A 57,671-nucleotide genomic window follows, 5' to 3' on the forward strand; every position below is an offset into this window, starting at 1 on the left:
GGGCGGCTCATTATTTCACGGGCCACCACCTGGGGTTTGATTCGTTCTTTCAATGAGGTCAGCAACTGCGGTTTCAATTGAAAAGGAAGACCATCCTTGATAGTGGCTGAAGCAGCCCGAGGATGTCCCGCACCGCCAAAAGGTTCCAGTACGAAAGGAATATTAACGTTGTTTTCCATGCTTCTGCCAATGATATAGCAACGTGATTCCATGCGAACAATCATAAATACTGCATCTGCCCGAAGAACTTCCAGCATTTTATTGGCAATAATACCGATTTCATTGACAAATGTATCACTTTCGTACGTGGCAATGCCAATTCTGAAGTGATTGATCTCATGGGTTTCGGCATTGTTAAGCAATGTGGAAAAAATGTGTTCATGATCATGGCTCCAGGCATCCCGTACGTACTCATTGACAATCTCAAGATTTGCTTCCATTTCCAAAAGCCAGGCTAATGCTTTTGCATCATTGCTGGTGGTATTGTTAAAAGTGAGGCAGTTGGTGTCGGCGTAAATCCCAAGAGTAAATAATGTCGCTTCAAAGGGGTTAACAGGAATTTTCGCCGCCATGAGCTTTTCTATCAGAAGCGTGACGGTTGCGCCATAGGGCTTCATATCCAGCTGCGCTCCTTCAATGGCTTTGTCTGCTGGAAAGTGATGATCATAGATGGTGACCGGAACGTGATTGATGATCTCACTGAATTTTCCGATACGATCAGAGGTGTGAATATCCACCAGAATCAGCTCTTTCACCATTTCAAGGCGAATCTTATTGGAATATTTGATGGGCAGCACATTTTTATAGAAACTATAAAAACGTTTCACTTCCTGCTCCAAATTGCCAGAAAAAGCCATTAAGGCATCGGCATGCAACTTTGAACAAGCCACCATGCTGGCCAGTCCGTCGAAATCCAGATTTTGATGGCTGGTAATGAGTTTCATGAAGCTGCCTCCTTGCCACAAACGGCTTTTCCAATTAAGTGACTCAATGAAATGACATTTTAGGCTTGAATAACTGCATAAATCAATGGGTTTGGTTCAGGTGCCTGTTCTCCAATGAGGTATGATGCCAGCAAGATCAATTCTGATTCTTCAACCTTTGAAAGGTCATTCACATGAAGTGTTGCTATTGATTCACCCAATGCAACCTCATCACCCACTTTTTTATTCAGAACAATGCCGACTGCCAGGTCAATCTGACTGTCCTTTTGTTCCCGGCCGGCTCCCAATACCAGAGCAGCACGACCGATTCCTTCCGCATCAATATGCGTTACAATACCGCTTCCAGGTGAGGTAACTTCAATTAAATAGCTGGCAGAGTCAAACAAAGAAGGATCATCCACATATCGGGGATCACCGCCTTGGCTGGCAATAAATTGGCGCATGCTTTCAAGCGCACTGCCAGAAGTAATACTTTTTTTCATTGCTGCTTTACCCTCATCCAAATCAGCGGCACATTCGCCAAGTACCAACATCCATGCGCCCAGCTGTATGCATAATTCAGTAATGTCTTTTGGTCCCTGACCTTTCAGAACATCAATGGCTTCTTTCACTTCAAGTATATTGCCCACAGATTTTCCAAGAGGCTGGTCCATGTCTGTCACTAATGCGACGGTCTTTCTTCCCATATGTTTTCCGATTTCCACCATTGTGCGGGCCAAATTGACTGCTTCTTCTTTTGTTTTCATAAAAGCACCGCTACCGGTTTTGACATCCAATACAATGGCATCAGCACCACTAGCCAATTTTTTCGACATGACACTGCTGGCAATTAGAGAAACATTTTCCACTGTGCCGGTGACATCTCTTAAAGCGTATAGTTTTTTATCAGCCGGTGCAAGGTTGGCAGTCTGGCCGGCTACAGCCAGTTTGATTTCATTGACCTGATTCATGAATTGCCTGATGGGAAGTGCTGTTTGAAATCCTTTAAATGACTCCAGTTTATCGATGGTGCCTCCTGTATGGCCCAGACCCCGACCTGACATTTTGGCAACTGGAATACCGCAGGCGGCAACCATGGGTCCCAGCGCAATGGTTGTTTTGTCGCCTACTCCGCCGGTACTGTGCTTGTCAACTTTCACTCCGTGAATCTCAGAGAGATCAATGGTATCTCCAGAATACATCATAGCTTCAGTTAATGCGGATGTTTCCTGTGGCGTCATGCCCTGAAAGCAAACAGCCATGAGAAAAGCAGCCGTCTGATAGTCGGGGATGGTGTCGTGGGTTACTCCCTGAATAAAAAACTGAATTTCTGCTTTTGATAAAGTGCCGCCATTTTTCTTTTTCAATATTAGATCCAACATACGCACGGTGGTATCCTCCCTAAAAGGCTTCTTCGATAATTTGCTTAACCAGCTTGATAAAAGTGGGTTTCGTTTTTTCAGCCACAGCCATCACTTCTTCATGGCTGATGGATACCAGCGAATCAGGAATTGCCATATCCGTGATGCAGGAAATACCCAGCACCCGAATTTCTGCATGATTGGCCACGATGACTTCAGGTGCGGTTGACATCCCTACAACATCAGCTCCCAAATAAGTTAACATAGCAAGCTCTGCTCTGGCCATGTAGTTTGGGCCGCTGATAGATGCATAGACGCCTTCGAATAGATCGATATTCAACTGCTGGGCAATCGCGCCGGCTTTTTTTCGGAGACTTGCATCATAAGCATTGGAAAGATCTGGAAAACGGGGGCCCCATTCATTCACATTTGCACCGATGAGAGGGTTGTCTCCAGTCAGATTCAAATGATCGGAAATCAACATCAAACCACCGGCATGAAAACTGGGATTCAAACCACCACAGGCATTAGTAACGATGAGTGAGGAAATACCCAGTGCCTTCATAACCCTTATTGGATAAGTTACTGCTTGCATCGAGTAACCTTCATAATAGTGGAATCGACCTTTCATTATTGCAACAGATTTACCTCCCAAAGATCCAACAACCAAATGTCCAGCATGGCCTTCCACCGTAGATACCGGAAAATGCGGGATAGTTTCATAAGGAATCACCACAGCCTCTGTCATGTGGTCTGCCAAATCACCTAAGCCTGAACCTAAAATGCAGCCAATCGTCGGCTTTAATTTGATTTTTTCATTCAAAAAAGCAGTTGATTCTGCAACCATTTGTAATGGTGTCATCATGACAGGCCTCCTTAGAGCGTTTGAAGAATATCGCGAATCAGTTGTTTGAAAGCTTTTTCCACCTGTTGAGCTGTCTCCATCACTTCGTGATGGTTCAATGGCTGATCGAGAATACCTGCCGCCATATTGGTGATGCAAGATATACCAAGTACTTTTAGTCCACTGTGGACTGCCACCAGTACTTCGGGAACAGTGGACATTCCCACGGCATCAGCTCCAAGTTTTCGCAGCATGCGAATTTCTGCAGGAGTTTCATAGTTTGGCCCTGTCATCCAGGCATACACTCCTTCGCGAAGTAGTAAATCCTGCTTTTTCGCAGATTCTTTAGCAATCTCCCGAAGATCAAGGTCATACGCATTCGACATATCAGGAAAACGGGGGCCCAGGCGATCATCATTTTTTCCTATTAAAGGATTAGTACCTGCCACATTCAGATGGTCTGTTATCAACATTAAGTCACCGGGAGAAAATGACTCATTGACGCCACCTGCAGCATTGGTAACAAACAGCTGATGAATGCCCAAAGCTGCCAGTACCCTGATAGGGAAAGCAATGAGAGAAGGATGATAACCTTCATAAAGATGGAAACGCCCCTTCATCATAACAACAGGCTTTCCGCTTAAGGTGCCAACCACCAGTTCGCCGGCATGCCCTTCAACAGTTGAGAGTGGAAAGTGTGGAATATCAGCATACGGTATGCAGACCGGCATTTCGACTTCATCTGCCATAACGCCAAGGCCTGATCCGAGAATCAGTCCAACAGATGGTTTAATTGAGCATCGTTCTTGGATGGCGCTTGCAGCTTCATGAATCATTTCCTGAGAAATCATCATTATCACTCCTGTCAGAATATGGTGATTAACAAGTACTCACGATATAAGGAAATGAATGCCGACAGTGTACTGACGGCATTCATAGGGGAGACTGATGGCGGCTATACTTTGTCAAAAAGTTCAGCTGCAAAACTTGATCCCACACCTGTGTCTTTTGTTTTCAGTACTTCAGAAACAGTGCTGGAAATGTCGGCAAAGGTTCTTCGGGTACCCAAATCAGTTCCTTTTCTTACCAGATCACCGGCTGCCAGAATCGGCACATATTCCCGCGTGTGGTCACTGCCTTTGAAAGTTGGGTCGTTGCCATGATCCGCAGTGATGATTAATAAATCATGCGGTAACATTCGAGACAAAATCTCCGGCAATCGGGCATCGGCCTCTTCAAGTGCTTTTCGATAACCACTGGAATCACGGCGATGACCATATTTCATATCGAAATCTACAAGATTAGTGAAAATCAGTCCGGTAGGGAATGCTTCCATCATTTTAAGTGTTTGATCGATACCATCCATGTTATTCTCTGTGTGGACAGCGTGGGTGATGCCTTTACCATTGAAGATATCTTCGATTTTTCCAACTGCAACCACCTCATATCCCGCTTCTGCAGCATAGTCCAGCATGGTTTTACCTGTGGGATCAAGGGAGTAGTCTTTGCGGCGGTGGGTGCGTGAAAAACTGCCGGGTTCTCCTGTGAAAGGACGTGCAATAATCCGAGCCAGCGCATAGTCGCCACGCATGATTTCTCTTGCGATGACGCACATTTGGTAAAGTTCATCGATAGAAATCACTGATTCGTGGGCAGCAACCTGAAACACACTGTCGGCAGAGGTGTATACGATGGGCTTGCCCGTTGCCATATGTTCGGCTCCCAGTTCTTCTATGATAGCCGTGCCAGATGCTGCGTAATTTCCAAGGGTTCCCCGGCCAATTGCTTTCTCAAACCTTGTCATAATTTCCTTGGGAAACCCATCGGGGAAAGTTTTAAATGGTTCTTTAATATGAAGCCCTGCTATTTCCCAGTGGCCTGTAGTGGTGTCTTTTCCGCTGGAAATTTCTGCAGAACGACCATAAGCACCCTGGGGAAGGGTAACGGCATCAATTCCTTCGATTCCCTCGATATTTCCAAGGCCGAGGGCCTGCATATGAGGGAGGGCAATACCACCGGTACTCTTGATGATATTTCCCAGTGTATTGGCTCCCACATCTCCAAAATCATGGGCATCTGGCAGAGCACCGATACCGACACTATCCAGAATCAGTAGAATGACTCGATTAATCATGGGCAAAACTCCTTTCATTGTCCTGTACAGCAAAAATAACATTGCGGAACAGGCACTGATATGCAACGATTATGCCCGGGGATGAGCTTTGTTGTAGACATCTTTAATCCGGCTATGAATCATTTGAGCATAAACTTGGGTGGTGGAAATGTCTGAGTGCCCCATCATTTCTTGAACAGCTTGGAGATCCGCCCCATTTTGAAGCAGATGAGTTGCAAAAGAATGCCTTAGTGTATGCGGTGTGATGGGCTTATCAATACCGGCTTTGACTGCATAAGATTTGACTATTTTCCAAAATCCTTGACGCGTCAATGGCTTTCCCTGCACATTAAGAAACAAGAGTGTCTGATCACTATGTGGCCGATATTTTTCCAGATATCTGCGAACAGATTCAATTGCTTTAGAACCCAGTGGAATAATTCGTTCGCGGGAACGTTCCTGACAACAGCGTACAAATCCCAATGAAAGGTCCACATCTTTTAAATGCAACGAGATCAACTCAGAAACCCGGATACCCGTTGCATACAGAAGCTCAAGCATCGCCTTGTCTCGGTAAGCTTTAAATCCTTTGCCGGAGGGTTGGTGTAAGAGTTTTTCAACTTCGTCAAAAGAAAGTATGCTGGGAAGACGCTTTTGACTTCTGGGAGATTCCAGTTGTTCTGCCGGATTTTGCCGGATCATCTGTTGTTGCAGAAGATAATGATAAAAGCAGCGTAATGAGGCAACATTGCGTGCTATTGTTGAAGGTGCCCGGCCCTTATGCTCCATCGAAAGACAGTAACCGATCAGCGTTGTTTGGCTGGCATCGCGCGGATGAGGTACACCCTGTTCGCCCAGATATACGAAAAATTGCTGCAAATCTCGCTGATAAGATTCCAGCGTGTTGGATGACAGCTTCCGATCTTTTACCAGATAAGTTCTGTACTGCTGCATCAAAGCTTCCATGACAGTCTCCTTACTGTTTTATTGTCACACCCTGCTGGCAGCCATCAACAATCCAATGATGGTTTTACTATCCTGTATTGATCCGTTATGAACCATCGTCAGTGCTTCAGACAATGGAATCTTAGTGATTTCCAGATATTCATCTTCATCAGGCTGTGCTTGACCTTCTGTCAGATCTCTTGCCAGGTAGAGATGAATTACTTCGTTGGAGAAACCTGGACTGGAATAATAGGCTGTCAGTTTGTCCAGTTGCCCTGCCCGATAACCAGTCTCTTCCAACAGTTCCCGGAAAGCACAATTATCTGCTGATTCCTTGGTTTCAAGTCTACCTGCTGGTATTTCGAGCAAAACGTCTTCCACTGGTTTGCGAAATTGCTTAACCAGAATAACATCACCTTCCTGGGTGATGGGAACCACCGCTGCTGCACCGGAATGTTCGACGATTTCCCGCTTAGAATACTTCTGATCAGGAAGTTCAACTGTATCGACCCGCACATTGATTATTTTTCCTTCATAAATTCGTGCCGACTTCAGAGTCTTCTCATACATTTACTCCAACGGCTCCTTTCAGAATCACCCTTTGCAACATTCTTCAGTGACTTCATCATACCTTTTTTGAAGATGATTGACAAGTTGTTCAGTTTCGGTACAATGAGAGTAATCAAAATGATGTGCTCATTAAGGGAGGTGCGCCTCATGAAAAAAAAGCCCGAAGCAATATCAGCCGCTCTAAACTACTTATCCTATCAGTCACGTACTCGACAGGAAATGGAAAAATATCTAAAAATAAAGGAATATACTCCAAAAGAAATTACTGAAACCTTGAGCAGACTATCTGATTATGGATATATAAATGATGAAAGTTTCACTCGACGGGTGTCGGAGATGACAATGCAGCATCCTTTAAAAGGAAAAAACAGTCTGCCCGGAAAACTGGCTCGTAAAGGAATTGATGACGAACTGATTCAGCAGGCCATGGAAGTTTATGATGAAAAGGAAGACGAGAAAAAGGCTTTGGCGCTGGCTCGGAAATTCATGCTTTCAGCACTGGACATGCCACTTAGAAAAAATCTGGACCAATTGACACGCAAACTTTTCAGTCGTGGTTTTACGAGTGACGTGATTTATCGTGTGATCAAGGAAATGGAAAGAGATGAATCGTTAGTAAAAGCACGTGAAGATGCTGAACCCGCACTCTACGATCATGCACTGGCCTTGGCAGAAAAAACCCTTCAACGCTGGGAGGCGAAAGAACCGGAGGAACCCATGCTACGACGCCGAATGATGCAATCTCTTTATCAACGTGGGTATGAAACAGACATAAGTCGTCGGGCCGTTGAGGACGTTTTAAGCTCCTGGTTGAAAAAACGGTACTAAGAACGTTGTTGTTTTTTTGTAACTTGAGTAGCTTTCTGACGCATTTCACGGGCATGAGTTAAAGTTATTTCCGATATATTCCCATCCATTAGTCTTCCCAGCTCATAGAGTCGTTCTTCTTCAGAAAGGTACCTGACGTGGACTTGTGTTCTCTCATCCATCACCTGTTTTTCAATATACAGGTGGTGATCTGCCAGAGCAGCAATCTGTGGTAAATGTGTGATACATATGACTTGGTGATGACCTGCGACAAATGACATCTTTTCGCCAACAACCTGAGCGGCACGTCCGCTGATTCCAGCGTCAATTTCATCAAAAATGAGTGTTGGAATTGCATCGATGCGGGCAAAAATAGTTTTGAAGGCCAACATAATTCTGGACATTTCTCCACCAGAAGCAATTTTGGAAAGTGGTTTAACAGGCTCCCCTGGATTAGTAGAAATCAGGAAAGCAACAACATCAATGCCATTTTCATCTAAAGAGCTACTCTCAGAAATAGTGTGGGCGATCTTAAAAATAGTTTTACCCATTTTTAAATCATGCAACACTGCTATCATTTCCTCTTCCAGTTTAGATGCAATGATTTTACGCTGTCGGCTTAATTTTTGTGCCAGTTCCAAAGTTTTGCCCTGATGTTCACTTAAATCGGCCATTATTTTCTGATAATACGTTTCACTGTTAATTAAAGATTCATATTTTTGCTGAAGTTGTTTTTGAAAGGCAAGTATGTCAACTACAGAAGCACCATACTTTCGCTTTAAATTATGAATAAGGTCCAAACGCACCTGAATGCGTGTGATTTCTTCAGGGTCAAACTCAATGGATTCAAGATATCGTTTCAACTCCTGGGACAAATCCTGAAGTCTGATCTGGAGCTCTTCTGCCTGACTTGCAAAATCCCCCAGTTCAGGACTGTAGCCAGAAACGGTCCAAAGTGCTTTGGTATTCTTGCTCAAGGTATCAAGTACCGTCGATCCCATGGACCCTTCATAGATTTCTTCATGAAAAGTACCCAATGCGGTGGTGATTTGCTGAGCATGGCGAAGCAGATCATTTTTTTTATTCAGCATCTCTTCTTCGTCAGGCTGAAGCTGGGCTTCCTCTATCTCCTGAATCTGAAACGATACAAAATCCAGTTCACGTGCGCGTTCAGTTTCGCTGGATCCTAACTGGTGTAAATTTTGGCGCAGGCGACAAAGCGCTTGGTAACATTGAAGATATTCCTCCTTAATCTCCTGAAGAGTATCTCCTCCAAAGCTATCCAGCAAACTCAAGTGGCTTTCCTGCTGAAGCAGTGACTGATGTTCATGTTGACCATGAAGGTCTGCCACATGCTGCATCACTTGTCTTAATAACTGTTGGGTAACAATAATACCGTTGATTCTACTGACACTTCTACCGGTAGCATGAATTTCTCGGCTGACAATCAACTGATGTATATCTTCGCCGACAACACCAGCTTCTTGAAGTAGTCTGGCATGGGTTGCCTCCGGTTGCCAGTCAACCTCGAAAACTGACTGAATATGTGCTTTTGCGGCACCGCTCTTAACCAGATCCCGGTCTGCGCGTCCGCCAAGACACATACTGACAGCGTCCACCACAATGGATTTACCAGCACCAGTTTCTCCGGATAACACAGTTAATCCGGGACTGAAAGATAGCTGCAAATCATCAATCAAAGCAAAATCGTTGATTTTCAGTTCCAGCAGCATAGATATCCCCCAATATTCAAATCCTATTCTGTCAATTTTCTGAACCGTTCTTTGACTTCATCCACATCTTCGGCCTGACGTATAAGCACAAAAATAGTATCATCTCCTGCTATGGTACCAACCACCTCATCAAACCCGGCAGCATCAATGGCAGAAGCTGCTGCCTGAGCGGCGGCGGGGATGGTGCGCAACACAAGAATGTTGCCGGCATGATCCAACGATACAATGGATTCTTTAAACAGGCGCACCAAGCGATCAGTCAGCATCGATTCCTGACTTGCCAGGGAAGCATACTTGTACCGTCCGTTTCGAGACATTTGTTTGATTAGCCGCAGTTCTTTTATATCCCGTGAAACAGTTGCCTGCGTCACGTTCATACCCAATTCCTTCAGAGCGCGTGTGAGCTCCTCCTGAGTCTCAATATCACGTTGGTTAATGATTTCAAGAATTTTTGCGTGTCGTAAATATTTCATAATTTCCTCCTTCTCTGACCAGCATCTCAAAAATGACCAGTCACCATTGATGTTGATGAGCTTTGAGAACAACCGCTTTCACTTTTTCAAGTGATGCAACAGTTTCTGAGGAAATAGAATTTTTTGACAGAAGCGTCAGAAATTCCACATTTCCTTTTGGGCCACGAATAGGGGAAAAATCAAGTTCTTCAACAGAAAATCCCACTGATGTGGCAAAGCTGGCAACCTCTGTGATGACATGCTCATGGATGATGGCATCACGCACGACACCGTTTTTACCCACTTGACTTTTCCCTGCTTCAAACTGTGGCTTAATGAGTGCGACAACCACACCGCCAGACTTTAACAAATGATATGCTACAGGCAATACCAGTTTGAGCGATATGAATGAAACATCAATGGAAATCATATCCATGGCTTCATTTAAATCTTCGGGTGTGACATAACGAATATTAGTGCGCTCCATGACCACCACTCGCGGGTCATTACGTAGGTTCCAGTCCAACTGACCGTAACCCACATCGACGGCATAAACTCTTGAAGCACCATGTTGAAGCATACAGTCAGTAAATCCTCCGGTGGAGGCACCGATGTCCATGCATACCTTTTCCTTCAGGGATAGGTGAAATTGTTCAATAGCCTTTTCCAGTTTTAAGCCACCTCTGCTGACAAAAGCAAGAGGCTTTCCTTTAATTTCAATGATTGCATCTAAATGCACCTGGGTGCCGGCTTTGTCAATCCGTTCTCTGTCAGCAAGAATCTGCCCAGCCATAATGGCGGCCCGAGCTTTCTCTCTGCTGGAGAACAGACCTTTCTCAACCAACAACAGGTCAATTCGCTGTTTTGCCATAGGATCGTTTCTCCGTTAAATTCATTGAAACCACTTTGTGTGGTTGTCGGGATGTTTGGGAACTATCTTTATGAATGCGCTGTACCAATTTTTCAACAGTTAATTCAAGATGCTGATATAAATGGTTCATATCTCCCTGGGGCGTGAAGTTGTCTGGAAGCCCCAGAGTGTGAACCGGGCAAGTGAGTTGATTTTCCTGATAGAGTGCCTGCACTTGTCGTCCTAAACCGCCAATCTGCTGGTTCTCCTCAAGTACGTATACCTGCCGAACTTGTTGGCCATGGCGAAGCAGTAAAGTGTGATCCAGCGGTTTGACAAACCGGGGATTAATGATTTGACCAAAGAGTCCGTCTTTTGCTGTTTGATTAAGTACTTCCAAAGCTCTGTGAACCATGGTGCCCAGCGCTATGATCAGATAATCATTACCATCCACCTGCAGCACCGAGCCTTTGCCATATTGAATGGGTTCTCTCTTGACAGTAAGCGCGTGCGCTTCTCCTCTTGGATAACGAATCAAAACAGGACTATTCAGTTCAAGGGAGTACCGCATCATATCAGAGAGTTCTGTACCGTCTGCTGGTGATAGAATTGTCAAATTGGGAATGGCAGAAAGACATGAAATATCAAAAACGCCGTGATGAGTTTCGCCGTCATTTCCCACCAGCCCTGCACGATCTACCAAGAAAGTGACGGGTAAATTCTGCAAGCAAACATCATGAATCAATTGATCATAGCCTCTTTGTAAAAAAGAAGAATAAACTGCAAAAAATGGTCGCAAGCCTGCTGCTGCCTGTCCTGCAGCAAATGTTACCGCATGTTGTTCTGCGATGCCAACATCAAAAAAACGGTGGGGAAAGCGGTGCTCAAAATTGGTTAAGCCAGTTCCGTCAGGCATGGCGGCGGTAATGGCAACCACTCTCGGGTCACTCTCTGCCAGTGACTCCAAAGTGCTTCCTGCAATTTGCGAAAACGAGGGAGTCCGCGTCAATAAAGGTGTTTTACCTGTTTCAGGGTCAAAAGTGCCAATGCCATGAAACTTGGCAGGAAACTTTTCAGCAGGTCCATAACCCTTTCCTTTAACAGTCATCACATGAACCAGTTTAGGACCTCCAATGCGCCGGGCGAGACGAAAAGCTTCCTTCAGATCATGTATCTGATGTCCATCAATCGGGCCTATATAAGTAAAGCCTAATTCTTCGAAAAGGACTCCTGGAACAAAGAAGTATTTAATGGAATCTTTTGCTTTTTCTGCAGTTCGATAGAAAGATTTTCCTATGGCAAAGTGGTCCATTAAATGTTCAAGGTCTTCTTTTAGTCTGGAATAAACCGGCATTGTACGAATGCGAGTGAGATAATTGGATAAACCACCCACATTTCTGGCTATCGACATTTTGTTATCGTTGAGTACAACAGTCAGATCCAAATGGCTCTGACCAGCGTGGTTCAATGCTTCAAAGGCCATTCCACCTGTCATGGCACCGTCACCTATGACTGCAGCGATCTGATGTTTTTCGCCTTTTAAGTCACGGGCTGTAGCCATGCCTAAAGCAGCAGATATAGAGGTGGCACTGTGGCCGGTGTTAAAATGGTCATGAAGACTTTCATGTCTTTTGGGGAATCCACTTATGCCACCATATTGTCTCAATGTATGAAACGTTTGTAATCGTCCTGTCAGCAACTTATGAACATAAGTCTGATGTCCAACATCCCAAATGATTTTATCCTGAAAGGTATCATAGACCTGATGCAGTGCCAGTGTTAACTCAACAACACCCAGGTTGGAAGCTAAGTGGCCACCAGTTTTAGAAACGCTGGTAACCAGAAATTGTCTAATTTCTTGAGCCAGCATTGTCAGTTCTTTTTCGTTAAGTGCCTGGAGATCCTTTGGTGACTGAATCTGTTCCAGTAAAGAAGTCATGAAATCCTCTCTCTTTCCATTACCATCATAAATATTTCAGTTTGAACCATTATGAGTTCATTGTAACCCTTGTGCCGGTTAGAATCAATCATTTGAGGAGATTTTATTGAAAAACAGCCTTTCTATATAGTAAAGGCTGCGTTGAAGTTCGCTGAAAAACGAGAAATTAATTTGTCGAACGTGTGAATACCCATGAAATTTTTGCAACCGCATGAACAATTTCATGGGATTTTTCAAGGGCAATATTTTTTCCAATGGCTTTACCTCCCACAGTTAAGGACGCAACAAAGCCTCCCAGAACCAGGGTCACCAGTAATTGATGAAGCATCGGCATTTGCGGCACAATTTTAAGCAAAATGGTGGCAGCTGCGACACCGCTGATGATACCGCAAATGTCGCCAACGACGTCATTACAGATATTGGAGACTACCCCCGCATTTTTGAGCAGACGGATGGCGGCCCGGGCAGAAGGTACTTTATCTGCGGCCATGGCGTGAAAGGGCTTTTCTGAAGCGACGGCCACAGCAATTCCCACCATATCAAAAAAAACACCTAACAAGATAATGCTGATGAGAATGAAAAAAGAAGCAACAATCTCAGCACGAATCAGTAACTGTTCCGATAGATAGTTGAATAACGCAGCCAAGAAAAAAGTCCATATCGAAACGGTAACAACCCATTTGATATTATATTTTTTGAACAGTTCTTCAATATGTCCCTGCTCACCACGCCCGTTTCGGGGTGGTTTTTTAAATTTTGCCACATTCCGTTCCTCCAGATTCAAAATAACAGAGCCAGTTTACCGGGACCTAAAGTCAAAAAGGAAAACTGATAGCATGACTCAGCTATCAGCAGAACCCACAGTGGTAACCCGTCAGGTAAATTTTACGGCTTAGGTCCAGTAAGTTTTCCCAGACTTCTACTGCGTGTCGCCAGCACAGCGGTTTCCCTTTAAAGATGTCCCTGCCTTGTCGCCAATAGCAGAACTGGATTGCCACTTAGTCCGCACTGTAATCCCTGAAAGGTCTCTTGCGAACAGTCTAGGAGATTTCCTCTACAATACTGCCGGTTCTTAGCCTCTTTTGCAGCATAAGTTTCAGGTGGCAATAATCCCCTTTACCGGGCCCTGGCTCAGAGAACCTGATCCACCTATCTGCTTACCCCACTCAAGGCAGGCTACGCTGTGCGCTACGCTGTCTCTCAAGACGCCTGCACAGGTTTCTACCTTCTCAGTCTGCACTGAATAAGGCCTCCACGAAGCGAGGGTCAACGCCCGCATGCCATTGCGGATCGCCCCCATCTTCTTACTCCCAGAAAGGACCCACGACTGGGCGTCGCAAGCCGAAACCAGGAACTTCATCGATGTGCCCTTTGACGGATTTTTAGGCCCGCCCTCAGCAACCGGCAGAACTGACTAGAATACTGCACCACTGCAGTTTCTGACTATATTATACCATAATGCAGGCGTATCATCAAACCAGCCACCATGCGATGGCAATTCCAAGTACAGCACCAGCAAACACTTCATAGGGTGTATGTCCCACTAATTCTTTCAATCGATTTTCAGTGAGCTTTTTATCTTTTCGATGATGATGAAAATCTTCAATGATTTGATTTAGAATCACTGCCTGGCGTCCAACAGCATATCGAACACCTGCTGCATCGTACATCACTACTAAAGCAAATACCAGTGACAGCGCAAAGATCGATGAATCCCATCCATGTAGTTTTCCAACACCAGTTGCAAGACTCATGACAAACGACGAATGTGAACTTGGCATACCTCCAGAACCGACAAGGCGCAATAAGTTTAAATGCTTATCCATTAAAAGAGTGGTTATGACTTTTAAGACCTGGGCAATAAACCAGGCAATAATAGTGATCCAGAGAATGCGATTATTTCCGATTCCTGCCAGAATGTCCATGGCATCACCCCTTTTTTTAGAATTACCCCAATCGTAATTTGATACGCAGATTGGATTTTCATCAATCATCAAGAGCGACGATTAACAAGATAACGGGCCAGTGACTGTAGGAATTCTGATGATTCTCCATATGACTTAAAAGTTGCAAGCGTTTTATTTGTCAAAGATTTCACCTGTTTTCGAGAATCGTCAATGCCATAAAGAGAAGGAAAGGTGGCTTTATTATTGCGCAAGTCGCTGCCAATTGGCTTTCCCAATTCTTCAGCACTGCCATCCAAATCAAGCAGATCATCTTGAATTTGAAATGCCATACCCAAAGCGTGACCTGCTGCTGCTAATTCTGACGCAGTCTGTTCATCGGCTTCGGCCGCATAGGCACCTGCTGTGAGAGAGGCTGACAACAAGGCACCTGTTTTTTGTTGATGAATGTAGGTCAGTGTCTCGGCAGTTACCGATTTTCCTTCATTTATCAGATCGGCGGTTTGGCCGCCAATCATTCCTCTTACTCCCGCAGCATTGCCGATACACTTCATGGCGCGAATAAACGAATCGGGATTTTTCTTCAGGAGTAAATCCTGCAGCATTATTTCATAAGCAAGATTCAACAAACCATCTCCCGCCAGGATGGCAACCCCATCACCAAATATTTTATGATTAGTAGGCTTTCCCCGCCTGAAATCATCATTATCCATGGCAGGTAAGTCATCATGAATCAATGAATACGTATGTATCATTTCAAGTGCGCAGGCGTACGGCATCGCTTTCTCCACTGTCCCATTCAGCATTTCAGTAACGGCCAGTGTCAACACCGGGCGAAGTCTCTTTCCGCCGGCAAATAAACTGTACTGCATGGCTTCAACAACCAAATGATTTCTTTCATCACCAATATTCGTATATTCACGCAATGAGTGGTTTATCATTTCGATGTAATGATTCAGCTGATCGCGCCATTCCATCAGGCATCCTCCATTTCATTCTGGAATGATTTGGTGGTCTCGAGATCTGATTCTGACAGAACGACGGTAAGCGTTTCTTCTGCCTTTGTCAGCTTCTCATGACACTGACGATAAAGTTGAATTCCCTCTTGAAAGAGGGATAAAGATTCCTCCAGACCCAAGGATTGATTTTCAAGTTTATCGGTAATTTCTTCCAGTCGTTTAAAGGCAGTTTCATAAGTTTTTTTTCGGGCGGCCATTAATTGCTTCCTCCTTCAACAGCGCATTTCTTGCCTGTTTTTTCCACATCGGTTACCTGTGCCTGAAAGTGACCATCCTGTAACTGGACGCAAACAGTGTCGCCAGTGTTAACTTGCTGTATGGCAGCAATCATATTGTCTGACTGGTCCCTGACGAAAGCATACCCCCTGCCAAGAACGTTCAAAGGGCTTAGTTGATTCAATTGTTCTCCTTTGTGTTGAAGAATCATTCGTTGCTCTCGAAGTTTTGTTTGCATTCGAGTGATTATCCGATGTTGTAACATGTCCAGTGCTTGTTGCCGTTCTTCAAGAAAACTGCGTGGGGAACGAAGCGGCGTGCTACGATACAAACTGTTTAGCTGATACCTGTGACGTTCAATTCGTTCACTGGTACTGCGTCTCAAACGAATAAAAAGTTGATTCAGCTGACGCTCAAGCAAGACATGATCCGGGACTGCTAATTCTGCTGCGGCAGTAGGAGTATTAGCTCGTTGATCTGCTACAAAATCAGCAATTGTAAAATCGGTTTCATGACCAATGCCGGTCACAACAGGAATGGGCGATCGTGCAATGGCATATGCCAGAGATTCGCTGTTAAATGCCCACAGCTCTTCGACTGATCCGCCTCCCCGGCCTAATAAGATCAAATCGAGGGGATGGGTAGCTGCTTTGTTCATAGCTTCCGTGAGTGAAGATGACGCCTGTTCACCCTGAACCTGTGCCGGAAAAAGATACAGCTTCGCAATTGGCCAGCGACGTTTTAAAACTGTTAAAAAATCCTGTAATGCAGCACTTGATTCAGATGTAATGATGCCAATATTCTCAGGAAAAGGGGGCAGCGTCTTTTTTTGAGATTCGTCCATCAGTCCTTCTTTTTTCAGCTTCTCTTTTAATTGTTGGAAAGCGAGAAACCAGTCTCCCAAACCTGTTTCTTCTACACGTGCGGCTATAATCTGGTATTGGCCATCGCGTTCGTAAAGTGAAACAGCTCCTGAAACAGTCACCCGCATCCCATCTTTCATGCGAAAAGACAGAAGCTGTACCTGTTGACGGAACATGACACACCTTACCCGGCTGTTTTCATCTTTAAGTGAAAAGTAGACATGTCCACTACTGTGATAAGTACAGTTGGAAACTTCGCCTGCTACCTGTGCCATATGTAAAATAGGGTCTGCCTGAATGAGTCGTTTAATATAAAGATTCAGCTGTGAGACAGACAGTGTTTTGATGCGAATGACAATCAACTCCTCCACCAGAAATAATAACTATTGGTTTGTAAATATCTGGTTGATATGGGCAGCTGTTAATACAGCAGTTCCTGCAGCGTTATCACTGCAAAATTCCTGCTGGGCATGGTGGATGGTTAATGGAAGTTTTTTTAGAAAAGTTTCCATCGTTTCACGCACCAGACAGTTCGATGCTACTCCCCCAACAGTGAGTAGTGAAGTAAGTGGTTCCAAAGTCCATGCCTTCTTCATCAATTTTCCCAATAAAATACCGGAAAAATGAAAAATACTGGCAGCCAGTTGTTCATTGGAATGCATGCCTGATTGCAGGCATCGTTGTAAAAATGTTTCCGGACCTGAAAGACTTAACTCCAGGTGACAACCATGTTTTTGGCTGTTCTGATTTTGATGGATAGAGAAAGGAATTTCAATCAAGGGAAGTTCATTCTTTTGAGCTAATTTTTCCAAGGCAGGTCCTGCAGGGAAAGACAAACCCATGGCAACACCAAGGCGGTCAATGAGCTGCCCCAAGCTGATATCGCTGGTTTGTGCCACAACAACGGCAGTATATCCCACTTCACGCGTTGGTGCCACGCGCAGTAATTCTGTTGTTCCGCCGGAAAGGTGAAGTGCATAAAATGGGCGGTTCATTTCAAGCCCTAAAGACCAAAGTCCAGCTGCCAGATGACCTTCCTGATGACTGTAAGAAAAGCAGGGAACCTGATGGATGACAGCCACAGACCTGGCCAGGGATTCACCCGCCAGAAAAACAGGCATGTAAGAACCTTCAATATCACGTGGTCGATTGCTGTACCCCACTGCTTTTAAACATACCTGACTTAAAGCACTTTCCATGGATTTCAACAGAACCGGTAATTCCCGAACATGCTGAAAAAGGGCTTCAGATTGTCTGAGGCCCCGTTTTCCTTCTGTTACAGTTAACAATTGACGTCGTTGATCCAAGAGCTGATAGGAAGTATCCATTAAAGCAATTGAGGTGGTATAATTACTGGTATCAAAAGCTAAAACTGCTTCAGGGAGTTGCATGACGATCTTCCCCCCGGTCTTTCAGGTAGGTGCCCAAAATGCCATTAACAAAGGCTGATGAATTTTCGGTACTAAACTTTTTTGCCATCTCAATTGCTTCATTCACAGAGACATAACTGGGAATGTCATCTAAATCCAGTAATTCCGCAATTGAAACACGAAGAATTGCCAGATCCACCCGGGCAATACGTTCCATCTGCCAGTCAATGGCATAAGATCGAATCATTTGGTCAACTTCATCATGACGTTCAATCACAGAGGTAAGCACCTGTCTAATGTAAACATCCTGATCAGGACTTTCAGGGGCGTCCTCAAGAAAATGTTGATACCCCGCCAAACTAAACTCATTCTTGATGATCATTTCGTATACTAACTGCATACACAGTTCTCTGGCTTCTTTACGCTTCATGCAGGGTACCTCCACTCACAGGTTAAGACGATTCACGGGCAGTATCAATGCTTTCTTCGGGAAACCGCACTGCCTGCACATGAATGTCTACAGCACCTACTTTCAGCGCTGTCATGGTTTCAACCATAGTTTTGACTTTATCCTGAATTTCCCAGGCTATATCAGGGATGGCAATGCCGTATTCCAGTACCAAATTTAAATGAAGATAGACCACCTGATTTTTCACTTCGACTTTAACACCTTTAGAAAGGTTTTTTTTGCCCAAAACATCGGCAATACCGCCGGTAAGGCCGCCGCTCATACCAGCAACGCCCTTCACATCAGTGGCACTTAAACTGGCAATTGTGGCAATCACATCTTCAGCAATGTGAATTTCTCCACTGCGATGCTCTTCCATAACCATTTAGCATCCTCCTTAACAAAGAAAATCCCATGAGTGATCAAAGGATTTTCTTTCGCCAACACATGTTTTCAGCACTATTCCTGTTGATGATCCTCTGCGACAACTTCTTCTTCTTCGTCATCATGGCAATCGCCACCGCAGCAGCAACCCTCTTCACAGAAGTCATCATCAGCAAATTCGATGAGCTCATGGCATTGTGGGCACAGTATTTCTGCATCCTCATCATACAAAATATCCTCATCAAGATAGATGGCTTCACCACACTTTGGACACTCGATTTCCATGAAGTCAATTTCTTCATCTTCATAATCATCATCATCATCATTTTCGTCAAAGTCGTCAGAAATAAGTGATTCAGCTTCTGCCAAATCATCATCCAGCGCTTCAACATAATCAGCAAGATCTTCCTGTTCTTCCTGTAATTCTTCCATCGATGCAACGATTTCTTCCAGGGTGTCCAAAATCCCCAGCAGCAGTTTTCCTTCTTTTGATGACTCTTTAATGTTTAAGCCTTCTGCCAGTCCTTTGAGGTAAGCCACATTTTCAAAAAGATGGTTCATATTACGCCTCCTTGTCTAAACACCCTTGTTTGTAAATAACATTTGTTGACACATTTTAAAGAGAATGTATCCAGTCTACACTGCTTTTTAAAAAACATATCGTCAAAACGACTTTATACCCGGGACATATATTCACCGGATCGGGTATCAATACGAATCACATCACCTTCGTTAACAAAAAGGGGCACCTGAACGATAGCGCCTGTTTCCACAGTGGCAGCTTTGGTCACATTGGAAGCCGTATCTCCTTTAATGCCGGGTTCACATTCAGTTACCTGAAGTTCCACAAAATTGGGAGCATCCAACTGAAACGCACTGCCCTGATAAAATTTAACAGTGGCACTATCATTTTCTTTTAGATAAATAATCGAATCTTCCACAATTTCTTTTGTCAAAGGAACCTGTTCATAGGTCTCGTTATCCATGAAGAAATACAATTCACCATCACTATAAAGATACTGCATTTCCTTTGTTTCAATAATTGCCAATTCAAACTTGTCGTTGGGGTTAAAGGCTTCTTCGCGAATAGCACCAGTTTTAAGGTTTTTGTATTTAGTACGAACAAAAGCCGCACCTTTGCCTGGTTTTACGTGTTGAAAGTCAACCACAACACATGGTTCGCCTTCCTTTTGAAAAGTTTTCCCCTTTCGAAAATCACTTGCATAAATCATAGTTCATCCTCCGCATCTCGTTAGAATAGACTGACTCCGGGTTCTACACAGGAACTTCCACCAACTCTTTATTGGAATGAGATAATACCTCATATCCATCAGCCGTTACTAAAACTAAATCTTCAATGCGGACACCACCCTCATCGGGGATATAGATGCCCGGTTCAATGGTGATCACCATGCCAGGTTCCAAGGGAACCTTGCCCAGATGATTCACATGAGGCAGTTCATGAATTTCGAGACCAACCCCATGCCCCAACCCGTGGCCAAAATAATCACCAAAACCTGCTTCAGTAATGATCTGTCGCGCAATTTCATCCAGTTCAATACCTGTGATCCCGGGCCGTACTGCCTTCAGCGCGGCTTTTTGTGCGTTAAGAACGGTTTGGTATATTTCTTTCTGGCGATCAGTTGCTTTTCCCACTACGACGGTTCGTGTCATATCAGAGCAGTATCCGTCAACCAGATTACCATAATCAAATGTAAGAAAATCGCCAACCTCAATCAGTTTATCAGAAGCAATGCCATGAGGCAAGGCTGACCGCAGCCCCGATGCAACTATAAATTGAAAGCTGACACCATCGGCACCATTTTGACGCATATAAAATTCAAGCTCCAACGCCAATGCATTCTCAGAAATGCCCGGTTGTATTTTATTAAGAATCATTTCCCAGCCTTTATCTGCAATGGCTGCAGCTCGGCGAATAATTTCTGCCTCACCAGGTTCTTTGACAGAACGAAAAATCGTCATTTGGTTATTCATAGGAACCAACTCTATGCCAGGAACTCCCTTTTCGTATTCACAGGCAAGTGAGTAACTGATGAATTCTTCTTCGATCCCTACCCGTTTAAATCCTAGTTCCCGCAGATGCTTAATGGCCGATTCGTGCTTATCGATCTGTAAATATGTAAAATCAGGGCTCTGTTCCGACACCTGACTTTTATACCTGAAATCGGTTATCAGGTATTGATGATCGGGTGTAACCACTACGGTGCCTGCCGATCCGGTGAATCCGGCGGCGTATTTTCGGTTGGCTGGTTTTGACAACAACACAGCATCCAGTTTTTCAGCGGCTATCCAGTTGCGAATGGCAGTTAATCGAGCATTCATGTGATTCCTCCAGATTATATGATAGTAGTGCCCTAAATCCCTTGAATCCTTTGTGTGTTCAGCTTGATAACGATACAAGTATATCATATTAACCAATTATTGAACAGGTTTCAGTGTTTTGGAAATATCTCTCATGTCATCCGTGCTGGAAGAAGCAAACAATTATAGCAGTTTCATTTAAAGCTGATTTTTTCAAAAAAAATGCGAGACATGGCTTAAATCATAAAGATCTAATTGCCAGTCTCGCTAAACAAAGGGGGGTGTCCATAAAATGAGGCTACTTTTCCAACTCCGGGTCAAAGAATTTACCAAAAAGTTCCTCGTCAGAGGGTCTATCTTCCTGAATCGGGCGTGATACCCATGTGGTGTTCATGTAATGCTTCAAATTAACATTTTCTGAAATAATATTCCCGCCCCAGGATCCACAACCTAAACTGGAAGTCATGGGCATCCCATTATTGAAGGCGCCGGCATTAGCTTTTGATTGGGGTTGTCTCACCATGATTCTGCTGACGGGAGCAATCATAGCTAACTGATGAATGTGAGCATCATCAAAGGAATAAATACCACAAGAATGGCCTTTACCCTTGACCTCATAAATAGCACGCATCATTTCCAGTGCCTGATCAAAACCGGTGTATCGATATACTGCCAACAAAGTTGTCAGTTTTTCGCTGGAGAAGAAATGCTCTTTTCCAATTTCATCTCCAATAACTATAATAAACTTGCGGTCATCGGAAATTGTAAATCCGGCTTTTTTAGCCAGATCAGGTGCTGCCTGTGCAACTGTATCTGGTAAGCGGTGACCTTCCTCGTCCCACATAGCTTTTTTTAGAAGAGCTTTTTCTTCTTCACTGGCCAAATAGCCACCTTCCAGCTGCAATTGATCCAACATTTTTTCATAGATGCTTTCTTCGATAATCAAGTTTCCATCTGCGGAGCATCCTGAACCAAAGTCTGAAGTTTTACTCATTCGAGTGTTCATGGCCGCTTCTTGAATGTCAGCAGTTTCGTCAATAATCATGGTAGAGTTTCCGGAACCAACACCATAAGCAGGCGTTCCTGAGCTATAGGCAGATTTAACCATGTCAGGCCCACCTGTGGCCAGTACTAAATCTACTTCGGCCATCAGTGCCTTGGTCATGGGGATATTCACATTTTGAAGACATTGCAACAAGTCTGCTGGCGCACCTTCTCGTTCGAGAGCTTCTCGCATATATCGAACTGTTTCAAAAGTGGTTTTTCTCGAACGTGGATGAGGTGAATAAATAATTGCATTTCGGGCTTTAATGCCATATATGGCAGTTCCAGAAGGAGTTAATTCCGGGTTCGTTGTTGGAACGATTGAACCAATAATACCGATGGGTTTTGCATATTTGACAATTCCTTTTTCGGGTATTTCTTCAATGATGCCAACACTTTTCTGACGCAAAGCATCCCTCAAAATCCCTTTAATTTTAAAACGCTTATTAACGCGTCCCACTGGGTCTCCCAACCGACTTTCTTCAACGCCCATGAGAGATAGTTTTTCAAAAGTTTGTTTATTGGCAACTGACCAGGCTATTGCTTGTATCAAGTGATCGATCTCTCTTTGGCCATAGTGTTCGATTATCTTTTGAGCTTCGCGGGCCTTAAACAGTGCTGTGTCCAGCTCCTGTCGTTGTTCCAATGTTAGCTGCTTATCCTGTTGCAATTTGTGCATGTATCACTTCTTCCTTCCTGTTTTTGTTCTGAAAGTGTATATAAAAAGAACGGTGCATTATATAAGCCAGGGTTTTGTTGAAATGCAGCCAGAAACCAATCTGGCTGCATTTGCATCAATGCTTCTGTGTTGTAAAATCAGTTATTGGGCATTTTCCAGTGCATTTAAGAGCGCATCTACATATTCTTGTCCGATGGCAGTTCCGATGGAATCATATACTCCCTGTGCTTTTACAAGAACTTCATCAACGAAGCTTTCGTCAAACTCAATGAGCTCCATGCCACCATCAATTAAAATTTGTTTGTTATTTTCATCAACTTCTGCAAGTCCGGCTTCAATTTCAGCTGCAGCTTCCTTAACTGCCTGCATCAGCGCTTCCTGGTAGAGCGGGTCGAGGCTGTCAAACTTACTTGCATTAATTAGAAATTGGTTGCAGTACAAAATATGGTGAGTCATGATCAGATAATCCTGAACTTCCTGAAAATTAGCGCCAACATTGGTATCTGTTGCATTTTCCTGAGCATCCACAAGTCCTTGCTGAAGAGATACGTATACTTCAGGCCAGGGAAGTGGTGTTGGTGATGCACCCAGTGATTGCCAGAATGCCATATGGTTTTGGTTTTCCATTGTTCTGATTCTCAACCCATTAAAGTCGTCAATAGAACGAATCGCTTTGTTTGATGTGGTTTCGCGGAAAGTCCCACCTTGAAGATAGTGCAAGATATACATATTCTTATCTGCATAAGCCTGGTTAATCAGATCATAAAACGGACTTGCATTCAGAGCATAATCGATCTCTTCAGCGCTGTATTTTGCAAATACCATGGGCAGGTCGAAGATGGCGACCTCAGGAACGAATGACACTGTTTGTGCTGTTTGCGCAATGACAAAGTCAATGTCACCGGCAAGCATTTGTCCCTGGAGTTCCTGGTCATTCCCCAGCTGGCTGTTGGGGAAATAATCGATTGTCAGTTGCCCGCCAGTAATGGCTGCCACTTTTTCGGTCACAAGTTCACCGTAAAGTTGGGCGATTGCACCTACTCCTGAGTTGTCTGCACCAATGAGTACTACCGGATCTAACGCATCAAAGCCTGAAGCAGCTGCAGGTTGATCTGCAGGTTGGTCTGATGGTTCTGCAGGCTGAGCCGGTGCTGGTGCTGGTGATCCGCATGCTGCCATTAGCATTGAAGCGACTAGTAAAAGTACAAGCAGTTTTTTCATTTTATATCCTCCCTTGTCTTATCTTCATTTGAAACCAACGCCTTTACTGGAGTTGCAGATTAATCCATCGCATCACTCCTTTGACTGATGGTATTGACATCGAATTTTTCTTACAGAAACACGAGACTGAACCAAGGTATATAAGTAATGAGAAATAACGCTATCGCAAATGCCAGAATAAATGGTATAGCCGTTTTGGCAACATTCATGGGTGCGGTATCAGCCAATGTTCCGGCAACAAAAAGATCAAGTCCAAATGGTGGTGTTGCCAGTCCAATTGAAAGACAACAAACCATGATGACGCCAAAATGAACAGGATGAACTCCCATCGCCTGTACTGCTGGGAGAAGAATGGGTGATAAAATAACAATGGCCGGCCCGGTGTCCATGACCATACCCAGGATCAGAAAAACCACCACAATGCCTGTAAGAACTGTAAAACTGGATGTGAAGTTGCTTAATATGAAGTTTTCAATTAAGGCAGGTGCTTTGGCCAGTGCCAGTACACGTCCGAAAGCGATGGCAAAAGCAAGCACAAAGCAAAGGGGTGCATAGGTTTTGACTGCTTTTCCCAGGAATGGAACAATGCTTTTTACCGTAAAAGACTTGTAGATCACCAGCGATACAAAAAGAGAATAAAAAACAGAGATAACGGCTGCTTCAGTCGGGGTGACAATCCCTGAATAGATTCCCCCCAAAACAATGATGGGAGACATTAAAGCCCAAAAACTCTCCTTGAGCAGGCTGAGAAACCCTTTAGCCCGTAATTCGCTCATCTTAATGTTGATCTTCTCTTTATCTTCTCCGTTTCTAATGCAGTAAATCACCGCGTAAACCATCATTGCAAGTCCAATGAGAATTCCAGGCAAAATTCCTCCCAAGAAAAGTGCACCAGTGGAGACTCCTGTAGCAAGAGAATAGAGAACGAATGGAATGGATGGCGGAATAATAACCCCAAGCCCGCCTGCCGTTGCAATCATCCCTGCTGACCAAGTTTTGCTATACCCCATTTCAACTAGAAATGGGATGGTCATGGAGCCTACTGCAGCGGTGGTTGCAGGGCCAGATCCAGAAATAGCACCATAAAAGAGGCAGGTCAGAATGACTGCACATGGTAACCCGCCAGGCAGGTTTCCAACAAAATAAGCGAAAAAATTGAATAATCTCCGGGAGATACCACCCTCGGCCATTAAAACACCGCCAAGGATAAATAAAGGAACTGCCAGTATGGGTGTTGTGTCTGACCCTGAAAAGCTGTTGGCAATCAGTTGTTGAATAGAGCTTCCTGTTCCTCCCAGTATGAGAGGCGTCAGCGCACCCAATACCATACTCATAGTAATGGGAATGGCAAAAATTAAACTAACCATAAACACCAAAAAGATCCAGAATGCCACTATACGTCACCTCCTGTTAAATTGGTCGCATCAGAAAGTGTTGTACCGGTGGATGCAACTTCCTGCTGTGCCTCTTTAAGTGTAGCCTCAACTGTTGTTTCTATTTTTTGATTGAAGTTTTTAAAGTTGTTGATAATTTCTTGAATCATGCGAACGACTGCAAGGGCGAATCCAATGTTGGTGGATAGATACATCATCCACATGGGAATCCGCATTGCCGGCGAGAGCTGTCCAGTTGTTTTGATGATGCCAGTATACGTGATTGAGTATCTAAATAAGATAGCAAACAAAACCAGTACCATCAAGTTTGTAAGAATCTCAATGGACTTTCGCAGCTTTTGGGGGAGCATGTCCATCACAACTGTAACTCGTAACATATTTCCTTTCTTAATGGTATAGCCGAGGGAAAGAAATACTGTCCAAATATAACAGTATCGTGCAAATTCTTCTGGCCAGGGCATGGAACGCACAAAGGTTCTTGCCAGAATCTGAGCCATCATCACGGTGGAAATAGTCGCCAACAGGATAATTAAGATTGACTCTTCAAAGTGATCGTCCAACCATTTGATAACTTTCATAACATCGACTCCTTTCAACTATGGAAGTATAACCTTTGATCTATTATGTCATACGTCGCCTCGATGTGAAAGGATCGTAAAAAGTTCTTCGCGCATGACTTCAATAGGGGCCTTCTGGCCGCTCCACAGTTCAATTTGTTCGGCTCCCTGATAAAGAGACATTCCAAGACCATTCATCACCTGACAGCCTACCTGCTCGGCTTCGAGCAGAAATCTGGTTTTGGACGGGTTGTAAGTAGCATCGAAGCAAAGCTGACCAGGATTAAGAAAATCCTTTGGTACAGGTGTTTTATCCGCACTTGCAGCCATTCCAAGACCCGTGTTATTCATCACCACGTCCGAAAGTGTAACTTTTGTCTTTAACGCATTTGCTTCTTCAGGGTTAACCATTTCTGCCACCGGTGCAAACCGCTCATTGATGTCCTTTGTCAATTCTTGAGCAGCAGCGATGTTTAAATCGTAGATATATATCTTTTTGGCCCCATGATATGCCAAGACGCTACAAATAGCTCGGCCCGCACCACCGGCTCCAAGACAGATAAATGTTGAATCGGGAAGACTGATCTGAGGTGCTTCTTCCATCAGAGACCTTAAAAAACCGGTTCCGTCTGTATTGTAAGCAATCAAACGCCCCTCTTTTAGAACAACCGTGTTGCTGGCATTCATCTTTTCACATAGGGGATCCATTTCATCGACGTATTTCATCACTTCCACCTTGTTTGGCTTGGTAACTGCAAACCCGGCAAAATTCATGTGACGAATGCCGTTAATGACATCCTCCAGATGATCATTTTCCACCTCTGCGTAAAAATAGAGCATATTAAGTCCGGTGGCTCGATAAGCTGCATTTTGCATACGCGCTGCATATGACTGAGATAATGGTTTACCAAGTAGTGCTATCATTTTTGTATGGATATTAACCGGCACGTTTAATCAACTCTCTTTCCATCTATTTACCTCTTACCGTCATACAGTGTTACAGTCATCATGACACCACCCAATTAATATGCCAGCAATTTTTTCGCTTTTTCAAGGCATTGGAGTGCATGTCCCAAAGTGCCACGCATCTGAATTTCTTTAGAATTTGGCAGTTCTATGGAAATTGGCTTTTGAGGCATTGCCTGAAGCATTCCCTTTAAATCAATTTCACCGTCACCTGGGTACAATCGCCCTTCTCTTGCGACTCCAATCATTTCAGGATCATCCAGGGAGGGGATGTAACCTGGGCCGTCACACAAATGAATAAATCCATAAAGAGAGTTATCTACTTCTGCCAGGTCTTTCGCTGCAACCTTTGATCGGTGAGCATGCAGGGTGTCCACCATAAGAGCGGCATTGGGACGATTGACTGCCTTCAGTATTTCCAGCGCTTCTGATAATCCCGGAACGCCCGAAAAAGTCACAAACTCAAGATTAACACGCAGGTTGTACGTGGCAGCTAAATCGCATATTTTTGCAAACTGTTCGATTGCAAATTCTTTGTTACTTGTCCAAACGCTGGAAAGAACATCTGTGGCACCCAGTTCTGCACCCGCAGAAAAAGCTGACTCATAGTCTTCCACTTTCAAGTCTTCCCTTACACGGGCCAGCTCAATGTCCATGAGTTGAATACCAGTATCTGATAACGTTTTCTTTATCAGTTTAAATAAGCCGGAATCTTTGTCAAACTGAAACAGCGGTTCGTTGGGCAGATGCATGGGGATGGGGCGAAGGCCGACACAATCGTAGCCGGCTTTCGCTGCAATCCTAATCTGCTCAATGGGATCTGTTCCAGGAATCGTCAAATAGGCAAGCGAAAACTTTCTTGACATCAATGACTCTCCTTTCGGACTCAGAGCCCTTATTTATGAGAGGTAGAGTGGCTGGGAACCACATATTCACCCTGTTCATTTTTGACAACCTTACCGTTACTGATATTTTGTTTTGGCGTATAGATATCATTGATATTCCAGCAACCTGGTGTGGGTACAGGAATGTTTTCCATGGGAACATCCAACAGGAACGGTTTATTGCTGGATAACGCTTGCTCAAGTGCCGGTTTGAACTCTTCGGCAGATTCAATTTTAAGGGCTTCCACACCGTAGGCTTTTGCAACAGCTGCCCAGTTTGGAGAATATGGTTCCCCATCAGGAGTGGTGAAAACAGTACCGAACTTTGTTTTGTAATTGGCATACTCAAGACCGGCAATGGTTCCGAAAGCTGCATTGTTCATCACAATCCAGATGACGGGTATGTTTTGTTCAACTGCTGTCGCCAACGTGCTGGGGTTTATACCAAAGCCACCGTCACCCACTAAAGTGATCACAGCCTTTTCCGGTGCTGCCAGTTTGCCACCAATCAGTGCAGAGGCTCCAAAACCCATGGTCGCCAGACCTGAACTATGGTGAATGGATCCGGCCAATGTAATATCAAACTGCTGAGCGACGCCATTTTTGTTCCATCCCACATCAGTAAAAATTAAACTGTCTTCAGGAATGGATTCCTTGACATCTTTCAGAATGCGCTGAGGAGTCATGGGGAATCGATTGTCTTCAGAGATGGCCACATTATCCTGTTTGAAAGATTCGCGCTTTTCTTTGATCATCTGACGAAGCTCAGGCTTACTAATCCCTTCGGGCTTCAGTTTTTTCGCTTCGTCCAAAATCTGTGCCAGTGCCTCTTTAAGATCAGCGACGGCACCGATACTCACCGGATAGTTGCGGCCTATTTCAGCCGGATCAATATCAATTTGTAAAAACTCAGTTTTGTTCATGTCAAAAGTGACGCCGGGGTACCAACTGGAGCTGTCAGCTTCAGCAAAACGGGTTCCAAGTCCCAACAACACATCGGCATTAGCGGTAAACTGATGAGTGAATTCCAAGCCCCAGAAACCTGTTTGACCAAGCATCAGTGGATGTTTGTCTGAAAGGCATCCTTGCCCCATCAGTGTTCTTGATACAGGAATATCGAGAAATTCAACTAGTTCAGCAAGTTCCTGAGAAGCGTCTGCCAATAAAACACCGCCACCTGCATGTATAACAGGGTTTTTCGCTTCAATCAGCTTTCTGGCAATTGATTTGGCTGCTGAAGGCGCTAATGCAGGTTTAATGGTTTCATGACTGTCACGATAAGTGCGCGCAAAAAGGTCTTCTTCTATTTCCACAGAGAAAACGTCCATGGGAACAGAGATCAGCACTGGTCCGGGTCTGCCGCTTTCAGCCAGTCGAAAAGCTTTATCCAATATTTCAGGCATTGCTTCAGCGTCATCCACACGCCAGGCTCGCTTGACGATAGGCCTTAGCATTTCATATTGCGAACCATCGGCATGCATGTTGACTTCCTGGTGAGGATGCTTTCCATAGTAATAGCGTGGTACATCTCCAGCAATTACCACCATGGGAATCGAATCAAATGATGCATTGGCTACTCCGGTGATCACGTTGGTTAAGCCAGGCCCCAGATGACACATGACCACGCCCGCTTTCTTTTTAATACGGGCATATCCATCTGCAGCCATGGCAGCTAACTGTTCATTTCGAAATGAAATGTACTGAAGTTTTTCTGATTTTGATAAAGCATCAAGAAATCCAATCACAGTATGACCACAAAGGCCAAAAATATACTCGACGCCACGGCGTTCAAGGTAATCCACCATTTGTACAGAAATTAATTTTTTCAACAGTCTGCCTCCTTCTTTACGCCCGACCTTCTCTTTCGGGCTGGTAAAACTCCCCAAACAATGTTTCGTCACTGGGCTTATCTTCAGGGATTTCTGTCGATACCCAGGTGACATTCATGTAATGATGCAAATGAACATTTTCCGAGGTGGCGTTTCCACCCCAAGTTCCACAGCCAATGCTAGATGTCATAGGCATTCCGTTTGTGAAGGCGCCGGCGTTGGCTTTTGACTGAGGCTGGCGTACCATGATTCTGCCAACATGAGCTTCAAGGGCAAGTCTGTGAATATGATTTTCATCAAAAGAGAAAATGCCAACACTGTGACCGACACCGCCAACTTCATGGATCGCCATGATAATGTCGATGGCATTTTGAAACTCACCTTCATACTGATGAACCGCCAGAAGAGTTGTGAGTTTTTCCCGGCACCAAACATCATCATAACTTTCTGTATAGGACCCGGTACCTGTGGCAATCAGGAATTTACGATCTTCTGGAATTGAAAATCCTGCCAATTCGGTCATTCGCTGAGGTGACAGTGCAACTGAGTTGGACAATCGGTGACAAGCTTCATCCCACATAACTTGTTTAACCGCATCTTGTTCCTGTTTGTTCAACAGGTAACCGCCAACTTCAACCAGTGCTCTCACACCCTCTGCATAAATGCTGTCATGAATGACTATGTTACCATCGGCAGAGCAGCCAGACCCGAAATCAGACGTCTTTGAAAGCATCGTGTTGTGTGCTGCCTGGTATAGATCATTCTTGGCGGTTTCATCCCAGATCATTGTGGCATTTCCTGCACCAACACCATAGGCCGGTGTACCTGAGTGATAGGCTCTGCGCACCACACCTTGACCTCCGGTAGCGATGACCAAATCACATTTTGCATTCAAAGCTTCAGAAAAGTCCTTGTTGATTTTGGCCTTTCCCTGCCCTAAAATTTGAATTAAGTCTTCTGGGGCACCTACCTGGCGAAGGCCTTCCCTCATTAATTCAATGGTCCTGCCCCCGGTTTTTGCCGCACGTGGATGGGGAGAAAAAATGATGGCATTCCGGGCTTTCAGCGCATAAATGGCATTGCCCGCAGGTGTCAAGTCAGGATTTGTTGCCGGGACAACACAGGCAATAACCCCAACCGGCTTCGCGTACTTCACAATCCCTTTTTCTGGAATCTCATCAATGATACCTACGCTTTTCTGACGCAATGCGTCTCTGAGAACGCCTCTGATTTTAAATTTTTTGTTTTCACGGCTTACCGGGTCTCCAAACTGGCTTTCTTCGATACCCATTTTGACAAGCTCTTTAAATGTCTGAGTGTTGGCCACTTTCCAAGCGATTGCCTGGATCGTTCGGTCGATGTCTTCCTGACTCCATTTTTCAAAAATCTTTTGCGCGGCATCTGCCTTTGCAAATTTTTCTTCGATCTCTGCAATTTGATCACTTGACAACTTTGCATATACTTCTTCCATCGAATTCATTCTACTCATTCATATTCCTCCCTACATTTTCATAGAACAATGTTCAGCTTTCAGGAAACGTTTTCCATTAATAATGAAGAACTCGTGCTTACTTAATCAAATCCTTGGAGCGGCCGGCTTTCAACACATAAGAATCAGTTTCGTGACCAACCCAATCCTGAAGTTTTTTTGCTGAACTGATGATCTGAACTAGATCGATACCAGTACTGATGTTCATTTCATCAAGCATGTGAATCACATCTTCAGAAGCTACATTGCCAGCCGCTCCCGGAACAAAGGGGCAACCACCGAGACCACCCAGAGAAGAATCAAAATGTGTGATACCCGCCTGCATGCCTGCCAGAATATTCGCCATGGCCATACCTCTGGTGTTGTGAAAATGAAGCCACCATTTTACATCTGAATAACGTTCCTGCAGGTGTTTGCACATTGTATAGACCTGATTGGGTACTGCCATTCCTGAAGCGTCTGATAGAGAAATTTCTCGCACCCCAACCTTCAGATAAGCATCAATAATGCTTTGGATTGCGTCCAGAGAGATGCTCCCTTCCCAGGGAGATCCAAATGGCATTGAGATGGATCCGGACACTTCGATACCACTTTTTTCTGCCAGTTCTACACTTTCTGCAAATCTGGCAATGCTTTCCTCTGGAGTCATGTTGATGTTCGCCAAGTTATGGCCAAGACTTGCAGATACATTCAGTTTAATTTTACGACACCCACAGTTAACGGCACGTTCGACGCCTTTTTTATTGGCAACCAATGCTCGCAACTCTACGTTTTTAACTTCACTGAAATGGAAAAAAAGTGCATCGGTATCAGCCATTTGCGGAACAGCTTTGGGGTTCATAAATGAACCCAACTCAATGACAGTCAATCCTGCAGCAATCATCTCTTTTGTCAGCGTTATTTTAGACTGAGTATTCAATATTGTTGCCTCGTTCTGTAAACCATCTCGAAGTCCAACTTCACAAAGCGTAATGGCTGTTGGAAGTTTCATCATCCTCACCTCTTTCATCACTATTCTGAATAATGAATGAATAATTTCTTGTAATTAAAGATTATAGTATTTTTACTTGAAAGTCTAATACTCATTTTGTATAATGATGATAGAATCTCTCTATAATTTATCAATAATGATCCCTCATCATGATTGCTTTTTTCAAGGAATGGCTTTGTTGCTGACGATATGAATCCATATATTAAATTGATGATTTTTTGTCAAAGATTTAATGAATGAAATGGCTGAAAAATGCCAGAAGCTCAGGAGGCGATTATATGACCTTGCACCAGTTACGATATTTCGTAGAAATGTGTAATACCTTACACTACACAAAAACGGCTGAACAACTCAATATTTCACAACCCAGTTTAAGTTATGCCCTTTCCGAACTCTCAAAAGAGCTCGGGGTTTCCTTATTTGGGAAAGATGGTAAAAAGGTTTTTTTGACAGAGTTCGGTGAAGCGTTTCTTCCTTATGCAGAGAGCGCACTACACATCCTTTCACAGGGTGAAGCACAGATTTCAAATATGAAAAATCCATCGGGTGGAATCATTAACCTGGGATATATTTACAGCGTGAGCTTTGATGCCATTCCCCATCTTGTGGATGAATTCTACGGTTCTCAGGGCAATCGAAATATTCATTTCAACTTACAGGTGGGCATGACCAACACCCTCATTGAAAAACTGCTGGACTGTACCATGGATGTTGTCATGGCACCACACCCGGAAGTCCTCAGTGAAGGGATCTCTTCGGTGCCTGTATTCAATCAGGAGTTGTATTTGGTGGTCTATAATGATCATCCATTGGCAACTCGTACATCTGTCACGATTGAAGATTTTAAAAATGAAAAATTTGTAATGATTCACAAAAATACAGACCTCTTTCTTCAAACTGAAGCGCTTTTCAAAAAACATGGAATAAGGCCGGAGATAGCATTTAAAGTCGACGAATGCAATTCAATGGCAGCTTTTGTGGGATCACAGCTGGGAATTGCCATCATGCCAAATATCCCATCCCTAGACAGCTACAAAGTAACAGCAATTCCATTTGAAGGAAGAAGCATGAACCGGTCAATTTGTCTTCTTTGGAACACTAAATGCCGTGCAAATCCTGTTGTCAGCAGCTTTATCAATTACTTCACATCTCATCATGAACGTATTCGTTTGAACGGCGATTCGCAATGACCATTATTTTGCAGCGGCTTCAGCAAAAACAGGCTGCCCGTCAATGGGGAGCCTGTTTTTGCTGAAGCTGTTATAAAAATAGCAAGACACTATGAGTTTGCTAGAATGCCTGATTTAACATCAGCTACGGGCATATGCGCACCTGTCCAGATTTCAAAGGCGAGGGCACCCTGTCCAACCACCATTCCGATTCCATTCACCGTCTGGCAACCGGCAGTTTCAGCGATTTCCAACAGCTTCGTTTTTGGCGGAGAGTAGATAATGTCAACTACTTTCAGTTTCGAATGCAGCCACGCAGCATCTTTAATTAGACTGACTTTTTCCAGATCACCCATACCAACGTTGGTTGTATTCACAAGTACATCTGCAGTCGATAGCGCTTCCTTCAAAACCGTTTCATCCAAACGATGCTGAGAAACTTGACAGGTCGGAATCTTTTCATTGATTAACCGACAAAGTGCCTCAGCAGGCGCTGCACTGCGATTAAAAATCATCAGTTCTCCAACATTCTCAAGTGCAAGCTGTATGGCGACGCTCTTACCTGCTCCTCCTGCACCAAGAATAATGATTTTTTTACCCGAAACGGGAATATTTTCTTCTGCCAGTGACATAATGAATCCCATTCCATCTGTGTTGTAACCGGTCAATTTCCCATTTTCATTTTTTACCGTATTCACAGCACCGATTATCGATGCTTCTGGTGACAGTTCATCAAGAAAAGGTATCACCTTTTCCTTGTGAGGCATGGTCACGTTGAATCCTGCCACATCAAGAGTCTTCATTGCCTGAATAGCTGCTTCCAGTTGATTTTGCTGAATGTCAAAAACCAGGTAAGTGTAGTTGAGGTTCAATGCCTGAAAGGCAGTATTGTGCATTTGTGGTGACTGACTGTGGCGTACCGGAGAACCCAGAAGTGCCACCAAACGTGTCTTGCCGGTTATTCTGTACTCTGTCATGTCAGCACTCCCCCTATTCATTGATTGCAGGCATATTCTGATGAATGAGTTGAATTACCTGCTGCAGTTCAGATGCGGCAATTTGGCCAGGTGCAGAAGCTGCTTTTGCAGCACCAAAAGTGAGATCTGAACCATATACTTCTCCTGCAAGACGGCTAATCATCCCCAGTCCTCCCATGGCCATTGTAATAAGCGGTCCGACGCCATGGTCTTCCTTCACACATCGGGTTGCCTCCATCAAAGCCAGCACATCCGCAGAACACCGGGGCATCACTGCCAACTTTGGGATGTCGCCTCCCAGCTCTGCAGCTTTTAGCATTTGCTGAACCATTTTTTCTGCTGAAGGAGTTTGATTAAAGTCATGGCTCGAAATAATAACATTTACCTGATTTTTGCGGGCGGTGGTAACCAGCTCACGAATCATGGATTCTTCCATCGCCAGCTCAACATCCACCAGGTCAACCAGGCGTGTCTGCATCACTGCTGAAAGCAGTTCCTGATAATAGGCAGCATCTATCTCACATTGACCGCCTTCAGCTTTATTACGAAAGGTGAAAATCAGGGGTTTTCCCATCAAGATACTGTTGATGCGTTTAAGTGCTTCTTTCACAGAATCAATGCTCATCACACCACTAAAATAATCCACTCGCCATTCAACTAAATCACAGGCAAGCTCATTGATTATTCCAGCTTCTTCTTCCAGCGAAGACAGCATACTGCCAACCATGGGAGCACATACTTTTGGTGGGCCCTCACCGATGGAAACATCTTTGACACGAATAATCCGATTCATGAGTGATCATCCTCTCTATCCTGACTCTCCATTAAAGATTAATGGCGTGACGGTGATGCACCTTTCGATTAATATCCAGCTGCATTAATTGTTCAACAATTTCATGACTCACCTGTTCCACATCTTTTTCATCGGTGTTCACGACAAGGTCGGCAGCATCTTCATATAATGGGAGTCGGCTTTCCAGCATCTGGCTGATTTTATCGACAGACATATTGTCTTTCAGGAGGGGGCGACTCTGATCGTCACAAATACGCCGGTAAATCTCCTGGGGGCTCGCTTTTAACCAGACAATCACGCCGGTTTCTTTTATGTTCTCGATGTTCTTCTCGTTCAACACGACACCACCGCCGCTGCAAAATATAATGACATTTTCTCTTTTTGAGAGTTCTTCCACCACATTACTCTCCAATTGGCGAAAAACTTGTTCTCCATAAAGCTGAAAGATTTCGCTCACCCGCATGTTCATGCGCTCCTCAATCACTCTGTCAACATCTATTTGCTCCATCGCCAACATATTTGAAAGCTCTACTCCCACAGTGGTTTTACCGCTTCCCATAAAGCCCACCAAGGTTATATGATAGGGAAATAAGCGCTTTGACTGGATTCTGCGACAGCTTTGAAGCACATGTTGATGAATAAAGCGTACTTCTTCCCGCAAATCTGGATTTGCCACATAATGACCGATTTGATTAATCACCTTTTCCTCCCGTTCTTTGTTGAAAATCGGCATTTTTTGCAGTTTCTTTTCCTCCATGATTTCCATGATGATCTCCAGCCGCTTTTCAAGAACAGCAGCCAGCTGGCGGTCACAGAGGTCTACCTTCTTGCGCAGGTCTTCCAGTCTGGTCATGTGTGATAACCCCTTTCATTCAAATTCAGAAATATTCTTTGGACTGTTAGGATGATTGCTACGTCAACCAAAAGATCAAAACAAAAAGAGGGATTTCGTTTGAAATCCCTCTTTTCTAACAATTCATATCATGCGGTTATTAGATCGGCAGCTGTCAGGTTAGAGCCGGCGATGCTTCATGCGAATGATAGATGAGGGATTTGTTCAATGTCAAATAGCCGGCGCTAAAGTAAAAATAGCCCCAGCTAAAAAAGAAATAATAAGCACGTTGTAAGTTAGACATTGAAGATCCCATCATTTGAATCATTCCCGTCTTCTATAATTAGAAACAGTTTAATCCTTGCCATATAAATTGTCAAGAAAATATTCAAAATGATGAAAACAAAAGCAACTTTGTCGAAGTATTCAACATATTTTGGCTGAGTCCAGTGATCTTTAAGCTTCATGCCGGGGGTGTTCTTTAATGACCACCATTGCCAAAACCAGCTCCCTCATCACATCTGCCTCAAACTGAATACTCAACTCATTGGCTTTGGAGTAAGCAGCTCCCTCATCAGTCACATAATACTTAGGTGGCAGGTGATTCAGCGCAATGGCCATCATATCTGCCTGGCACTTTTCACATTGACAGACACTGGGTTGATCTTTAAGCAAATCTGCTAGTACATACTGAACAACAATTTCCATATGGTTGCGCAATTGCATCAATGACTCCCCTTTCCGGAAGGTGCTCAAATAACATAAATGCCACTGAAAAGTACTTAAGGCCACACCGCCACAACCTGATTGCGGGTGCGCAAAAACATTGTTTTCACATGCAATCCTTCTGATACAGATTCATCTGACGAACCATCAACAATGACCGGAAGCTCTACGACTGCCCGCTGAGCCACCCGGGCATTTCCATAGTTCCCCTGAACAGTGATTACGATTTCTTTTTCGTCTATGGAAACTTCAGCGAGCATTCTTAAGGCATGGGGTGTAGGGTCATCTGCAAAAACCTGCTGAAGAGGTGTGGTGCGATATGCATTCATATGATGCAACTGAAAGATTACTTCGTGACGCACATGTTCTGCCAGCAGCGCCGATGACCCGCTATCGTATGATTCGATCTCAAGAAAAGCCTCCACTGCCCGATCTGTCCACTCGTTTAATTGCCATAAGGCCAGCTCCATACCTGATTCTGTCAGATAATGGGCCTGCAGACGGTTTTCAAAAGAACGAACAGCCTGCTGTTCCGCCAGCTGACGCGTCAACAGGGACATTGTCAGTAAAATGAGGAGCATTCCCATCATGATCACAAACAGACTTGCCGCCCCCCGCCGACATCTGATAGTGTGGTTCATGAGTCATCACATCTGTAGGAAAGCTTAAGAGTCAATGTCTGCTCCCGATCAATTCGTCGTCCAATCAGTGTTATTTCGATAAGTTTTCCCGAAATAACCTCTTTTATCAATATATCCTCAATGCCAGTATATAAAACATTATGTTCATTGTTTTTATTAACCCTGAGTGTGCCTGAGGTGCGGTCAAAATATAGCCAGGTATTGAGGCGATTCCGATTTACGCCGCTGAAGTCAATCCAGACAGTAGTCATTCCCGGAAAATCAGTGCGGGGAATTCTGCTATTAAAAGATTTTTGTGCAGAATGATAGGTGATCTCCTGTTGATTCAGTTCACGAAAGCGTTTCTCGATGGCATCCATTGCCTGTCGCAGGTTCTGCTCCTCTTTGAAATGATGGCTTTGCTGACGATGATGGCTAAAGACGAAGAGAGAGCCAGTGTAGGTAACCAGCAGCAATAATGAGATCAGCGCCAGTGAAATCATGACCTCAATCAACGTCAAACCAGCTCTGGGGAAGCAGTCACTCTTCATGATCGTCACCTTCAGGCAGCGGAAAGTACCGCGGTGCATTCCATGGCTTTTCGCCAGGCAACTGTAAGACACGCAATGTGGGCAATGCCGCCGTCAAACTGTCGTCATCCATTTCTGAAGGTAAACTGCTCATCTGAAGCAAAGGTGTATGATTGAAACCCTGTTGATGGATTTGGATCGGTTCATCTGCCTCCAGCAATACCATGGCTTCTTCCAACTGTGCCTGTTGCGCTCTCATGGCTGTAATACGTTGATGGGCCTGCGTATTGATTCTGACAGACAACATCATCCCGTGGCTTACCGGAATAAAGAATAGTCCCACTATCAACAATGCCAGTAACACTTCAATAAGGGTAAAGCCTCTTTTGTTTTTTACCATCCCGATCTCCTGTCATATCCAAAGTCGTCAGCACACTGTTACAGGCATTAATCATAAAGATCTGAAACAATCACACGTCCGGTACCAATATGTACCTCTATATCGATCTGTTGACCGCGTCGGTTTTCCAGAATAAATAGTCCATATCCGGTCAGTCCATGGCGGTTGTAGGTAATCCGCTGAATAGAAGCCTGGTTGCGCTTGATTCCAGGAGGCAGGACCTGCTTAAATATGAGGGGAGAGCTCAGGCGATTCTCCCGAACATGAAACTGCTCATCCGTTAATTCCACCACATATTCCCGACATTCATCGGCACTTAGCTGCCGCGCTAATTGCAGCGCACTTTCCAGTTCTGCTGCTGTTGTTCGCAATTGAGTTTGATGGCGTAAAGATGCAACATCAGGAAAAGCAATACTCATCAAAAGGCTTAAAATTGCCAAAACAAGTAACAGTTCAAGGAGTGTATACCCCCGTTGATGAAAATTGCCGACTTTAAAATCAATCATCGTGTCATTTCCAAAAGATGCGGCCAGTCAATGCGGATAAACGCTTTCACCATTTCCGGGTCAAACTGTGTGCCTGCACACTGCTTCAGTTCCCCGACAGCCTCACCATGTGACCGGGGTTCTTTGTATACCCTTTCATGAGTCATCACATCATAAGCGTCTATGATGGTAAGCAAGCGAGAAAGCCTTGGAATTTCTTTTCCTTTCAAGCCTTTGGGATAGCCGCTGCCATCCCAGCGTTCATGATGAAAAAGGATGTAATCGGCAATGTGTTCCAACTTGCTGGAGGATTTTGCAATACGGTAACCAATCTCCGGATGCTTTTTCATTTGATGCCACTCATCCAGTGTCAAGGGTCCATTTTTAGTGAGAATACTATCGGTAATCGCAATTTTTCCTATGTCGTGAAGCACACACAGCAATCGAAGTGCATCCTGTTCACTGGAACTCAGGTTAAGAACCTGACCTAAATGAAATCCCATGGTTTTCATGCGCTGCGCATGCTCCTCTGTTTCATTACTGCGCTCAAAAAGAGTTTTTTCCAGTGAAGCAATGACAACATTCTGATTACTGCGGCTTTCCAACAGTTTGTGGCGGTACATGAGGTCTTCTGCTTCTTTGATCACAACACTCATTTTCTGGTCCATACGTAATTTTGCAGCAGCTCCCAGCGAAATATTGGGGCGAATCACTTCGTCATCATAACTGCTGCAAGCAGTGGTAATACGCTGGCAAATATCCTCAGCCACTAATACAGGTGTTCGGGGAAGCAAGATAGCGAATTCATCGCCGCCCCAGCGGGCGACAATGTCTTCTTTTCGGCAGGTTGTTTGAAGAATCTCGGCAATTTTACTCAGCAGTTGATCTCCCACCAAGTGACCAAAAATATCATTGGTAACCTTCAAACCATTGACATCACCTATAATCACCGAAAGAGGCAACATTCTTTCTGTATCCAGACGTTTCATTGCATCATCGAAGTAGGCACGGTTATATAATCCGGTAAGTTTATCATGAAAAGTCAGGAAACTGATTTCTTCTTCACGTAATTTCCGCTCAGTGATATCTGTGTGAGAGCCTGTCATACGAATAGCTTTTCCAGAATCATCCCAGGTAGCTTGAGCTCGTCCATGAATCCACTTATACTGTCCTTCATTGCACTGCATTCGATATTCCATGGAAAAATGGTTGGTCTTTTGAGCCATGTGGTCCTGCAGCCCTTTCATCACTTTTCCGATATCCACCGGATGAATCAGCATGGTAAACGTCTGAAATACGCTTTTTAACTGACCATGTTCATATCCCAGCATATCCACCCATCGGTCAGAAAAAAACACTTCATTGGTGCGTATGTTCCAGTCCCAAATTCCATCGTTATTTCCTTCAAGTGCCAGTTGCCAGCGTTCTTCGCTTTCTTTTAAAGATCGCTCCGTTTCCTTGTACTGGGTGATATCAGAAATAAACTCCACCACAAACAATATGGAGCCAAAATCATCCTTCAGAGGGATGCTGTTCACTTCAACCCAACGACCATTTCCCAGTTGTATCTGTTTGCCCAACACGTGATTTCCCGTGGCAAATACTTTTTTTGCAAAGCACTCATCTGGGCTGTTTTGTATGTATTTGCAATGCTTAAAACATTTATCCCCTGTCAAATCCTGGTGATCAATGCCAACGTTCCGAGGTTTCAGATTGGTGTACACCAAATTATAATCAGCATCAATTACGGATAAAAATCCAGGAAAAATACTGATAACACTTTTGAGCAGACGATTTAATCGCTGATAATCTGATGTTAAATCAACAGGGTACATAGGCGTCCTCTCTATCTCATCTGACAGCTCATCAGGAATTCTTCTTGATTTTACCATAGATAAAAATACCCGGCAATCATTGCTGCACATAATGATTGCCGGGTTAATATTTGATTGTCTAACCCATTATTTATTCAATGATTCGATAAAGGAAATAAGCCGCTTCACCCCGAGTTAAATAAGCTGCAGAGTCAGTAATGCCTTCTGATGAGTGACCCGTTTCGTTCTGAATCAGCTGGGCAGTTTCTGTCCAACCAAAACTCTCATCATTCAGGATTTTTCGCATGACAAACTCCACTTCCCGATAGGCAATGGGAGCGTTTGGCCGCAGAGTGTTATCCTGATGCCCCACAATGAAGCCGCTAAGATAACCGCTGAAAATTGCCCGTGAAATGGAACTCTCATAACGACCCAGCTCTTCATAATCATCAAACTGTGTCAGATCTACTGGTTCCGATGGCATAGGCCAATCAAAAAGTCGGTCCAACAAGATGATAAACTCACCCCGGCTAATGGGAAGATCAGGTCCATATGTCAGGTTGCCTGATGGTGGGAAGGCACCCCGTTCTCCAAGGGCATGCACAGCCGTTTCAGCCCAGTGGCCTCCCATGTCTTCAAAGGGAACATAGGGCATTTGTGCTAACAGAGCTGCATCGGCATCCAGAAACATGTATCGCATTTGAAATGCACCGGCTGGTGCTGCTGGTGAAAAAGGGTTTGTTTTGAAATTTTCAGCACTTTGCAGCCACATGAACAAGTTATCCACTTGGCCAGTCATATGAGTCAGGTCATAGAGATTCAGCTGCAGATTACCCGTCAAACGATCTGCCTCTACAGCCGACATGGCTAACTGATTGACAACAATTTTTCGGTCAAACTGCCACATGGATCGAAGCAAATTAATCAAAGAAGCGTAATTGGCTTCGTACGTCACCAGAACGTTCATGGAAGCCAGCTCAGTATCACCTGTTGTTTCTCTTGAAGGGGGCGTAAAGGAAAAAGCTGTGGCACTGACATCAGGATTCATAAGAAATTCATTTAGCAACAAAATAATTTCTTCCTGTTCCTCAATCAATGAAAAATAGTTCGCCTGAACTGCCACTTGTCGTTCAATGGCTTCATGAATTTCCTGATCCAGTCGTTGCTCCTGTTCTTCCAATGTCGACAATCGTCCAATTTGCAACTGCAGTTCTTCAAGTTCTGTTTTATAAAACGCCATTTCACTCATTTGAGGAATGACTAGAAACCGATAGGAACCATAAAACAGCAGGGCAAAAATGAGGATAGACAATAATACTTTTTCACGTTTTGTCATTCTCACTGCACATCGCCCCCTTTCACTCTGAACATGAAGCTAAACTGCCAACCATCATCTGTTTCAGAAATATTGGGGATAAACAGTTGCTCGAAATACCCGGTTTCACGCACGTTGAACTCAAATTCGGCAATTGCCGGTTTGCTGCGGGCTATTCCCTGAAGCTGAATATCTGGTCCTGTAATGGTCATGCCTGATAAAGCCGTATCGGCGGGCATTGCCGTTGCAATGGTATACAGTAAAGACTCATTGATAACCTCACGGGCTTCAATTGCCAGGGCAGCAGTCTCCATTTGTTCCAGCTGCCGGTTTACCTCAACCTTTTGAGCTTCTTTTGCTTCAACCGTGGATATCAGAGGATATCGCGGATCTGATTGCAGCACCTGTCGATGATCATCAACACTTCCTCTCAATTGGGAGAGGGTAATAAAATTGTAGACAGGCCATGCAGCAGCCAGAAGCAACAAGATGACCAATACTACCGGAAAGCTGATTTTCAAGCCTTCCGACCGTTGACTGCCTTCATCAAACACTTCAAAAAAGTTAAAATCGCGCATCTACCCATCCCCCCTTATCTTCTGATCATGGTACCCAGTGCATTGATATAAGATCCCAGCGCTGCTTCGCCGGTATACTGGCTGATATTGACATTGGTCAAGCTGCTGATGCAACTAGTGGGGATGCCAAAAGCATCCTGTAAATATGCATCAAGGCCTTTGAGTTGTGAAGAACCTCCATAAAGATAGATTTGCTCTATGGTATTACCCATGCCCCGTGTAGTGTAGTATTTAAAAATGCGATCAATGTCATCAACCCAGCTGTCTACAGTGTTTCGCACGATATTCAGCACACGCATTTTCTGTGCCTGTGGGTCGACTGGGTCTATAAATTCATCAGGCAGTTCAAATTCCTTGTTTAAATGTGCAATATCAGATTTCATCTTTTCAGCTTCATCAAAAGAAACATCCATGAAACTCACCAAGTTTTGGTCAATGCTCTGCGAACCCTGACCAATAAATCGATTGAATTTGTAGTGGCCTTTCTCAAAAACGATCACATTCAAATGAGAATAACCGATGTCCAATACGGCTATTGCATGATCTTTGATGGAGCTGTCACCATTTACAAGAAAATTAGAGCTGATAAGTTTATCCAACGCATTTGATTCAATGTCAAAAACTGTCGGATGTAAATTAAGCGATTTAATCAGCTCAAAGTAAGATCGTGATAAATCCTTTGGTACTGCGGTTACCAACACCCGAGACTTGGCAACGCCATTCTCCATCACTTCTTCGAGTACTTTTGACTGAACCATATAATCACTCAGTTCAATCGGCATATACTGTTGTATTTCAAAGGCCAACATTTTTTCGATTTGTTCTTCTTCCGCTGCCGGCAACAGCACCTCGCGGGTGATGATTTCGTTACTTTCAACCACACACAGGGCAGTTTTGGTTCTGATTTTCAATGAGTCAAGAGTGGTACCAATGCTTGTTTTCAGCGTCTCCATGTCGGTGATGCGTCCTTTTTCGTAACATCCCTTTGGGGTACGCAGCGAAATAGCATGTTTGACATCAATGCTGCCAGTGTTAGGCTTTCCAACCACCATTTGAATGGAATGCTGCCCGATATCAAGGGATATCACTTCTTTTCCTGCCAGTTTAAGGCCTTTGTGTCGATTCAATCCGGTTACCCCCTTTTAGATGAACATTGAAAAGTACCATTGAATGATCTGGTTTCCATATACAGCTGTCAAAAAAGTACCAATTCCAATGAAGGGACCAAAAGGTACCATGGACTTTCGACCTTTTCTGCGGGCGATGAGAAGCCCCACCGAAACAATCCCTCCAATGATAAACGACAAAAACATCACCAGTAAAATACCCTGCCAGCCAAACCACAGCCCCAATGCAGCCATGAGCTTGATGTCGCCGCCACCCATGCCGCCATTGGAGACAATGGCGATGGCAAGAAAAAAGCCTCCGCCAATCAGTACTCCCAAAGCTGCCTGCCCAATAGTGATGCCAGTGTTACCGATCAGCCCGTAGGCCAAATGAAAAACGCCTCCCACTGCCACCATGATGGTTAGACCATCAGGAATAATCTGGTGATCCAGATCGATAAAGGTCATCACAATAAGCAGCAGGGTTAAAAAGGATATGGCAAAAAAAGAAATCGACAAACCATAAGACAGATATACCAGTGTTATCAGTATACCCGTCAGCAGCTCAACCGCCGGGTATCGGGCAGAAATTTTCACGCCGCAGGTGCGGCACTTGCCCCTGAGAGCCAGCCAGCTGACCACTGGCAGCAGTTCAAAGGGCTTGAGCGGTGTATTGCAATGAGGGCAATGGGACCCCGGGAAAACAATGGACTCTTCCCGGGGAATGCGGTAAATGCAGACGTTGAGGAAGGAGCCTATGAACAGAAGCAGAAAAAATAATACAAGCAATAAATCATCCCCTCGGATATAAAAAAACTAATTTCATGAGACAAAATGATGTAGATTTGGAGTTTAGTTTAGTGAAAACTGCCCAATATTCACTCCATTACCTATAGGTTGATTATTATTGCGATTGCGTTGTCCGCCATTATTTAGCGTACCATTGAACAACTCATTTGAGTTGTAACTAATAATAAGTCTACCACCATTCCATCCATCTCCATAATCATCAAATGCACGTACTTGATAAATTCGACCATAGTGAAGTTCAATGTTGTCAGTAAAGCTATTTCGTGATCTTGTGTTATTGGAATTATGTTGACCTGTATTCTCTTGGTGAATAATTGAATTGTCACTTAAGTCTACAATGTACCATCCAACTTCATTTGGCCATTGTCCTGCTTGCCAGCTCAATGTTGCGGTTACCATTGAGTGAATAGTAACTTCAACAGAATCCGAATGATTTCCATCGACAGATGTAACTGTAATGGTCGCTTTACCTGGAGCTACAGCTGATACCACACCACTGGAAGTAACTGTTGCTATCGAAGGATTGCTGCTTGACCAGTTGACTTGTTGATTAGTCGCATATTCAGGGGTAATCGTAACGCTTAGCTGCTTTACAGAAGTCATTGGAAGTATAAAATCATCTTCATTGATTTGAACTCCTAAAACAGGTACGTCACCGATGGCGACACGTCCAACTGGCGGTGATAAATTTCCAGTGAGACCAGGAGGAAGTGCTTCAAAAGAACTTGCAAACTCATAAGATGCAGGTGTAATAAAACTATTGTAAGTCGGCGTTGAATTAGTGCTCCATGTAACCGGAACACTTGTTATTGCAGTGATACCCCCATCATAAGTAACATTAACGAGAACTGTGTTCCCTAATGCTTTGCGTGCTTCCTCCAGTGAGGTTCCATATAATACAGTTCTTTCAATTGGATCATGGACTAAACTTGTAATTGTACCATTTAAACCAACAATAATGTTGACGTCCCCGTCTTCATTTGAAGTAAAAGCAAATGGTATTTGATTTTCCACTATTGGCAGACTTGTATTACCGGTATAACGGAACCGGGGATCTTCAACAGTCAATGTAACTGGTACAAAAAGATTTGGTTCATCAGCAGACCCTGTTATGGTGATGATACCATTGTCAAGAGAATAGCTGATAGAACTAATGCCATCTTCTCCCCCTGCCTTATCCACTCGCATACGCAAATTTCCCAAAGACGTCCAAGTATTAGCGACAGGTGTAATGTTGCCTGTTCCAAAGGAACTGTCATAATTAATTGATGAGAGTTCTGCCATGTTTTCAGAGCCACTACCATTGACAGGACTAAGATTAATCCCAAAGGGGTACTGTACAGTGTTGTTCATGGGGCTATTAAATCTAACCAAACCACTGTTGCCAATATCCAAATGCCCTTGATTATCAATAATACTGCTTCCACTCTCCAACAAAATAGTTTTACCGTCGGGCACCCTTACCTTAACTTGATGGTCCCATCCTCCACCCTTAAAATCGATATGACTGTTACCAGAGTTAACAACAAAGATGCTGCTACTTGATCCAACCTTATTCACTACAGAGTCATTGAAGGAGATAGGAGCACCGGCACCAGATTTAATTATGGAAGTGCCAGAACCAATAGTCAAGGTGGAATTATTAATATTGATTTGTCGGTCTGTAGAAGTTCCAACATTTATGGCAGTATCCAACATTAGATTACCAGTCGCAGATATAGTTGCCTGGTGCATGTAAATGCGTCCTGCTGATGCCATGTCAATATTTTCAGCACTTAATGACGCGTAATTATTGATGCCAATCAACCCTCTGTCTGCTTTTAAAGAAATGTCTTTACCAGTATTCAATGAAGGTCCGTTGTTTGCCATCTGTATGGTTCCAGCAACTTTTACAGGATTACCAGAAGCATCCAACTGGATGTCCTGATATAGCGTAATAGCCCCATTTCTAGAGAGGATGTCAATATTGCTGTTGTTAGTTACTTGGATGCTCTTGGCAATGTTGACATCATTATCCACTGCCCATTTGACTAAGTGGTCATTCTGCACAATGACTGGGCTCGTAGATCCTAGTGTTCGCATCGGAACAAACAAAGCACCACCGCTTGGGTCAATGATTTCAGCAGGATTAGATGGATTTGGAAAACTTTCCAGAGAGTCAAAGCCAGATGAATCCAATAATTTGATAATATGATTTTCGCTGTCAGCAAGCCGAATATCTCCACTCATTTCCTCAAAAACACCATCATTATTTTTATCAATCCAAGCAAATATGCCTGAACGCCATTCCTCGCCCTCAAGAAACACATGATTAGAACTAATCTGACGATTCCCAGCACGTCCATGGATATCAACTGGTGTAACAACCAAACGGATATATCTGTTGGATCCCACCATTGTTAATAAATTATTCAATTCAGTAGTCGTATTCAACAAATGTATTTGATCGTAATCATTTGGGAAAACTGGATTGGCAATGCCACGGTGGGATACGTACCAACTGTACAAGTTCGCATAAAAAAGGGTGCCCGTATCATTGACATTGTGATAAGCTGTGAGCACAGGGTTGTCACTTAGCAAAGCTTCTGTTGCAAACACGCCCTCAACGTGAATCTGAACGTTCTCAACGTTTAGTTGAGATCTGGTTTCCTTGACTGACATTATTTGTGAGAGGTAAACATTTAGTCTCTTTGCGTGATTATTAGGAAATGGCAGGGATAATTGGTGCAAATCGACGTTTTTACCCAGAAAAGTTATATTTTCAGCTAAAGAATACTCTGATAATGTCGTCAAATCATCATGATCTCTTAATAACTGCCTTGCAAGGTAAACACGCTCTTCCATAAGTGCTTGGGCATTAAAAGCATCAGTAGTAATGTTCGCAGCCTTTTTCATGATAAAGAACTGTGATGAAAAACCAGGCAGAATACCCACTGCAATGATCCCAATCAATGCCATAGCAATTATTATTTCAACAAGTGTTAACCCCTTACGATTTCGCATTTATTCACCTCTTTTCTTAAACAATCAAGGACCGTAAATATGCCAAGTATCATCAAGAATACTATTGATGATATCATTGAAAACTTCATCCAGTTTACCGCCAGAAAAAGCATGATAGTACGAACCGTTACGAAACTCGTTGCCTGGGTCATCACAAAAGTCAGCTGTTTGCTGTGCTCGAACCTGGCCGCCATCGGTCTCATTCGTAAAAGCAATTACTGAAGTGCTGATGTCAAAAGGACTAGTCGATCCTGTGATGAGTGTTTCTGAAATGTGTTTCACATAGTTGTGAGAGTCTGTGATAGTAGTGCTTCCATTCCCTCTAAGTGTGTTGATGTTTCCATCGTTAACCTGATAGTTTGTTCCACTTCCAGAAGTCGAACTCCAGTAAGTTGGATCTCCATCCATCAAGAGAATAAGATAAGACTTAACATTATAATCTGCTTCGTTTGCAAGATAAAAATTTCTAAGTACATGGTAAGCCCTTCTCATCCCATCGCCTGTATTAGTTCCACCCGTCGGTGTGATAGCTACAATTTGATCTTTAACAGACTGAACATTTGCTTGATCATGCAAGTTCAGCAAAGGACCTGTTTTATTATTATTAGCATTATCATTAAACTGAATAAGAGAAAGGTATACTGGCGCATGTTCAAAATTGGCAAATCTATCAATCATCCCCGGAGATATATTCTTTAAGTGGTCAATTCTTACGTCATTTGTATCAAACACAGCAGCATTGTAACCAGCATAGCCAGATGAAGGGTTCCCAGCCATATCAAAATTCATACTGCCGGATATGTCAACAACAAATGTCACAGCAATTTTCATTCGCGGGTCTGGTCTGGCTCCTGTCCTGTATGCTAAAGCGACAGGTCTGTTGGATGATGAGCCAACTTGATCAATCCTTGCAGTATTAATTGCATTTAGTTCCGATGAAATCTTCATCACTGAACTGGATTGGCCTTGCCGAAAAGCATGTAAATCGAACTGCAGTAAGCGAGTATCTGAAGGATCTTGGAAAAATGACATTCCCAAATATAGATCATCATTAGCGTCAAGCTCAATTAATTGATTTTCAGTATGCGAATTACTTGTAGAATTCCACACAAAATGAACTAAACGTTTCCCTCCACTATCCAAAGCAAAATAGTTCCATCCATTTGCCAGACCTTCATTATCAAGCTTATCCTGTAAAATTGGAAAGACTGCAGTGCCATGTCGAGTAAAATTAGCTATCGTTTGAGAAGCAATACGCATGCTTGATTGTAGATTAAACTCGTCTACTGTTTTTCGGTGTGCATTACCTGAAAAATTAATCATTGGCCCTGTAACCATAATCACCAAACTGATTAATCCTAAAACAATAATAAGTTCAATCAATGTAACTCCTTCTATCTCCCTGCTTCTTCTAACTTTCATTTGAGCTCCTCCTTAACAGACCAACTCACTGCGCCCACCAAAAATCTCCCTCTTTTTCCATATTATCAATGATTAACACAGCCGTCTTACTATGATCAGTTCCTGCGGCAATACCTGTAGAGGATATTTGTAGTGTTTTTCCATTATCGCCGTCATAAGATTCAATAACCACATCGGCATTGCCTGTAACAATGCCTCCCTCAGTAAAAGTGATCGATTCGCTTAGAAGTTGATCATTGGTTCTGAACTGAGTGTAAAGATCATTATTGCTGTATATTACCTCATAGGCCAGTTCAGCTCCAGAGCGAGCAATATAGTATGATCTGATGCCTTGTTCCTGCAATGAAGTCATAGCCGTATTTGCTTGAGTCATCATGGCTGCCGATGCAACAAGGATTGAGGATACAAAGAGCAGTATGACGACTAATATCAAGGCAGATCCATGCTGCTTTTTCGTACTAACAAATATTGTTTGAATGTTTTTCATATTAACACTCCCAAATAGAATCGACATTATTATTGGTTAAAATGAATGATATCACCAATTGCAATCATTGTTATAGGCCAATACTGGCTCTTATTTTGTCATGACAAATATCCAAAGCTTCACGCAAAAAAACAGTCGGCTTTTTTGAATAAACCAATTCTTATTGACTGTCAACAAACTAATCTTTCAAAAGTACTATTCAGACCGATTTCTCCATGCAACAAAAAACCGGCTCTTCAGCCGGTTACGCCACTGGATCACCACAGCATAAGGCGTCCATCTATAGCTGCGGGTCATATCCTCTGTTTTTATGTCGAGGATTATATATAGGTCTTACGTCCTTTGATTATAACATAGTGGCAATCTTGTGTATACTCAATATACATAAAATAACGTGACATTTTAGATAATCTTGACGAAACTTGACTCATGGAACGCGCGAATGTGACGGTGCTTATTCATATCAACCAAATCACAACAATATCATATATCAGATCACCGTCAATGTCATAAAGCTCAACATAGTCATAGAGATGATCATCAATCATATCGACGTTTCCTGTAACAAAAATTCCATCATCACCTTCCACGTAAACCACAACATTTTCTGAAAGGATTATGATATCGCCGTCAGCAGGTGTTAATTGATTATTAATGATGGTTGAGAATCCCGGCAAGTCTTCAGGATCATCACTGTTAAGCAGATTATCGACACTGATTAACATAATGTGATTACCGTCACTATCCAGCACATCTGCAAGGGTTTTCTCGGTATAAAAGTCTGCAAAGATACCAATAATATCAGCAACACCTTCGCCGTATTCAAGTGTGACCACGCGGTCAAACTCATCAAATTCAGCTTCATAAAGACCCCAATGGCTGTAATGATCCCATTCATCTATAACTGTTTCAAGCAAATCAGATGTTGCTTCAAACCTTTCAGTCTCTCCATCGACCAGTAACACGATGTAAGGAAGGGTATCTTCCCAACCTGCATCAACAATAACGCCCAATAATGAGGAAGCAAGAACAATATCCTCTTCATATTCATCTACATCCATTGCTATCTCCATTGGCTTAAACTCAGATGGTATCTGACCATCCAGTCGGCCAGTGACTGTCACCTGTTGAATTTCTTCTTGCCAGTCAACCAGGAATCCCATCGTCTCGCTGATGAACCTCAATGGCACCAGTGTTCGGCCGTTGATGATCACAGGTGGAACACCCAGATCAACCCTGCTGCCGTTTACCATTGCGGTTGCTTCATTGAGATGCAGCACAATTTCCTGTGGACCTTTGGTGTAAGTGATCTTGCGTTCAGTCTCATTCCAGTTCACCTCAGCTGAAAGCGCTTCGGCCACGAAGCGAAGAGGCACGAGTGTGCGTCCGGTCTCAGAAATGGTGGGGGGTTGATCCAATCCGAGCTCTGCCTGATCCACCCAAGCCCGCGATTCTCCAATGATAAGCCTTACTGTTGAAACTGCTGGCGCATAAGTTAACTCAAGTTCATCAATAATCTCTTCAAGCTCAATCAAATAAGCATTTAACAGTTCTTCAATGGCTTCTGACTCTGGTTCATCAGCAGCATCTGTTAAACGCTCTAAATCATCAAACAAAGCCATGGAAAAACGAAAGATTTCCAACTCAACCCGTTGCTCAAACTGGTTTCTTTCTTCTTCAGTCATTAATCGGCTGAAATCTTCCACCCGCACCTGTAGAAGGCCCATTTTATCTTCGAAATCTTCGTAGTATTCTTCTGAAATCAGGGAATCGTCTATACAACCAGATAAAAGAAAACTGACTAACAGGGTGATCAGGATAAAAAGCAACCATTTTGATCTCATAGAATCATCACTCCCCTTTGATTTTTGATACTACCAGTATCATACCACGACTCATTCAAAATAATCAGACAATACTTGAACAGTAAAATGCACTGATACCATTTTTCAGTTGTATCAGTGCATTTTATTTGGTTTATGGTTTAGAGAAAATCTGCTATGTTGAAGGGAAAACCGCAGTGATGATATTGGAGTTTGCTGGGTTGGTTGTCGTATTCGCTCCTGTCACATGAAAAAAATTTTGAAGCAGACCAATTACGGTGTATCCAACTTTTGGTGTGATAATGACTGTTGCTGTATAAATCGTATTGTTTTTAAACTTTCCCGAATCTTCGAAAGGATTGGGGTTCCATGAAACTGTTGCAGTATATTGATCAGTTGCGAAGGTGGTTACAGGCGTACCATTATGAACCGGTTTAGTGAGATTACCAATTAAAGCCAGATTGATCGTCTGAACTTCAGAAGATTCTTCATCGTCATCGTCGGAACTGCCTCCTGAACCTCCTCCCGGCCCTCCCAGTCCTCCTTCTTCAGATATCAGTCCTATCAAATCAGTATCTATTGAGAACAAAATCCCTTTGTTGCCATCAGCTTCAATGGTGTAATTTGCCAGCTGCATATTAGGCAAATTAATTTTTGAGTTCAATTGATAGTTGGCATCGCGATCATCTGCATCTACCTGAACGATAAGCATATGTTGGTCTGGAATAATTGAAGAGCCTGGCAGTGTAAAAGAAGATCGGAACTTCATTTGACTATAAGTGTCGTTGGAAGAATTAAAAATGACATGATTTAATCGATTGTTTTCATCAAAGTAAATGTATTCCAGTTTCTGCTTGATGGCCAATAATTCAGCCGGATCACCCTCGTCAAACTCCAAAAACTCATTGAATGTTGGCGTATCAATAAGTTTTATGAAGGTAGCGTAACGAACTTGATTCTGAATATAATCGGAGGCCAGTCGGATATCACTTTGAATATCATATTGGTTGACACCTTGCCTGAATGTGCTGTTACCAAAACTGAAAACCGAAAAAGAAACCGTCAAAACCATTAAAGCAATGGCGATGGCAATGATTAATTCAATCAGCGTGATCCCACTCCGATTGTTATGGGTAAATAGTAATCGATTTTTTTTCACGGACTTCAACATTTGAAATCAACCTTTCTTTAAGGTACAAGTCCTGTGAGTGTCACTGATCGGGATCCATTTCGATACAACACCGTAATGGTAATCTGATTGAGCCCATCGGGTCCATTTTGTCGATCGCGTTGGACCATATAGGGTGAAATGCTTGGCACATTGGGAAGATTATTGATATCAAGAGGTTCAGCGGCATAGTGTTCATCTAAAAACTGCTGTGCTATTCTCGTAGCTTCAGTTCTTCTTCCCATTGAAAAAACAGTATCAAAGCCAGACGTAAACATGGTCAGAAAAGAAATAACGACAATGCTGATGATGGCCAAAGAAATGATCACTTCAATTAATGTGAGTCCTTTTTCGTTAAGATTATCTTTCATCACATCACCTTCTTTACTTATTCTGTACTATAGATCATTTTTTCACTGCCGGCACGGTATGTTCGGATGCTTTGCCTGTCTGCCAGGCCCTGCTTAATGGGATCATCAGTTCTGACTCGGATTAACTCCACTCCAGGTTCATATGCATCACGAACGACCACAGAAGATTTGTTGATGTTCGTATTTTGTGCGTAATAGTAGTAACCTGAATTAATGATGGTACCTGTCCCGTCTTTTATGACGTTGCCTTCAAAGTAGACCAATCCAAACTTAACACCATCGGCAACAGCTTCTTCAAACTGATACTCATCATAATCCTCATAGGACCCATTGATAAAATGATTATAACGGCTCTCATCTTCAAAGCCGGCCTGGCCCACATATGTCCAGGGAATTACTGAACCATTCAGCATATGATTACTTAGATCAAAGGTGACTTTCTTGTTATCGTCTCTAAGGCGAACTGTCCCTTCAAAAATGATTATTTCTGCATCAAAAGTGACATCATTGGTATTTTTCTGTTGTTGAAAGGTCACACCACTGTTGTTAGTTCCACGAAACAAAATTACATTGGCTCGAAATACAGAAATTTTCTTCCCGTTTTGAGGAGACTTGGTTGGCGAACCGCTGAACGCCACGGCACTACCAGTCATATCCAAAGTACCATCCACATCAGGATTCACATCGTCCCATAAATTAGAAGCCCGCCACCATCCATTGGGTGGCTCTGTCCAGGGGGTTGTATTAAAAATGACATTGGTTGGCACCAGAAGAGTTACAATGCTTGATAACGCTGTGGAATGATGTTTTCCTTCTGCCCGAATGGTGATGAGGGCAGAGTGATCAGCGTCATGGATGTAACTGATGGAATAAGTGCCATTCCCCAGAGGAACGTTTTGAAGACTGGTTGTGCCAAGACTATTTGCCGCTGATACCAGCTCCGGCACACTTGTGCGGGGAGAAATACCTAATAGTTTTTGATACCCTGCTTCAACGCCCGATCTGGCGATGTAATCCACTTGAATCTGATGCTCAGAGCGCATCGTGTGTCGTGTTTCTGCCATACTCACAGATAAAAGTGCCACTCCTAAAATACTCAGTACCAGCATTACAATCATCACCCAAATAAGCGAAAATCCTTTATTCGAACGATTTTGTTTCAAATTTCTCCCCCCTTCCATTCCGCAGCTTCCAGCATCAATGCAATTTTGAAACAGCCTACAACTTACATTATTAACAGACTATACGGAAACAACATCCATTTTGGGGGGCTGTGTGGCTTGTTTAGTTAAACAATTGTATAAAAAAAGCCAGCCGGTCGGCTGACTCTTGTAGTGGTGCCACTAATGGTTTACCAAGGGAAAGGTTTAGGTGCAGTTGGATCGTAATCAGCAGGTCTTCTGGATCTACCTCTGTAAAGCTTGCCGCCTGCTACTTTGTCCATCTCTTCTTCTGATAATTCTTCGCCTGCCGCATCAGCTTCCATTGCTTTCACCAGAAAATCCCGTTGCTGGTCTATTTCCTCCAGTGTCAAGGACACACCCTTTCCATTTAAAAATGCCTGCACTTCTTCTGCTGTTTCTTTTCCGAAAAGCGCTTCCAAAAATCCATCGTCCTGATCCATCAGGTCTTCAAGTTTTTTCATATTCTCTTCCATGGGCTCATCTCCTTTGGACTCGCAATATCATTACATGGTGAGCATCTGAAAAAGGAGCCATATTGTTACCTTCGAGGCACACCCGTCATGACGTCAATTCTGTGCACTATTGTATGCCTTTCTTAATTTTTCTGCAATAGATTGCATGCCTCCGGAACCACGCATCTTACCTAGAAAAGAGCCAGCCCTTAGGCTGACTCTTGTGGTAGTGCTGTGGGGTAGGGAAAGAGGTTACAGTACCTCCCCGTTCCTATGGTTTCGTAGGAGTTGTACCTGCTACAGACCCATCAACATTTACACTAATCGCAGTTATCGCAGAATCATCAGACCATTTCAAATTATCTGCATCAAGATATGCACCACCAGTTGTTAACGCTGAGAATAAGTCAGTACCATCAGCAGCTACAGGACCGTTTTCTGCTACATACAAACTTACAGCACTTTGGATTACTCTAAAAGTAGCATCATCAGCACTTGCTCTAGCATTGTTAAGTGTACCAGTGAATCTCGGAATTGCAATCAACGCCAAAATACCCAAAATCGCAATAACCACAATCAGTTCAATCAACGTGAAGCCTTTTCTGTTTTTCAACTTCTTGTTAAACCATTGAATCATACAAGTCCCTCCTCAAATTTTATTGTACGGTTTGAAGCACATCAAACATTGGCAACACCATACTGATCACAATGAAGCCAATAATGACTCCCATGACCACAATCATGATAGGCTCCATAAAAGTCAGCATGCGCTGAATTTCTGTCTCCACCTCCTCGTCGAAGAAATTGGCGGTTTTATCAAGAATGTCATCCAGTGTACCGGATTCTTCGCCAATTTTAATCATGTTATCAACCATTGGCGGGAAGAATCCCAGTTTGCGAATGGGTACCGACAAAGCCGCCCCCTTTCTGATTTCATCTTTTGCGGCAATGATGCCATCGCCAACAATTTTATTGCCTACCGCGCCAGCCACATTATCAAGGGACTGGAGCAGTGGAATACCGCTGATCAAAAGGGTCGAAAGGGTACGACAGAACCGGGCGCTGACCACTTTTCGAGTGAGGCCCTTAACAAGGGGGATGCGCAGTTTCCAACGATCAAATGTGCGACTGCCTTCAGGGGTGGAAGCCATTCGACGCATGATAAGCGAAAAGACAAGCAGGGCTCCCAGCAATACGTGCCAGAATGACTGTAAGAATCCACTGATGGCCAGTAAAATACGGGTGGGGAGAGGTAATTCAACACCGCTTCCCTGAAACATGCCGATGAAGGTGGGCATGACCACCACCAGGAGAAAGATCACCACAAGGGTTGCGACAACCATGAGGATGATGGGGTATACCATGGCGCTTTTCACCCGGTTATTGACTTTAAATTCTTTTTCATAATGATCGGCCATGCGTTCCATGACCACATCGAGACTGCCGGAGGCTTCTCCTGCCGCCACCATATAAATCATGAGCTGGGGAAAAACGCCAGGGTGTTTTTCAAGAGCCTCAGAAAAAGTGAAGCCCTTCTGCACGTCTTCATACAGGTCGCTGATAATGCCTTTAAAGCGTTTATGCTCTGTTTGTTGTTTCAGGATATCTAGGGTATTCATTATGGTGACCCCTGCAGCCAGCATGGTATAAAACTGCCGGCAGAAGACAGCAATATGTTTGATGCTGATGTGGCCGAAAATCTGAATGTCACGGATATCTTTTTCGATGACTTCTTCAATGGAAACCGGATAATGCCGTTTATCACGCAGCCGCTGGATCACATCTCCTTTTGAGGAAGCGTTCTCGGTACCTTCAATGTTTTCACCAGTGGCTGACACTGCTTTGAACTTGTAAAGCGGCATTTTTTCACCCCGTTTCTACAGTATGGTAGCCAGTTGTTTTTTAATATAGTCAAGGTCTTGTGAGTAAGAAAGGCAGGTTTCTCTCGAAATATCATTGTTTTTGTAAAGGCTTAATAAGGCGTTATCCATGGTGATCATGCCATGCTTGCCACCGGTTTGCACTGATGTCTGAATCTGGTGAGTTTTACCCTCGCGCACAAGGTTGCGGATGGCCGGAGTTGCAGTCATCACTTCAAAGGCGGCCACTCTTCCCTTTCCTTCTTTTCGTACCATCAGCTGCTGGGAAATAATTCCCTCAAGCACTGCAGCCAGCTGTACCTTGATTTGCTCCTGTTGATAAGGGGGAAACACATCAATGATGCGGTCGACAGTATTGGCTGCTCCGATGGTATGAAGGGTGGAAAGTACCAGGTGGCCGGTTTCAGCGGCTGTGACTGCAATAGCAATGGTTTCGAGATCTCGCATCTCACCAACCAGAATAACGTCCGGGTCCTGGCGCAGGGCGGCCCGGAGGCCGTTGGCAAAACTGTGGGTGTCCTCTCCGATTTCCCGCTGGTTAATAACACTTTTGTTATGTTTGTGAAGGTATTCAATGGGGTCTTCCAATGTCAGCACATGACAATTTCGCTCCTGGTTGATCAACTCAATCATGGAAGCCAGCGTGGTGGATTTACCAGAACCCGTAGGACCGGTAACCAAAACCAGTCCTCGCTGTTTTCGGGTGAAATCGGAAACATTTGGCGGCAGTCCCAGCTCTTCAAGTGTGGGAATCTGGGAGTAAACAACCCGAAAGGCCATGCCATAGCTGCCTCGCTGTCTGTAAGCATTCACACGAAAACGCCCCAAACCGGGATGAGAAAAGGAAACATCCATTTCTCCCCTTTCCTGCAGCTTGATGAGCTGTTTTTCTGTGAGCACCTGTTTCACCAGCATGGCGGTATCTTCGGGGGCAAGAGGAGCATCAGTGAGCTTCTCCAGTCGACCATCAACACGAACGATGGGGGGAAGCATTGCCGTAATATGCAAATCAGAAGCTTTGAGTTCAATAGCTCGTTTTAAAAATTGCAGGATGTCCACGTGATCCCTCCTTATTCCAGTGAGTATGTCATTTTAACCAGTTCGTCCACAGTGGTGGTACCATTCAGCACCAACTGACGGCAGCTTTGGCGCAGGGTAATCATGCCTGATTGGATGGCTTGCTGGCGAATGGATTCAATGGGTTTTCTTTCATCGATCATGGTTTTAATTCTGTCGTACATGGGCAATATTTCATGAATACCGGTACGCCCCCTGTATCCTGTCTGATTGCAAGCATTACACCCTTTTCCCCGATAGATGACAGCACCGTTGTCAAGGTTCAACAGTTCTCTCTCTTTTTCATTGGGTTCACAGGATGTTTGACAATCAGGACATATTCTTTTCACCAGTCGTTGAGCCATAATGCCCACTACTGAGCTGGAAACCAAAAACGGCTCTATACCCATATCGATAAGGCGGGAGATGGTGGAAACAGTGTCGTTGGTATGAAGAGTGCTGAGGACCAGATGACCGGTGATGGCAGCCCGAACTGCAATTTGTGCCGTTTCTGTATCACGGATTTCGCCAATCATGATAATGTCTGGGTCTT

General features: G+C 43.8%; 58 protein-coding genes (2 of these 58 cut by a window edge). 2 read left to right on the forward strand and 56 right to left on the reverse strand.

The genetic code is table 11. The features are described 5' to 3' along the window. The 7 genes from QOL74_RS05820 to QOL74_RS05850 form a co-directional block, all read right to left on the reverse strand. On the reverse strand, positions 1 to 944 hold the start of the coding sequence (locus QOL74_RS05820; protein ID WP_283408503.1) for a CBS domain-containing protein. 1,684 nt of this gene lie to the left of the window's left edge; only the first 944 of its 2,628 coding nucleotides appear in the window; it begins with the start codon at positions 942 to 944; its stop codon lies off the left edge, out of view. A gap of 59 nt (positions 945 to 1,003) precedes the next feature. Further along, entirely contained in the window at positions 1,004 to 2,311 is a 1,308-nt protein-coding gene (locus tag QOL74_RS05825) for a pyrimidine-nucleoside phosphorylase (RefSeq protein ID WP_283408504.1), read from the reverse strand. 13 nt (positions 2,312 to 2,324) lie between these two features. Beyond that, on the reverse strand, positions 2,325 to 3,146 hold the full coding sequence (locus QOL74_RS05830; protein WP_283408669.1) for a purine-nucleoside phosphorylase: 822 nt from the start codon (positions 3,144 to 3,146) through the stop codon (positions 2,325 to 2,327). A gap of 14 nt (positions 3,147 to 3,160) precedes the next feature. Next, a complete protein-coding gene (locus QOL74_RS05835; RefSeq protein WP_283408505.1) occupies positions 3,161 to 3,979 on the reverse strand; it encodes a purine-nucleoside phosphorylase in 819 nt (272 codons plus the stop codon). Positions 3,980 to 4,083: 104 nt separating this feature from the next. After that, on the reverse strand, positions 4,084 to 5,259 hold the full coding sequence (locus QOL74_RS05840; RefSeq protein ID WP_283408670.1) for a phosphopentomutase: 1,176 nt from the start codon (positions 5,257 to 5,259) through the stop codon (positions 4,084 to 4,086). A gap of 72 nt (positions 5,260 to 5,331) precedes the next feature. Continuing rightward, entirely contained in the window at positions 5,332 to 6,207 is an 876-nt protein-coding gene (xerD, locus tag QOL74_RS05845) for a site-specific tyrosine recombinase XerD (protein ID WP_283408506.1), read from the reverse strand. Positions 6,208 to 6,231: 24 nt separating this feature from the next. Continuing rightward, complete coding sequence (locus tag QOL74_RS05850) at positions 6,232 to 6,756, reverse strand: NUDIX domain-containing protein (protein WP_283408507.1); 525 nt, start codon at positions 6,754 to 6,756, stop codon at positions 6,232 to 6,234. 147 nt (positions 6,757 to 6,903) lie between these two features. On the opposite strand from QOL74_RS05850, the gene QOL74_RS05855 reads away from it, so the two are divergent. Continuing rightward, positions 6,904 to 7,584: a regulatory protein RecX gene (locus QOL74_RS05855; protein WP_283408508.1), complete on the forward strand. Its 681-nt coding sequence runs from the start codon at positions 6,904 to 6,906 to the stop codon at positions 7,582 to 7,584. Here the strand turns inward: QOL74_RS05855 and recN are convergent. The 24 genes from recN to QOL74_RS05975 form a co-directional block, all read right to left on the reverse strand. Then, on the reverse strand, positions 7,581 to 9,296 hold the full coding sequence (gene recN / locus QOL74_RS05860) for a DNA repair protein RecN (protein WP_283408509.1): 1,716 nt from the start codon (positions 9,294 to 9,296) through the stop codon (positions 7,581 to 7,583). The genes QOL74_RS05855 and recN overlap by 4 nt on opposite strands. Positions 9,297 to 9,319: 23 nt before the next feature. Next, the gene (locus QOL74_RS05865) at positions 9,320 to 9,769 is read right to left on the reverse strand and encodes an arginine repressor (protein WP_283408510.1); all 450 of its coding nucleotides are present in this window, start codon (positions 9,767 to 9,769) and stop codon (positions 9,320 to 9,322) included. 40 nt (positions 9,770 to 9,809) lie between these two features. Further along, positions 9,810 to 10,619, reverse strand: a complete 810-nt coding sequence (locus QOL74_RS05870; protein ID WP_283408511.1) for a TlyA family RNA methyltransferase — start codon at positions 10,617 to 10,619, stop codon at positions 9,810 to 9,812. Then, the gene (gene dxs, locus QOL74_RS05875) at positions 10,600 to 12,537 is read right to left on the reverse strand and encodes a 1-deoxy-D-xylulose-5-phosphate synthase (protein WP_283408512.1); all 1,938 of its coding nucleotides are present in this window, start codon (positions 12,535 to 12,537) and stop codon (positions 10,600 to 10,602) included. Before dxs ends, QOL74_RS05870 begins: the two co-directional genes overlap by 20 nt. Positions 12,538 to 12,703: 166 nt before the next feature. Beyond that, positions 12,704 to 13,300: a CNNM metal transporter family protein gene (locus QOL74_RS05880; RefSeq protein ID WP_283408513.1), complete on the reverse strand. Its 597-nt coding sequence runs from the start codon at positions 13,298 to 13,300 to the stop codon at positions 12,704 to 12,706. Between the two features lie 709 nt (positions 13,301 to 14,009). After that, on the reverse strand, positions 14,010 to 14,462 hold the full coding sequence (locus QOL74_RS05885; RefSeq protein WP_283408514.1) for a divergent PAP2 family protein: 453 nt from the start codon (positions 14,460 to 14,462) through the stop codon (positions 14,010 to 14,012). Positions 14,463 to 14,530: 68 nt separating this feature from the next. Then, complete coding sequence (locus QOL74_RS05890; RefSeq protein WP_283408515.1) at positions 14,531 to 15,418, reverse strand: polyprenyl synthetase family protein; 888 nt, start codon at positions 15,416 to 15,418, stop codon at positions 14,531 to 14,533. Beyond that, positions 15,418 to 15,657, reverse strand: a complete 240-nt coding sequence (gene xseB / locus QOL74_RS05895) for an exodeoxyribonuclease VII small subunit (RefSeq protein WP_283408516.1) — start codon at positions 15,655 to 15,657, stop codon at positions 15,418 to 15,420. Before xseB ends, QOL74_RS05890 begins: the two co-directional genes overlap by 1 nt. Then, complete coding sequence (xseA, locus tag QOL74_RS05900; RefSeq protein ID WP_283408517.1) at positions 15,657 to 16,910, reverse strand: exodeoxyribonuclease VII large subunit; 1,254 nt, start codon at positions 16,908 to 16,910, stop codon at positions 15,657 to 15,659. The genes xseB and xseA overlap by 1 nt, the downstream gene beginning before the upstream one ends. Before the next feature lie 12 nt (positions 16,911 to 16,922). Beyond that, positions 16,923 to 17,930: a tRNA (adenosine(37)-N6)-threonylcarbamoyltransferase complex transferase subunit TsaD gene (locus tag QOL74_RS05905; RefSeq protein WP_283408518.1), complete on the reverse strand. Its 1,008-nt coding sequence runs from the start codon at positions 17,928 to 17,930 to the stop codon at positions 16,923 to 16,925. After that, positions 17,917 to 18,339 (reverse strand): transcription antitermination factor NusB, encoded by a 423-nt coding sequence (gene nusB, locus QOL74_RS05910; RefSeq protein ID WP_283408519.1) that lies wholly within the window; start codon positions 18,337 to 18,339, stop codon positions 17,917 to 17,919. Before nusB ends, QOL74_RS05905 begins: the two co-directional genes overlap by 14 nt. A gap of 22 nt (positions 18,340 to 18,361) precedes the next feature. Next, positions 18,362 to 18,742, reverse strand: coding sequence for an Asp23/Gls24 family envelope stress response protein (locus QOL74_RS05915; protein WP_430383857.1), 381 nt, complete (start codon positions 18,740 to 18,742; stop codon positions 18,362 to 18,364). Between the two features lie 74 nt (positions 18,743 to 18,816). Continuing rightward, positions 18,817 to 19,302 (reverse strand): CD1247 N-terminal domain-containing protein, encoded by a 486-nt coding sequence (locus QOL74_RS05920; protein WP_283408520.1) that lies wholly within the window; start codon positions 19,300 to 19,302, stop codon positions 18,817 to 18,819. Between the two features lie 113 nt (positions 19,303 to 19,415). Further along, positions 19,416 to 19,973: an elongation factor P gene (gene efp, locus QOL74_RS05925; RefSeq protein ID WP_283408521.1), complete on the reverse strand. Its 558-nt coding sequence runs from the start codon at positions 19,971 to 19,973 to the stop codon at positions 19,416 to 19,418. A 43-nt stretch (positions 19,974 to 20,016) separates the two neighbouring features. After that, positions 20,017 to 21,084 (reverse strand): M24 family metallopeptidase, encoded by a 1,068-nt coding sequence (locus QOL74_RS05930; protein WP_283408522.1) that lies wholly within the window; start codon positions 21,082 to 21,084, stop codon positions 20,017 to 20,019. Positions 21,085 to 21,361: 277 nt separating this feature from the next. Next, entirely contained in the window at positions 21,362 to 22,786 is a 1,425-nt protein-coding gene (locus tag QOL74_RS05935; RefSeq protein WP_283408523.1) for an aldehyde dehydrogenase family protein, read from the reverse strand. A 141-nt stretch (positions 22,787 to 22,927) separates the two neighbouring features. Further along, a complete protein-coding gene (locus QOL74_RS05940; protein ID WP_283408524.1) occupies positions 22,928 to 24,007 on the reverse strand; it encodes a TRAP transporter substrate-binding protein in 1,080 nt (359 codons plus the stop codon). Between the two features lie 110 nt (positions 24,008 to 24,117). Then, positions 24,118 to 25,401, reverse strand: a complete 1,284-nt coding sequence (locus tag QOL74_RS05945) for a TRAP transporter large permease (RefSeq protein ID WP_346771721.1) — start codon at positions 25,399 to 25,401, stop codon at positions 24,118 to 24,120. Beyond that, positions 25,401 to 25,979 carry a TRAP transporter small permease gene (locus QOL74_RS05950; protein WP_283408525.1) on the reverse strand — a complete coding sequence of 193 codons (579 nt, stop codon included), beginning with the start codon at positions 25,977 to 25,979 and terminating at the stop codon, positions 25,401 to 25,403. Before QOL74_RS05950 ends, QOL74_RS05945 begins: the two co-directional genes overlap by 1 nt. Positions 25,980 to 26,027: 48 nt before the next feature. Further along, complete coding sequence (gene aroE, locus QOL74_RS05955) at positions 26,028 to 26,906, reverse strand: shikimate dehydrogenase (protein ID WP_283408526.1); 879 nt, start codon at positions 26,904 to 26,906, stop codon at positions 26,028 to 26,030. 74 nt (positions 26,907 to 26,980) lie between these two features. Continuing rightward, positions 26,981 to 27,790: a sugar phosphate isomerase/epimerase family protein gene (locus QOL74_RS05960; RefSeq protein WP_283408527.1), complete on the reverse strand. Its 810-nt coding sequence runs from the start codon at positions 27,788 to 27,790 to the stop codon at positions 26,981 to 26,983. A gap of 29 nt (positions 27,791 to 27,819) precedes the next feature. Next, complete coding sequence (locus QOL74_RS05965; protein WP_283408528.1) at positions 27,820 to 29,637, reverse strand: thiamine pyrophosphate-binding protein; 1,818 nt, start codon at positions 29,635 to 29,637, stop codon at positions 27,820 to 27,822. A gap of 16 nt (positions 29,638 to 29,653) precedes the next feature. Next, entirely contained in the window at positions 29,654 to 31,126 is a 1,473-nt protein-coding gene (locus tag QOL74_RS05970) for an aldehyde dehydrogenase family protein (protein WP_283408529.1), read from the reverse strand. A 79-nt stretch (positions 31,127 to 31,205) separates the two neighbouring features. After that, on the reverse strand, positions 31,206 to 32,135 hold the full coding sequence (locus tag QOL74_RS05975; RefSeq protein ID WP_346771728.1) for a hydroxymethylglutaryl-CoA lyase: 930 nt from the start codon (positions 32,133 to 32,135) through the stop codon (positions 31,206 to 31,208). 260 nt (positions 32,136 to 32,395) lie between these two features. On the opposite strand from QOL74_RS05975, the gene QOL74_RS05980 reads away from it, so the two are divergent. Beyond that, positions 32,396 to 33,307, forward strand: a complete 912-nt coding sequence (locus tag QOL74_RS05980) for a LysR family transcriptional regulator (RefSeq protein ID WP_283408530.1) — start codon at positions 32,396 to 32,398, stop codon at positions 33,305 to 33,307. Positions 33,308 to 33,396: 89 nt separating this feature from the next. Here QOL74_RS05980 and QOL74_RS05985 read toward each other — a convergent pair whose 3' ends face one another. The 25 genes from QOL74_RS05985 to gspE all read right to left on the reverse strand — a co-directional run. Beyond that, entirely contained in the window at positions 33,397 to 34,263 is an 867-nt protein-coding gene (locus QOL74_RS05985; RefSeq protein WP_283408531.1) for a shikimate dehydrogenase, read from the reverse strand. 13 nt (positions 34,264 to 34,276) lie between these two features. Beyond that, on the reverse strand, positions 34,277 to 35,056 hold the full coding sequence (gene aroD / locus QOL74_RS05990; RefSeq protein WP_283408532.1) for a type I 3-dehydroquinate dehydratase: 780 nt from the start codon (positions 35,054 to 35,056) through the stop codon (positions 34,277 to 34,279). Between the two features lie 31 nt (positions 35,057 to 35,087). Continuing rightward, a complete protein-coding gene (locus QOL74_RS05995; RefSeq protein ID WP_283408533.1) occupies positions 35,088 to 35,909 on the reverse strand; it encodes a shikimate kinase in 822 nt (273 codons plus the stop codon). 435 nt (positions 35,910 to 36,344) lie between these two features. After that, entirely contained in the window at positions 36,345 to 36,614 is a 270-nt protein-coding gene (locus tag QOL74_RS06000) for a late competence development ComFB family protein (RefSeq protein ID WP_283408534.1), read from the reverse strand. Between the two features lie 56 nt (positions 36,615 to 36,670). Then, a complete protein-coding gene (locus QOL74_RS06005; protein ID WP_283408535.1) occupies positions 36,671 to 37,255 on the reverse strand; it encodes a hypothetical protein in 585 nt (194 codons plus the stop codon). Further along, a complete protein-coding gene (locus QOL74_RS06010) occupies positions 37,252 to 37,785 on the reverse strand; it encodes a prepilin-type N-terminal cleavage/methylation domain-containing protein (protein WP_283408536.1) in 534 nt (177 codons plus the stop codon). The genes QOL74_RS06005 and QOL74_RS06010 overlap by 4 nt, the downstream gene beginning before the upstream one ends. Further along, on the reverse strand, positions 37,775 to 38,164 hold the full coding sequence (locus QOL74_RS06015; protein WP_283408537.1) for a type IV pilus modification PilV family protein: 390 nt from the start codon (positions 38,162 to 38,164) through the stop codon (positions 37,775 to 37,777). The genes QOL74_RS06010 and QOL74_RS06015 overlap by 11 nt, the downstream gene beginning before the upstream one ends. Before the next feature lie 47 nt (positions 38,165 to 38,211). After that, positions 38,212 to 38,670: a prepilin-type N-terminal cleavage/methylation domain-containing protein gene (locus tag QOL74_RS06020; protein ID WP_283408538.1), complete on the reverse strand. Its 459-nt coding sequence runs from the start codon at positions 38,668 to 38,670 to the stop codon at positions 38,212 to 38,214. Further along, positions 38,667 to 40,574 carry a diguanylate cyclase gene (locus tag QOL74_RS06025; protein WP_346771722.1) on the reverse strand — a complete coding sequence of 636 codons (1,908 nt, stop codon included), beginning with the start codon at positions 40,572 to 40,574 and terminating at the stop codon, positions 38,667 to 38,669. The genes QOL74_RS06020 and QOL74_RS06025 overlap by 4 nt, the downstream gene beginning before the upstream one ends. A 40-nt stretch (positions 40,575 to 40,614) precedes the next feature. After that, positions 40,615 to 41,799, reverse strand: coding sequence for an S-layer homology domain-containing protein (locus tag QOL74_RS06030; RefSeq protein ID WP_283408674.1), 1,185 nt, complete (start codon positions 41,797 to 41,799; stop codon positions 40,615 to 40,617). Between the two features lie 2 nt (positions 41,800 to 41,801). Next, positions 41,802 to 42,356: a PilN domain-containing protein gene (locus tag QOL74_RS06035; RefSeq protein ID WP_283408540.1), complete on the reverse strand. Its 555-nt coding sequence runs from the start codon at positions 42,354 to 42,356 to the stop codon at positions 41,802 to 41,804. A 14-nt stretch (positions 42,357 to 42,370) separates the two neighbouring features. Continuing rightward, positions 42,371 to 43,483: a type IV pilus assembly protein PilM gene (pilM, locus tag QOL74_RS06040; RefSeq protein WP_283408541.1), complete on the reverse strand. Its 1,113-nt coding sequence runs from the start codon at positions 43,481 to 43,483 to the stop codon at positions 42,371 to 42,373. 15 nt (positions 43,484 to 43,498) lie between these two features. Further along, entirely contained in the window at positions 43,499 to 44,251 is a 753-nt protein-coding gene (locus QOL74_RS06045; RefSeq protein ID WP_283408542.1) for a prepilin peptidase, read from the reverse strand. A 63-nt stretch (positions 44,252 to 44,314) separates the two neighbouring features. Beyond that, entirely contained in the window at positions 44,315 to 47,275 is a 2,961-nt protein-coding gene (locus QOL74_RS06050) for an Ig-like domain-containing protein (RefSeq protein WP_283408543.1), read from the reverse strand. A 24-nt stretch (positions 47,276 to 47,299) separates the two neighbouring features. Continuing rightward, positions 47,300 to 48,697, reverse strand: coding sequence for a VWA domain-containing protein (locus QOL74_RS06055; RefSeq protein WP_283408544.1), 1,398 nt, complete (start codon positions 48,695 to 48,697; stop codon positions 47,300 to 47,302). A 25-nt stretch (positions 48,698 to 48,722) separates the two neighbouring features. Continuing rightward, the gene (locus QOL74_RS06060; RefSeq protein ID WP_283408545.1) at positions 48,723 to 49,184 is read right to left on the reverse strand and encodes a hypothetical protein; all 462 of its coding nucleotides are present in this window, start codon (positions 49,182 to 49,184) and stop codon (positions 48,723 to 48,725) included. A 458-nt stretch (positions 49,185 to 49,642) separates the two neighbouring features. Further along, positions 49,643 to 51,028: a copper amine oxidase N-terminal domain-containing protein gene (locus QOL74_RS06065; RefSeq protein WP_283408546.1), complete on the reverse strand. Its 1,386-nt coding sequence runs from the start codon at positions 51,026 to 51,028 to the stop codon at positions 49,643 to 49,645. A 154-nt stretch (positions 51,029 to 51,182) separates the two neighbouring features. Next, positions 51,183 to 52,178, reverse strand: coding sequence for a prepilin-type N-terminal cleavage/methylation domain-containing protein (locus tag QOL74_RS06070; protein WP_283408547.1), 996 nt, complete (start codon positions 52,176 to 52,178; stop codon positions 51,183 to 51,185). Between the two features lie 17 nt (positions 52,179 to 52,195). Beyond that, positions 52,196 to 52,546 carry a type IV pilus modification PilV family protein gene (locus QOL74_RS06075; RefSeq protein ID WP_283408548.1) on the reverse strand — a complete coding sequence of 117 codons (351 nt, stop codon included), beginning with the start codon at positions 52,544 to 52,546 and terminating at the stop codon, positions 52,196 to 52,198. A 17-nt stretch (positions 52,547 to 52,563) separates the two neighbouring features. Next, positions 52,564 to 53,709, reverse strand: a complete 1,146-nt coding sequence (locus tag QOL74_RS06080) for a type II secretion system protein (protein WP_283408549.1) — start codon at positions 53,707 to 53,709, stop codon at positions 52,564 to 52,566. 188 nt (positions 53,710 to 53,897) lie between these two features. Beyond that, positions 53,898 to 54,203, reverse strand: coding sequence for a hypothetical protein (locus QOL74_RS06085; RefSeq protein WP_283408550.1), 306 nt, complete (start codon positions 54,201 to 54,203; stop codon positions 53,898 to 53,900). A gap of 250 nt (positions 54,204 to 54,453) precedes the next feature. Continuing rightward, positions 54,454 to 54,819, reverse strand: a complete 366-nt coding sequence (locus tag QOL74_RS06090; RefSeq protein ID WP_283408551.1) for a competence type IV pilus major pilin ComGC — start codon at positions 54,817 to 54,819, stop codon at positions 54,454 to 54,456. 19 nt (positions 54,820 to 54,838) lie between these two features. Beyond that, positions 54,839 to 56,044, reverse strand: a complete 1,206-nt coding sequence (locus QOL74_RS06095; RefSeq protein WP_283408552.1) for a type II secretion system F family protein — start codon at positions 56,042 to 56,044, stop codon at positions 54,839 to 54,841. Positions 56,045 to 56,059: 15 nt separating this feature from the next. Then, positions 56,060 to 57,121, reverse strand: a complete 1,062-nt coding sequence (locus QOL74_RS06100; RefSeq protein WP_283408553.1) for a type IV pilus twitching motility protein PilT — start codon at positions 57,119 to 57,121, stop codon at positions 56,060 to 56,062. A gap of 11 nt (positions 57,122 to 57,132) precedes the next feature. Next, positions 57,133 to 57,671, reverse strand: the 3' end of a protein-coding gene (gene gspE, locus QOL74_RS06105) for a type II secretion system ATPase GspE (RefSeq protein ID WP_283408554.1). It continues 1,144 nt past the right edge of the window; 539 of the gene's 1,683 nt are visible here — the last part of the coding sequence; its start codon lies beyond the right edge, outside the window — the gene reads right to left on this strand; its stop codon occupies positions 57,133 to 57,135.

Origin of the sequence: Anoxynatronum buryatiense (assembly GCF_900182905.1) — a bacterium.
GTDB classification, from domain to species: Bacteria; Bacillota; Clostridia; order Peptostreptococcales; family Tindalliaceae; genus Anoxynatronum; species Anoxynatronum buryatiense.

Coding starts and splice junctions, on each gene's coding strand:
- QOL74_RS05830 (WP_283408669.1), bottom strand. CDS start 3,146: ATGACACCATTACAAATGGTTGCAGAATCAACTGCTTTTTTGAATGAA.
- QOL74_RS05835 (WP_283408505.1), bottom strand. CDS start 3,979: ATGATTTCTCAGGAAATGATTCATGAAGCTGCAAGCGCCATCCAAGAA.
- xerD (WP_283408506.1), bottom strand. CDS start 6,207: ATGGAAGCTTTGATGCAGCAGTACAGAACTTATCTGGTAAAAGATCGG.
- QOL74_RS05850 (WP_283408507.1), bottom strand. CDS start 6,756: ATGTATGAGAAGACTCTGAAGTCGGCACGAATTTATGAAGGAAAAATA.
- QOL74_RS05855 (WP_283408508.1), top strand. CDS start 6,904: ATGAAAAAAAAGCCCGAAGCAATATCAGCCGCTCTAAACTACTTATCC.
- recN (WP_283408509.1), bottom strand. CDS start 9,296: ATGCTGCTGGAACTGAAAATCAACGATTTTGCTTTGATTGATGATTTG.
- QOL74_RS05865 (WP_283408510.1), bottom strand. CDS start 9,769: ATGAAATATTTACGACACGCAAAAATTCTTGAAATCATTAACCAACGT.
- QOL74_RS05870 (WP_283408511.1), bottom strand. CDS start 10,619: ATGGCAAAACAGCGAATTGACCTGTTGTTGGTTGAGAAAGGTCTGTTC.
- dxs (WP_283408512.1), bottom strand. CDS start 12,537: ATGACTTCTTTACTGGAACAGATTCAGTCACCAAAGGATCTCCAGGCA.
- QOL74_RS05885 (WP_283408514.1), bottom strand. CDS start 14,462: ATGGACATTCTGGCAGGAATCGGAAATAATCGCATTCTCTGGATCACT.
- QOL74_RS05890 (WP_283408515.1), bottom strand. CDS start 15,418: ATGGAATGGCGCGATCAGCTGAATCATTACATCGAAATGATAAACCAC.
- xseB (WP_283408516.1), bottom strand. CDS start 15,657: ATGGCCGCCCGAAAAAAAACTTATGAAACTGCCTTTAAACGACTGGAA.
- QOL74_RS05905 (WP_283408518.1), bottom strand. CDS start 17,930: ATGCAACTCCCTGAAGCAGTTTTAGCTTTTGATACCAGTAATTATACC.
- nusB (WP_283408519.1), bottom strand. CDS start 18,339: ATGAAGCGTAAAGAAGCCAGAGAACTGTGTATGCAGTTAGTATACGAA.
- QOL74_RS05915 (WP_430383857.1), bottom strand. CDS start 18,742: ATGGTTATGGAAGAGCATCGCAGTGGAGAAATTCACATTGCTGAAGAT.
- QOL74_RS05920 (WP_283408520.1), bottom strand. CDS start 19,302: ATGAACCATCTTTTTGAAAATGTGGCTTACCTCAAAGGACTGGCAGAA.
- efp (WP_283408521.1), bottom strand. CDS start 19,973: ATGATTTATGCAAGTGATTTTCGAAAGGGGAAAACTTTTCAAAAGGAA.
- QOL74_RS05930 (WP_283408522.1), bottom strand. CDS start 21,084: ATGAATGCTCGATTAACTGCCATTCGCAACTGGATAGCCGCTGAAAAA.
- QOL74_RS05935 (WP_283408523.1), bottom strand. CDS start 22,786: ATGCACAAATTGCAACAGGATAAGCAGCTAACATTGGAACAACGACAG.
- QOL74_RS05940 (WP_283408524.1), bottom strand. CDS start 24,007: ATGAAAAAACTGCTTGTACTTTTACTAGTCGCTTCAATGCTAATGGCA.
- QOL74_RS05950 (WP_283408525.1), bottom strand. CDS start 25,979: ATGAAAGTTATCAAATGGTTGGACGATCACTTTGAAGAGTCAATCTTA.
- QOL74_RS05960 (WP_283408527.1), bottom strand. CDS start 27,790: ATGTCAAGAAAGTTTTCGCTTGCCTATTTGACGATTCCTGGAACAGAT.
- QOL74_RS05970 (WP_283408529.1), bottom strand. CDS start 31,126: ATGAGTAGAATGAATTCGATGGAAGAAGTATATGCAAAGTTGTCAAGT.
- QOL74_RS05975 (WP_346771728.1), bottom strand. CDS start 32,135: ATGAAAGAGGTGAGGATGATGAAACTTCCAACAGCCATTACGCTTTGT.
- QOL74_RS05980 (WP_283408530.1), top strand. CDS start 32,396: ATGACCTTGCACCAGTTACGATATTTCGTAGAAATGTGTAATACCTTA.
- QOL74_RS05985 (WP_283408531.1), bottom strand. CDS start 34,263: ATGACAGAGTACAGAATAACCGGCAAGACACGTTTGGTGGCACTTCTG.
- aroD (WP_283408532.1), bottom strand. CDS start 35,056: ATGAATCGGATTATTCGTGTCAAAGATGTTTCCATCGGTGAGGGCCCA.
- QOL74_RS05995 (WP_283408533.1), bottom strand. CDS start 35,909: ATGACCAGACTGGAAGACCTGCGCAAGAAGGTAGACCTCTGTGACCGC.
- QOL74_RS06000 (WP_283408534.1), bottom strand. CDS start 36,614: ATGCAATTGCGCAACCATATGGAAATTGTTGTTCAGTATGTACTAGCA.
- QOL74_RS06005 (WP_283408535.1), bottom strand. CDS start 37,255: ATGAACCACACTATCAGATGTCGGCGGGGGGCGGCAAGTCTGTTTGTG.
- QOL74_RS06010 (WP_283408536.1), bottom strand. CDS start 37,785: ATGAAGAGTGACTGCTTCCCCAGAGCTGGTTTGACGTTGATTGAGGTC.
- QOL74_RS06015 (WP_283408537.1), bottom strand. CDS start 38,164: ATGGTAAAAAACAAAAGAGGCTTTACCCTTATTGAAGTGTTACTGGCA.
- QOL74_RS06020 (WP_283408538.1), bottom strand. CDS start 38,670: ATGATTGATTTTAAAGTCGGCAATTTTCATCAACGGGGGTATACACTC.
- QOL74_RS06025 (WP_346771722.1), bottom strand. CDS start 40,574: ATGTGCAGCAATGATTGCCGGGTATTTTTATCTATGGTAAAATCAAGA.
- QOL74_RS06030 (WP_283408674.1), bottom strand. CDS start 41,799: ATGACAAAACGTGAAAAAGTATTATTGTCTATCCTCATTTTTGCCCTG.
- QOL74_RS06035 (WP_283408540.1), bottom strand. CDS start 42,356: ATGCGCGATTTTAACTTTTTTGAAGTGTTTGATGAAGGCAGTCAACGG.
- QOL74_RS06050 (WP_283408543.1), bottom strand. CDS start 47,275: ATGCGAAATCGTAAGGGGTTAACACTTGTTGAAATAATAATTGCTATG.
- QOL74_RS06055 (WP_283408544.1), bottom strand. CDS start 48,697: ATGAAAGTTAGAAGAAGCAGGGAGATAGAAGGAGTTACATTGATTGAA.
- QOL74_RS06060 (WP_283408545.1), bottom strand. CDS start 49,184: ATGAAAAACATTCAAACAATATTTGTTAGTACGAAAAAGCAGCATGGA.
- QOL74_RS06065 (WP_283408546.1), bottom strand. CDS start 51,028: ATGAGATCAAAATGGTTGCTTTTTATCCTGATCACCCTGTTAGTCAGT.
- QOL74_RS06070 (WP_283408547.1), bottom strand. CDS start 52,178: ATGTTGAAGTCCGTGAAAAAAAATCGATTACTATTTACCCATAACAAT.
- QOL74_RS06075 (WP_283408548.1), bottom strand. CDS start 52,546: ATGAAAGATAATCTTAACGAAAAAGGACTCACATTAATTGAAGTGATC.
- QOL74_RS06085 (WP_283408550.1), bottom strand. CDS start 54,203: ATGGAAGAGAATATGAAAAAACTTGAAGACCTGATGGATCAGGACGAT.
- QOL74_RS06090 (WP_283408551.1), bottom strand. CDS start 54,819: ATGATTCAATGGTTTAACAAGAAGTTGAAAAACAGAAAAGGCTTCACG.
- QOL74_RS06095 (WP_283408552.1), bottom strand. CDS start 56,044: ATGCCGCTTTACAAGTTCAAAGCAGTGTCAGCCACTGGTGAAAACATT.